This window comes from Candidatus Uabimicrobium amorphum (assembly GCF_009002475.1).
In the GTDB taxonomy this organism is placed as follows: Bacteria; Planctomycetota; Uabimicrobiia; order Uabimicrobiales; family Uabimicrobiaceae; genus Uabimicrobium; species Uabimicrobium amorphum.
Genome location: NZ_AP019860.1, coordinates 9,372,672 through 9,430,342, shown reverse-complemented (window position 1 = coordinate 9,430,342; position 57,671 = coordinate 9,372,672). Strand labels below are relative to the sequence as shown.

General features: G+C 40.7%; 45 protein-coding genes (2 of these 45 cut by a window edge). 22 read left to right on the top strand and 23 right to left on the bottom strand.

All coding sequences use genetic code 11. From position 1 onward, the window contains the following. The 3 genes in view from UABAM_RS33100 to UABAM_RS33090 are tightly spaced (at most 10 nt apart) and all read left to right on the top strand, a layout consistent with a single transcriptional unit that may run on beyond the window. Nucleotides 1–3,500: the 3' portion of a protein kinase domain-containing protein gene (locus tag UABAM_RS33100; protein WP_152021901.1), read on the top strand. The gene continues 1,726 nt to the left of window position 1, outside the view; the window shows 3,500 of its 5,226 coding nt (coding positions 1,727–5,226); the start codon falls outside the window, past its left edge; it ends in the stop codon at nucleotides 3,498–3,500. Beyond that, nucleotides 3,497–3,907: a bis(5'-nucleosyl)-tetraphosphatase gene (locus UABAM_RS33095; protein WP_152021900.1), complete on the top strand. Its 411-nt coding sequence runs from the start codon at nucleotides 3,497–3,499 to the stop codon at nucleotides 3,905–3,907. The genes UABAM_RS33100 and UABAM_RS33095 overlap by 4 nt, the downstream gene beginning before the upstream one ends. Before the next feature lie 10 nt (nucleotides 3,908–3,917). Further along, nucleotides 3,918–5,105: a nucleotide sugar dehydrogenase gene (locus UABAM_RS33090; protein WP_152021899.1), complete on the top strand. Its 1,188-nt coding sequence runs from the start codon at nucleotides 3,918–3,920 to the stop codon at nucleotides 5,103–5,105. 23 nt (nucleotides 5,106–5,128) lie between these two features. On the opposite strand, the gene UABAM_RS33085 is transcribed toward UABAM_RS33090, so the two are convergent. Then, nucleotides 5,129–5,845 carry a lysophospholipid acyltransferase family protein gene (locus tag UABAM_RS33085; RefSeq protein WP_152021898.1) on the bottom strand — a complete coding sequence of 239 codons (717 nt, stop codon included), beginning with the start codon at nucleotides 5,843–5,845 and terminating at the stop codon, nucleotides 5,129–5,131. A gap of 285 nt (nucleotides 5,846–6,130) precedes the next feature. On the opposite strand from UABAM_RS33085, the gene UABAM_RS33080 reads away from it, so the two are divergent. Continuing rightward, a complete protein-coding gene (locus tag UABAM_RS33080) occupies nucleotides 6,131–6,559 on the top strand; it encodes a hypothetical protein (RefSeq protein WP_152021897.1) in 429 nt (142 codons plus the stop codon). A 55-nt stretch (nucleotides 6,560–6,614) separates the two neighbouring features. On the opposite strand, the gene UABAM_RS33075 is transcribed toward UABAM_RS33080, so the two are convergent. Further along, entirely contained in the window at nucleotides 6,615–7,706 is a 1,092-nt protein-coding gene (locus UABAM_RS33075; RefSeq protein WP_152021896.1) for an alkene reductase, read from the bottom strand. A gap of 40 nt (nucleotides 7,707–7,746) precedes the next feature. Next, nucleotides 7,747–11,739: a WD40 domain-containing protein gene (locus UABAM_RS33070; RefSeq protein ID WP_152021895.1), complete on the bottom strand. Its 3,993-nt coding sequence runs from the start codon at nucleotides 11,737–11,739 to the stop codon at nucleotides 7,747–7,749. Between the two features lie 147 nt (nucleotides 11,740–11,886). On the opposite strand from UABAM_RS33070, the gene UABAM_RS33065 reads away from it, so the two are divergent. From UABAM_RS33065 to UABAM_RS33050, 4 genes are all read left to right on the top strand, one after another. After that, nucleotides 11,887–13,329 carry a protein adenylyltransferase SelO gene (locus UABAM_RS33065; RefSeq protein WP_152021894.1) on the top strand — a complete coding sequence of 481 codons (1,443 nt, stop codon included), beginning with the start codon at nucleotides 11,887–11,889 and terminating at the stop codon, nucleotides 13,327–13,329. Nucleotides 13,330–13,467: 138 nt separating this feature from the next. Then, complete coding sequence (gene uvrB, locus UABAM_RS33060) at nucleotides 13,468–15,483, top strand: excinuclease ABC subunit UvrB (protein ID WP_152021893.1); 2,016 nt, start codon at nucleotides 13,468–13,470, stop codon at nucleotides 15,481–15,483. 142 nt (nucleotides 15,484–15,625) lie between these two features. Continuing rightward, nucleotides 15,626–16,213, top strand: a complete 588-nt coding sequence (locus UABAM_RS33055; RefSeq protein ID WP_152021892.1) for a hypothetical protein — start codon at nucleotides 15,626–15,628, stop codon at nucleotides 16,211–16,213. A gap of 11 nt (nucleotides 16,214–16,224) precedes the next feature. Then, the gene (locus UABAM_RS33050; protein ID WP_152021891.1) at nucleotides 16,225–16,833 is read left to right on the top strand and encodes a hypothetical protein; all 609 of its coding nucleotides are present in this window, start codon (nucleotides 16,225–16,227) and stop codon (nucleotides 16,831–16,833) included. Nucleotides 16,834–16,869: 36 nt separating this feature from the next. On the opposite strand, the gene UABAM_RS33045 is transcribed toward UABAM_RS33050, so the two are convergent. Beyond that, the gene (locus UABAM_RS33045) at nucleotides 16,870–17,388 is read right to left on the bottom strand and encodes a hypothetical protein (protein ID WP_152021890.1); all 519 of its coding nucleotides are present in this window, start codon (nucleotides 17,386–17,388) and stop codon (nucleotides 16,870–16,872) included. 591 nt (nucleotides 17,389–17,979) lie between these two features. Here UABAM_RS33045 and UABAM_RS33040 point away from each other — a divergent pair. The 9 genes from UABAM_RS33040 (at nucleotide 17,980) to UABAM_RS33000 (ending at nucleotide 29,583) form a co-directional block, all read left to right on the top strand. Then, complete coding sequence (locus UABAM_RS33040) at nucleotides 17,980–18,630, top strand: hypothetical protein (protein WP_152021889.1); 651 nt, start codon at nucleotides 17,980–17,982, stop codon at nucleotides 18,628–18,630. A gap of 191 nt (nucleotides 18,631–18,821) precedes the next feature. After that, nucleotides 18,822–19,217, top strand: a complete 396-nt coding sequence (locus UABAM_RS33035; RefSeq protein WP_152021888.1) for a hypothetical protein — start codon at nucleotides 18,822–18,824, stop codon at nucleotides 19,215–19,217. Between the two features lie 3 nt (nucleotides 19,218–19,220). Beyond that, nucleotides 19,221–20,309 (top strand): phytoene/squalene synthase family protein, encoded by a 1,089-nt coding sequence (locus UABAM_RS33030; protein ID WP_152021887.1) that lies wholly within the window; start codon nucleotides 19,221–19,223, stop codon nucleotides 20,307–20,309. Further along, a complete protein-coding gene (locus UABAM_RS33025; protein ID WP_152021886.1) occupies nucleotides 20,306–21,742 on the top strand; it encodes a sigma-54-dependent transcriptional regulator in 1,437 nt (478 codons plus the stop codon). The genes UABAM_RS33030 and UABAM_RS33025 overlap by 4 nt, the downstream gene beginning before the upstream one ends. Nucleotides 21,743–21,791: 49 nt before the next feature. Beyond that, nucleotides 21,792–23,759 (top strand): Ig-like domain-containing protein, encoded by a 1,968-nt coding sequence (locus UABAM_RS33020; RefSeq protein ID WP_152021885.1) that lies wholly within the window; start codon nucleotides 21,792–21,794, stop codon nucleotides 23,757–23,759. Nucleotides 23,760–23,790: 31 nt separating this feature from the next. After that, nucleotides 23,791–24,720, top strand: coding sequence for a vWA domain-containing protein (locus UABAM_RS33015; protein WP_152021884.1), 930 nt, complete (start codon nucleotides 23,791–23,793; stop codon nucleotides 24,718–24,720). Nucleotides 24,721–24,729: 9 nt separating this feature from the next. Then, nucleotides 24,730–25,350 (top strand): MotA/TolQ/ExbB proton channel family protein, encoded by a 621-nt coding sequence (locus tag UABAM_RS33010; protein WP_152021883.1) that lies wholly within the window; start codon nucleotides 24,730–24,732, stop codon nucleotides 25,348–25,350. After that, nucleotides 25,351–25,983, top strand: a complete 633-nt coding sequence (locus tag UABAM_RS33005) for an ExbD/TolR family protein (RefSeq protein WP_152021882.1) — start codon at nucleotides 25,351–25,353, stop codon at nucleotides 25,981–25,983. Between the two features lie 27 nt (nucleotides 25,984–26,010). Next, nucleotides 26,011–29,583 carry a PQQ-binding-like beta-propeller repeat protein gene (locus UABAM_RS33000; protein ID WP_152021881.1) on the top strand — a complete coding sequence of 1,191 codons (3,573 nt, stop codon included), beginning with the start codon at nucleotides 26,011–26,013 and terminating at the stop codon, nucleotides 29,581–29,583. 100 nt (nucleotides 29,584–29,683) lie between these two features. On the opposite strand, the gene UABAM_RS32995 is transcribed toward UABAM_RS33000, so the two are convergent. After that, nucleotides 29,684–30,460, bottom strand: a complete 777-nt coding sequence (locus UABAM_RS32995) for a hypothetical protein (protein WP_152021880.1) — start codon at nucleotides 30,458–30,460, stop codon at nucleotides 29,684–29,686. 492 nt (nucleotides 30,461–30,952) lie between these two features. After that, entirely contained in the window at nucleotides 30,953–31,462 is a 510-nt protein-coding gene (locus UABAM_RS32990) for a NifU N-terminal domain-containing protein (RefSeq protein ID WP_152021879.1), read from the bottom strand. Between the two features lie 32 nt (nucleotides 31,463–31,494). Between UABAM_RS32990 and UABAM_RS32985 the strand changes: the two genes are divergently transcribed. Beyond that, nucleotides 31,495–33,516, top strand: a complete 2,022-nt coding sequence (locus tag UABAM_RS32985; protein ID WP_152021878.1) for a sulfatase-like hydrolase/transferase — start codon at nucleotides 31,495–31,497, stop codon at nucleotides 33,514–33,516. A gap of 103 nt (nucleotides 33,517–33,619) precedes the next feature. Here UABAM_RS32985 and UABAM_RS32980 read toward each other — a convergent pair whose 3' ends face one another. The 13 genes from UABAM_RS32980 to UABAM_RS32920 form a co-directional block, all read right to left on the bottom strand. Next, nucleotides 33,620–34,144, bottom strand: a complete 525-nt coding sequence (locus UABAM_RS32980) for an RNA polymerase sigma factor (protein WP_152021877.1) — start codon at nucleotides 34,142–34,144, stop codon at nucleotides 33,620–33,622. Nucleotides 34,145–34,146: 2 nt separating this feature from the next. Next, nucleotides 34,147–34,449 (bottom strand): hypothetical protein, encoded by a 303-nt coding sequence (locus tag UABAM_RS32975; protein ID WP_152021876.1) that lies wholly within the window; start codon nucleotides 34,447–34,449, stop codon nucleotides 34,147–34,149. Between the two features lie 163 nt (nucleotides 34,450–34,612). After that, on the bottom strand, nucleotides 34,613–35,656 hold the full coding sequence (gene hypE / locus UABAM_RS32970; protein WP_152021875.1) for a hydrogenase expression/formation protein HypE: 1,044 nt from the start codon (nucleotides 35,654–35,656) through the stop codon (nucleotides 34,613–34,615). Between the two features lie 12 nt (nucleotides 35,657–35,668). Continuing rightward, on the bottom strand, nucleotides 35,669–36,751 hold the full coding sequence (gene hypD, locus UABAM_RS32965; protein ID WP_152021874.1) for a hydrogenase formation protein HypD: 1,083 nt from the start codon (nucleotides 36,749–36,751) through the stop codon (nucleotides 35,669–35,671). Continuing rightward, nucleotides 36,748–36,990, bottom strand: a complete 243-nt coding sequence (locus tag UABAM_RS32960) for a HypC/HybG/HupF family hydrogenase formation chaperone (RefSeq protein ID WP_152021873.1) — start codon at nucleotides 36,988–36,990, stop codon at nucleotides 36,748–36,750. The genes hypD and UABAM_RS32960 overlap by 4 nt, the downstream gene beginning before the upstream one ends. Continuing rightward, a complete protein-coding gene (gene hypF, locus UABAM_RS32955; protein WP_152021872.1) occupies nucleotides 36,990–39,269 on the bottom strand; it encodes a carbamoyltransferase HypF in 2,280 nt (759 codons plus the stop codon). The genes UABAM_RS32960 and hypF overlap by 1 nt, the downstream gene beginning before the upstream one ends. Nucleotides 39,270–39,376: 107 nt before the next feature. Next, on the bottom strand, nucleotides 39,377–39,646 hold the full coding sequence (locus UABAM_RS32950; protein WP_152021871.1) for a hydrogenase maturation nickel metallochaperone HypA: 270 nt from the start codon (nucleotides 39,644–39,646) through the stop codon (nucleotides 39,377–39,379). A gap of 11 nt (nucleotides 39,647–39,657) precedes the next feature. Continuing rightward, on the bottom strand, nucleotides 39,658–40,110 hold the full coding sequence (locus UABAM_RS32945) for a hydrogenase maturation protease (RefSeq protein ID WP_152021870.1): 453 nt from the start codon (nucleotides 40,108–40,110) through the stop codon (nucleotides 39,658–39,660). 1 nt (nucleotide 40,111) lies between these two features. Beyond that, a complete protein-coding gene (locus tag UABAM_RS32940; RefSeq protein ID WP_152021869.1) occupies nucleotides 40,112–41,440 on the bottom strand; it encodes a Ni/Fe hydrogenase subunit alpha in 1,329 nt (442 codons plus the stop codon). After that, complete coding sequence (locus UABAM_RS32935; RefSeq protein ID WP_152021868.1) at nucleotides 41,394–42,170, bottom strand: NADH-quinone oxidoreductase subunit B family protein; 777 nt, start codon at nucleotides 42,168–42,170, stop codon at nucleotides 41,394–41,396. The genes UABAM_RS32940 and UABAM_RS32935 overlap by 47 nt, the downstream gene beginning before the upstream one ends. Beyond that, nucleotides 42,170–42,997: an FAD/NAD(P)-binding protein gene (locus UABAM_RS32930; RefSeq protein ID WP_152021867.1), complete on the bottom strand. Its 828-nt coding sequence runs from the start codon at nucleotides 42,995–42,997 to the stop codon at nucleotides 42,170–42,172. Before UABAM_RS32930 ends, UABAM_RS32935 begins: the two co-directional genes overlap by 1 nt. An 11-nt stretch (nucleotides 42,998–43,008) precedes the next feature. Next, nucleotides 43,009–43,473, bottom strand: a complete 465-nt coding sequence (locus UABAM_RS32925) for a Crp/Fnr family transcriptional regulator (protein WP_152021866.1) — start codon at nucleotides 43,471–43,473, stop codon at nucleotides 43,009–43,011. Next, nucleotides 43,457–44,596, bottom strand: coding sequence for a 4Fe-4S dicluster domain-containing protein (locus tag UABAM_RS32920; protein WP_152021865.1), 1,140 nt, complete (start codon nucleotides 44,594–44,596; stop codon nucleotides 43,457–43,459). Before UABAM_RS32920 ends, UABAM_RS32925 begins: the two co-directional genes overlap by 17 nt. Nucleotides 44,597–44,899: 303 nt before the next feature. Here UABAM_RS32920 and UABAM_RS32915 point away from each other — a divergent pair, with 303 nt between their 5' ends. Further along, nucleotides 44,900–45,346, top strand: a complete 447-nt coding sequence (locus UABAM_RS32915; RefSeq protein ID WP_152021864.1) for a hypothetical protein — start codon at nucleotides 44,900–44,902, stop codon at nucleotides 45,344–45,346. Between the two features lie 2 nt (nucleotides 45,347–45,348). Further along, nucleotides 45,349–46,329, top strand: coding sequence for a serine/threonine-protein kinase (locus UABAM_RS32910; protein WP_152021863.1), 981 nt, complete (start codon nucleotides 45,349–45,351; stop codon nucleotides 46,327–46,329). Between the two features lie 115 nt (nucleotides 46,330–46,444). Here the strand turns inward: UABAM_RS32910 and UABAM_RS32905 are convergent, their stop codons facing one another. Then, a complete protein-coding gene (locus UABAM_RS32905; protein WP_152021862.1) occupies nucleotides 46,445–50,494 on the bottom strand; it encodes a protein kinase domain-containing protein in 4,050 nt (1,349 codons plus the stop codon). Nucleotides 50,495–50,620: 126 nt separating this feature from the next. On the opposite strand from UABAM_RS32905, the gene UABAM_RS32900 reads away from it, so the two are divergent. Both UABAM_RS32900 and UABAM_RS32895 read left to right on the top strand, forming a co-directional pair. Next, nucleotides 50,621–51,631 carry a phosphotransferase enzyme family protein gene (locus tag UABAM_RS32900; RefSeq protein WP_152021861.1) on the top strand — a complete coding sequence of 337 codons (1,011 nt, stop codon included), beginning with the start codon at nucleotides 50,621–50,623 and terminating at the stop codon, nucleotides 51,629–51,631. 77 nt (nucleotides 51,632–51,708) lie between these two features. Continuing rightward, a complete protein-coding gene (locus UABAM_RS32895; protein ID WP_152021860.1) occupies nucleotides 51,709–52,905 on the top strand; it encodes a serine/threonine-protein kinase in 1,197 nt (398 codons plus the stop codon). Between the two features lie 86 nt (nucleotides 52,906–52,991). Here the strand turns inward: UABAM_RS32895 and UABAM_RS32890 are convergent, their stop codons facing one another. The 3 genes from UABAM_RS32890 to shc form a co-directional block, all read right to left on the bottom strand. Beyond that, nucleotides 52,992–55,040: a serine/threonine protein kinase gene (locus UABAM_RS32890; protein ID WP_152021859.1), complete on the bottom strand. Its 2,049-nt coding sequence runs from the start codon at nucleotides 55,038–55,040 to the stop codon at nucleotides 52,992–52,994. Nucleotides 55,041–55,285: 245 nt separating this feature from the next. Further along, a complete protein-coding gene (locus UABAM_RS32885) occupies nucleotides 55,286–55,858 on the bottom strand; it encodes a hypothetical protein (RefSeq protein ID WP_152021858.1) in 573 nt (190 codons plus the stop codon). 212 nt (nucleotides 55,859–56,070) lie between these two features. After that, nucleotides 56,071–57,671 carry the 3' portion of a squalene--hopene cyclase gene (gene shc / locus UABAM_RS32880; RefSeq protein WP_229759337.1) on the bottom strand. It continues 445 nt past the right edge of the window, so the window shows 1,601 of its 2,046 coding nt (coding positions 446–2,046); its start codon lies beyond the right edge, outside the window; it ends in the stop codon at nucleotides 56,071–56,073.

Genomic DNA, 57,671 nt, shown 5'->3' with positions numbered 1-57,671 from the left:
TATCCCATGACAACAGTTATGTAGCCTATACCACAGACGAGACAGGTAAAAACGAAGTTCGCATAGCCCTCGTAGACCGCGAGCAAATCTTTTTTTCTTTCTCGCACAACCATACGATCTGCGCAATGCAATTTGCCCACAACAAAATGCTCTTGGCAGTTGCTTATGCAGACTCCTCTATCCATGTATGGGATATACAAAACAAAAAAATAGTCTACCAGTTTCCGTCTAGATACAAAAATTCCGTGTACCAAACATTTAGCCTTCAATTTGTGGAAAATGATAACGCTATCGCTTTTTGCGCAGGTAACAACGTGGTTGTACACGATTTACACACACAAAAACAGACTGTACAAAACCTAAATGAACAAGCGCAGTTACTCACATATCATTCCACAACACAACAATTGGCTATTGGCTGCGAAAAAGCGTTTTACATATGGAATTTATCGCAAAAATCCTTAGCCAAAATACCAGTTCCTATAAATCCCACACAGACAAGTTTCAACAAAAACGGTCATCTACTGTGTTACACAGGCACGCATATCCCCGATGATGATGAGGTATTAAATTACACATATCAGCAAAAAACCAACGTACTCCATATCGCAAAAAAAATAAAGCTTTTTGCCGATTTCGAACAACGTGCCATATTTCATCCCCAAAAAGACAAACTATTGTTGTTCGGGGAAAACTATGCTTGCACGATCAAAGAAATAAAAGAGGTGTCCACAAAAGCTTCGGCAGTAATGAGTTATGGCCTTGACATTCATCATTCCAGTACTAAGTTTGTGCGTTGGTTAAATGGTAAAATAGAATTTCGCGCCATAGAGACCGGAGACATAATCCGTTCGTTTTCCACAGAGACCAAAAAAGCAATGAAGGTGGCATTCAGTCATGATGGGCGCTACGTGGCGTCATACAATTTAATCGACTCTCGTATTTACCTTTGGGATACAAAAAACAATAGTTCTACACAACTAAAAGGTCACAAGAGCACCGTAAGTAAAGTCGTCTTTCATCCCCACCGTCCACTGCTGGCCTCTTGCGAAGACAAAGCCATTATTTTATGGGATTTACAAAAGAACACTCATAAAACATACCCTGCAACACAAGCTTACGCATTAGTCAACTTAGCCTTCAACGAAGATGGATCTCTACTTGCGGTGGAAGATATCGATACAACGGAAGTAAAAATTTTGAACACCAAAAACGGTATTTGTGAACACCGCTTTCAAATAAGCGATAATCCCCAAAAAAATACAAACTTTGTCGCTTTGACGTTTAAAGGTAACCATGAAGTAATGTGTGTAACCTACAAAGGTATTCTCTATGCTTACAATCTACATACCCGTAAGCTACAAAAAATTTCTCTAAACGCCAAAGAAGTAGGTCAATTTATTTTGAGTAAAAATCAACACTTTTATCTTACCGTAAATCGCGATGGTCAAATACATATTTGCGACGCGAAAAGCCACAAACTTCTACATACAAAAAAGTACAACAATCCACGTGCCCATTTTTACCTCAGCCCCGACAATAAATTTCTATTAGCACAAAGTCTTCAAACAATGCAGTGTTACAAACTACTTCTGCAATCTCCTACACAGGTATTGCGTCTGCGACAACCAATTAAAAATCTAAAAATTTTGCCTAACGAAAACTTGTTAGTGCACCATAAAGAACTCGCCATATACAGTTCATCAAAGCATGAGTTCACAAAGGGTTTAGCCACCAATGCGCAAACGGTGGCGTTTAGTTCCAAAGGAAAATATTCTGTCATTAACGATGGAAACAGTTTGCGAGTGCTTGAGGTGGACAACGCCACCCAAGTCTGGCAGGAAAAAAACCTACAATCGCGAATCACTTTTTCGCCACAAGAAAACCGCATAGCAATATCCGAAAATAAAAAGTATATTTTTGTAAATGATGTAAAAACCAACAAGGGAGTTATGCGCCTTACCTATACGGACACCGTAAAATCACAAGGAGCCTCTTTTAGTCCCAATGGACAATACGTAGCGGTTATCAACAACAACAAAATAGAGATTTGGGATGTGGAAAAAGCAAATCTTATTCGCCAGATTCCCAACAAAGACCGCGTTTCTTTTTCGTGGAGTCCCAACAGCCAAAAAATAGCTGTGCAGGGGAAAAGCCTTGTCCTTTATGATATTCTTTCTCAAAATTCTCTTGAGGTAGATAGCAGTATAGCTGCCGCAGCTAGTTTTGATATTTCGGGGCGTTATCTAACATTTGCCCGTTTTCCACAACTACAACTCTTTGATATAGAACAACGCAAACTCAGAGGCATAAAAAAATACCAAAAGCACATTTACAGACTTGCCATGAACGACAGTGTAATTGTAATGGCCACACGACAAAAAATAGTTGTTCTCAATCACAAAACGCTTGAAGAAAAATTACTTACCCGCTATGACAGTCATATCAAAAAACTCATATTTATTTCCCACAACCTCCTCGCCATAAACTATAACAACAATAAAGTAGAGGTATGGAATGTGGACAACGCAGAGCGACAATATTCATTGTCACACACAAATCGTGTGCGGCAAATGTTTGTACATGGAGATCGTTTAGTCACCTATACAGCAAATACTTTACAGCATTGGGACATAAGAACAGGAAAGCAAACCGCTCTGCAAAAAATAAATAAAAAAGTAATGGGAGGTAATCCACAAGGAACGCTATATACGACAACGCAACACCTTCATTTCTTGCGCATTATCGACGTAACTTTGCAAAAACAGATAAACGAATATCAACATGGCACCAATGTGCAATACACCGTATTTGCTTCCGCAAGCATGGTTATACTGCAATTTCCCCACAAAGTTATCATACATGATTTAAAAACAAAAAAGACGAAAACCTTTGCTGCCCAAAGGTTTGTTGTGGATTCAAAAGGAAAGTATTTAGCGGTTATAGACAACACCTACAAAGTTTCCTTATACAACCTAAAAAATAACTACTCTCGTGAAAATATGTGGCAACTAGAAAATAGTAATATTGCAAAAATGCTCTTTATCGACGAGTATTTTGTTGTGGTAAATCGAAGAAGCATATATACATTTTCGATTTATGAAAAACATCCCCGGGTAATTGTCGCTAAAGATAGGTATACATACATGGCTTACTTAGGGCATGACGCGCGAAATGGCTTATTGGCGATTTTAGAAGACGGATATCTTTATTTTTGGGATATTGCCACACAACAAAAAATGTATACTCTTACAGGGCAATACACAGCAGTTTCATTCTTGCCACAACAAGGTATTGCCGCGGCAGTAAAAGATAGCAAGGAAATTGAATTGTTGCACTTTCCACTACGAAAAAATTCTATTCTCAAACAAACAGATTTTATCAAAAATTTACAAAAATCCCCACGCAAAACCGTGCGCAACCTATTTCACTATTATGCCGATAATACACTAAATATAAAACCATTCCACGGAAACTTGCGTATTTGGAGAAAACAATGAAACAAGTGAGAAGTTGTGGCTTTTTGATTTTTCGCCGTGAACCGCGAGAATTTTTATTATTAAAACATCCACACCGTTATGATTTCCCTAAAGGACACGTCGATAATGGCGAATCTGATTTACAATGTGCTCTTCGCGAGCTATATGAAGAGACAGGATTGACGGCGGAAAACATTACCATAGACGGATTTTCTTGTGAAACAGATTATGTCACACGCTATAAAAGATTCGGCAACCAAAAAGTACACAAAACGGTGGTAATATTCTTAGGTTGGTTAGAGGTAGAGACAGAAATAAAGCTAAGCGAACACGGAGCATGCGAATGGTTCTCTTGGCCAACAGCACGTAAATTTAAAGAAAAAAGTGTTGCGGGAATTTTACAAAAAATCAATAACTATCTTTGTTAGGACTAGCGATATGCTATATGACTCTGTTATTGTCGGAGGATTTGGACACGTCGGGTTACCACTGGCGATTTCTTTGGCAGACAAAGGACAAAAAGTCTGTGCTTTGGATATCAACCGCGAAGTGGGAGACCTAATCGAAAAAGGTCAAATGCCGTTTATCGAACACGGAGCACAAGAGATCTTACAACGCGTCATCAATCGTCAATTGTTTCTAGCGTACGATCCCAAAGTAATTAGCGAAACAAACACCGTGATCGTTATTATTGGTACTCCTGTCGACCAACACCTAAATCCAGAATTAGACCCGATCATAAAGCTCATCGACGACTATCTTGAGTTTTTTCACGACGAACAACTCATTATCTTGCGCAGTACTGTCTATCCTGGAACAAGCGAAAAAGTTAAGAATTGGCTCCATCAGTATGGAAAAAATGTCGATGTGGCATTTTGCCCGGAACGCATTGCCGAAGGCTATGCAATGGAGGAACTACAGAAACTTCCACAAATTATTTCTTCTTTTTCACCGCAGGGTCTCGAGCGCTGTCGCGAACTTTTTTCTTTACTGACTGATGACATTGTTTGTCTAGAACCGATAGAAGCGGAGTTGTCAAAGCTATTTACCAACGTATGGCGCTACATCAAATTTGCGACCTCAAATCAATTTTTTATGATCGCCAACAACCACAATGTAGATTTCTACCGCATACTCCATGCCATGACCCACAACTACAAACGCGCCAGTGACTTTGCATCTCCGGGATTCGCCGCAGGGCCATGTTTGTTTAAAGACGCCATGCAACTCGCGGCCTTCAACAACAATAACTTTTTCCTCGGTCATAGTGCGATGTTGATCAACGAAGGTTTACCGAATTACATCGTAAGCAAACTAAAAGAAAAGTATCCCCTGCAGACGCTAACCACTGGTATCCTGGGCATGGCATTCAAGGCGAACATTGACGACAAGCGTGAGTCGCTCTCGTACAAGTTAAAGAAAGTCTTGATGTTCGAAAGCAAAAAAGTACTGTGTAGCGATTGCTATATCAACGATGAAAAATTTATTTCTCATGAGCAGTTAATCGAACAAAGTGACATTATTATTCTTGGTGTGCCGCATACGCAATACAAGGATATGAATCTCCCCAAAGATAAAATAGTTGTCGATGTTTGGAATCTTTGGGGGAATGGCTGTATCGTTTAGCGTAAATTTTTGTATCAAATGTCTTACGCATTCTCTTGCACAATGCGATAACAATCTTCTAAGCTACGCGCCACCTCTTGGCGCGTTTCTTCCATTTTTTTCTCACAGGCATCTTTGCTGACAAAAATAGGTTCACCATAAGCAATGGCCAATTTGGAAAATGGACGTGGTAACATTGTTTGATCCCAATTGCGTAATGTGATTCCAGAGCCAGCATACCAATTCATGGGAACAATGGGCAAGCCTGTTTCCTTCGCCAATTTCACAACCCCCATCTTTACCTCATGAGCGGGTCCTTTCGGACCGTCAACAGTAATGAGACCATGATGTGCTTGCGGTTGTTGGTGTCCTTCATTCAGCATATCGATCATAACTTGCAATGCCTTTTTCCCTCCGCGAGTACTCGAACCACGTGCGGCACTTTGTCCAAACATTTTCATCGCACCCGCAATATAGTCCCCTTCAGGACTGGTGCTAACCATCGCAATTCTTTTTCCATAACGATTATGACGCAAAAGGAATGGCAAAAATAATATTCCCTGATGGAAGCAAGCAACGATAATCGATTTGTTATTATCTACAAGTTCATCAAAATTGTTCTTGCTGAAATAGCGCATACGTGCGGTACCAAAAATAAGGTAAGACGTACAATAGAAAAATTTAGGAATCCACCATTTCGCAATGCGAAACGAAAGGGAACGGCGCTTTTTTATTGTGGAGAGCTTTTCCGGGCGATCCATAGTTTATCCTCTTTTCATAAGCTTCATCTGACTGGTTATGAGGTAATTTAAATGAATCGCACAAATAACCGATCCTTTTAAACGATGTATCATTCTATGCGATTTGTCGCTAAGAAAAAACTGTTAAATTTTTCTAATGTTGGATTGTCTTATTGTTTTTGTGAAAATAGCGTAATAAATCATAGTAGGCGGTTTTACTTGAAATTAAGAAATTTGTGACCTATAATCGAGCCACACAAGCGTAACGTGCTCCATCTCAAACACTCAAATTTAAGGTCAAAAGAAATGGCAAAACAAAACTTCCAGGATTATCTAGCAAAAACAACACGCCTTATTCCCACGCAAATTATTGGCGCTTATATTCTCATTTCCGGCTTAATTCCACCTAGCTCACAAAATTCTAAATGGATTTACACCATTATTTTCGCGTTTTTACTTATCCTTGCACCTATCATTGGTAATAAGAACCGACAAAAAAGAAAACAAAGTAAGTTGACATGGAAGCAAACGGTGATTGTTGCTATTTCCTTCGGATTATGGGTATCTTGCCTAGGTGGGCCACTCAAACTATGGTTTCCCCAATACTATGAAACATGGATTGCCTCTATTGCTGTGATTATGTGGTCGATGATAACCCCTTTGCTAGACAAAGAAACAGAGGGCCCCGGACCTTTTGTGTTTATTCCTGGGGAAAAAAACGGCGAGTACACATAAAAAACACTGCGATGTGCAATGTGAGCCTTGAGAAACTCACATTGCAAAATCTCGATTATTTATTTTTGTTGTATGTGGGAAAATCTGTATAACCTTTTGCTCCTAGTGGAGTGTACCACACCGAAGCGTCCGCTTCGGGGTTGAGTGGCCAATCATTGGCAAACCGTTCCACTAAGTCTGGGTTACTGAGGTACGGACGGCCAAAAGCAATTAAATCTGCGTCGCCTTCGCCAATCGCCTTCTCCGCACTTTCTTTAGAATATCCACAATTCCCCATGAGTGGTTTATCAAAAATCTTGCGTATTTCTTTTAAAGTGAACGGACTCCCTTGCTCATGAAACCCAAATCCCAAGCCATCTAATACGTGTAAGTACGCCAAATTATATTTATTCAGTTGCTCAATGACATAGGTAAATGTCTCGCGATAATCACTGGCTCCCATATCATTGAAAACACCATTAGGAGAAAGTCTTACACTTACTTGCTCTACCGAATAAACCGTGGTTACCGCATCGAGCACTTCATTGAGAAGGCGATAGCGATTTTCCACACTTCCACCATAAATGTCGCTACGCTTGTTCGTTTTCGATTGTAAAAATTGGTCTAAAAGATACCCATTGGCAGAGTGCACCTCAATGCCATCAAAGCCGCACTCCTTAGCGCGTATTGCCGCTTTGCGATAATCTTCTACGATGAGTGGTATCTCTTCCGTTTTTAGTGCACGTGGTACTTCGTGAGGCTGTTTTCCCTCCGCAGTATGAATGTATTCTTCGTTAATCTTAATTGCGGAAGGCGCAACAGCAGGCTCACCGTTGTGGAAACTACTATGTGACGCGCGCCCACAGTGCCACAGTTGCAAAAAGATTTTTCCCCCATGGTCATGAATCGCACGCACGATTTTTTTCCAACCTTCGCTATGTGCATCGCTATAAATTCCAGGTGTTTCTACCCAGCCAAGCCCTTGCTCAGAAATCGATGTCGCTTCACTAATGATAAGTCCTGCGGAAACGCGTTGCAGGTAGTATTCGAGCATCAAATCATTGGGAACGCGGCTTTTACCGGAGCGAGCGCGCGTTAGCGGTGCCATTACTACGCGATTTTTTAGTTGTAAATTGTGTAATGTAACTTCAGAAAGCAGTTTGCTCATACGAAATCCTTAAAAATTTTGTGATGTATTCAAAGATGATCTATATTTCGTTTATGCCATGCACACGTAAAATATATACGTTACCCGTACCAACTCCTCCAAAAAACAGATTATTGCGCACCATGGTATGGTTTAATCCTTCGCCAAAGTATCCGACAACAGCATTATCTTTCTCCACAACCATTTCCAAACCATTGTTGATGACGTGAATCAAGTTCTCCTTAGCGATAGACTCCGCCTTGGCGTATCCTGGTTTAACATGAACAGTTTTCCCAGTACCAGTGTCCCACACGCGTGTGGTACGATCCCAAGAAACAGTAATTATTTTACTACCGTCTTTACTATAGGCAACCTCAATGACGTATCCACTGTGCCCTTCTAAAATTTGTTCACACTCACCCGTTAGCATATTCCAAATGCGCACAGTGTTGTCGTCGGACGCCGATGCAAGTTGCATATTGTTTGGATGAAATGCCAAGCTTGTCACACCTGAACGATGACCTTCCAGAGTATACAAACTTTGAGTGCTGTATCCACTTTCATTGCGCTTCCATACCTTACTAACTCCATCGCGTGCTCCCGAAGCAATATAGTTGTTATCATGGGAACAACTAATACATTGTAAGTAACTTTGGTGTTCGCGGAGAATATTGACACATTCTCCGGTTGCCGCCTCCCAAACGCGTACGGTTGCGTCCCGAGACACCGAGACGATATATTTATCATCTGTTGTCCACACAAAATCGCGAATAAAATCCTCATGCCCTTCTAGAGAAAATATTTGTTGTTCTTTTTCTATATCCCAAAGCTTTAAAGTTTTGTCATGCGATCCAGAAACTAACCTATTATCGTTGTGTGCAAAAGCCACGTCGCTAACGTTGTCGCAATGCCCTTGTAGTGTGTGTATGCACAAACCGCTTTTTACATCCCATATACGCACGTCGTTATCGCGAGAACACGACGCTATTTTTTCTCCGTCACGATTGATGTCTAGGTTGCGAATAAAGTCATTGTGTGTAACTAACGTAAAGGGAAGAGGATTTACCTCGCTGTTCCAAATGCGTATTGTACGATCCATTGCTGCTGAAGCAATGCGGCCTTTGTCTCCACAAATCACGCAACGCAATTCTCCTTCGTGTCCGGTAAATACTCCCAAACACTTATTGGTTTTTGTGTCAAAACAACGCAAGGTTTGGTCCTTAGAAGCCGAAAACAATTTTGTTCCGTTGCTGTTATATGTGATGGAACGGATATCGCGTTTGTGGTCGCGAATGGTATGTTTATTATCTCCCGTCGCCAAATCCCAGATGCGGATTGTCGCATCACCTGATGATGAGGCTAAATAATTCTGCGTGGGGTGAAATGATAAACCTCGCACCTCTTTTGTATGTCCTTTTAACGTCCACAAGCACTCTCCTTCTTTACTCCATACGCAAATATTTCCGTCTTTTGCACCAGAAGCAAACATTTCACCGCTGGGATGAAAAACCACACAGCGTATTGATGTCTTATGCTTTTCGAGTATTTTAAGACACTCTCGTGTCGAAATTTTCCACATACGCACGCTGTGATCTTTCGAAACAGAAACCAATGTATCTCCATAAACTGCGATATCTTGTACAGAGTTATTGTGTCCAGATAATTGGAACAACTTTTCCCCATTGCGACTGTTAAAAACATGTATCATACGATCACGACACGCCGTGAATATTTGCTGACCATTTTTACTAAACTGTACACTGTTCACCCAATCGCGATGGTCCATCGTGAACAAACATTGCCGCGTAGTGATGTCCCAAACCTTTGCCGTATTGTCTCCCGAAGCAGAAGCAATCTGCTCGGTATTATGCGGATGAAAGGCAATGGACCTTACCCAGCCTTCATGACCTTTTAAAGTCGAAATAAGTGGTGAGTCGAGACTTGGCTCTACAGGACGTAAACTCTCTACCCACACATTTTTTCCAGACATTTGTTGCTGCCAATACTCCGCCAAACGATATAATTTTTCGTCGTCTTCGCTTTCCCAGGGAGCAACAACCTCACTATCGACAATTGTTTTATGGTAATCTTTGGCCTTGGGAACATCATGCCAATAACAACGGTTCCACAAACATTGAAACAATAACTGTGGATGGCGTTGGATAAATTGTAAATCGAGTTCTAAAGCATGCAACAAAAGTGTGATCGTTTTGCGAGAAATCGCAATATCGTTTGCCATGGTTATTTTCATATCGGGAAGCATCACCTCTGGTTGGGTAAGTAGACGCGAAAAATCTTCCACAATAGAGTACGTCATACCTTCCGAACTCTTGGCTTGCAGGAAAGCGATATTTGTGACCAGTTCCAGTAAAGGAGAGAATTGTTCGCTCCACTGTAGATGAAACGGTAAGTCGGCCAACGTACGCGTATATCCCCAACCTTTGTCTCGCAAATATTTTGCGATCGTTTGGTGCATGCTGCGCATGTCTTGTTTTCCTAGAGATTGCTTTATATTGCGTTCGAATTCTGCGTGAAAAAAAGACAAAACGCCCGAACGTCTCACAATAAAATTATCGAGAGCATTTTGTACAGAAAGTAAGAAATCATCGGTGATTTGCGCTTTGCGACTCAAAATTTCCCATAACTCTTCTTCGGTGATTCCGTTGCGGCTCGCGGCAATCATCCCTAAATACTGCTGAATCACTTCACGATTGTACTTTTTTTGGAGACGTTCTAATATCTGTGTAAATAATGCCTCGACAGAAAGCGCTAACTGCCCAACAGCAATTCCCGACGAAACCACTTCGTCTAGTGCCACCTTCAAATACAGTGGATTTCCCGCAGCGCGTTTACATAAAATGGCCACATCTTCATTGCTAAGATGAATGTTTTTCATTTGTTGGTACCAAGCGATGATGCTACGTATCCCCTCGGTAGTTAGGGGAGAAAGTTCGTGTGTTTGCGCCTGCGGTAATTTTTTTAATATTTCCCAAGTATCCACCAAACGCGTGGTAATAATTACGCGAATATTCGCGTGGAGATTTTGTGGCAACCACTGTAAATTTCGTCCAGCGTCATCGACTTCGTCAATGCCATCCATCACCATCACCAACGGTTCGCGATACTCTTCGAGAAAGCGTTGTACTTTTTTGCGTATCTGTGCTGGTGAAGCATCTTTTTCCATTTCAAAACCAACGCTTTTTAACTGCTCCCCTATCGAACGCATCACCCCATTTATTTCGCGATTCTCACCGCCTAAGCTCAAAAAATGCGCCAGTATTTTTTTACGCGGTTGTTGTTGCCATTGCCAATAAAACTGGCTTAAAAGCGCTGATTTCCCTGTGCCCGCTACCGCTCCCACAATACAGTAGTTCTTGGCGTCACTTCCCATAGCAAAGTTTTCTAGAATCTTCAAAGAATCGCTGCGCCCCACAAAGCCATTTCTTTTTTCGTCGATCCAATCGTTAAAAATTTCCTGTTGTGTCAGCTGATGAAAATCAACTTTTTCATTCGCAGGATATTCAACATCAATGATTTTTTGTAAATGATTCACAATAATGTCTAGTGCTTGATGAATATTTTGGTACTCAAAAATAGTCTCGCCCTCGTCACGTAAACGCTGTTTAAGAGACTCAAGGCTTGCCAAATCTTCTGCTGTTTCGCTGTGAATTGTATTGGAATACTGTTCGATATTGCCGAAGCAAAAAAAACGTTTTTCTCGCGGAATGTGCTTCAGAGAATAGTTAATCTCCATTTCGGTAATTGACAAATTGTTCGCTTTGCCATCGACATCATGCGGCGGACGCCATCCATAGCGATATCCAAGAATCCCCACAAAGTATTGGCATTGCCCCACCATTTTCAAACACCACTTTACAAGATCTTCCTCTTCATGACGTTCACGCCAACGTAGGTCATAAGGAATCAACGTAAGGCGTCTATCAAAAATGTTTTTCTTAATAGACTCAAAAGTGTTTGTCAATAAATCGCGCTCTAACTCCAAGTCTTTAAACGTAGAACTTATAAAAATTTTCAACGTCTTCCAAATATTCATCTGTTTTTTTCTCCTTTAAGTTCATTTGCATTTCCTTTATTATAGCTGTTCAAAGATAAAAAGCACTTAAAGTTTTTAGGCCACTAAAAATAACATTTGCGATATCCACCATTAAACGATAAGGCTAATATCCATAAGGAGTAAGGCATGTTCGAATTTGACAATACTTACACAAAACTTCCCAGTAAATTCTTTGCCAACGTAAATCCGTTGACTGTTCCCCAAGCAAAACTAATAAAGTTCAACGAAACACTTGCCCATGAGCTAGGTAAAAATGGCGAATACTCCTCACAACAACTCGCTGAAATTTTTGCCGGACAAACAATCCTAGAAGGATCGCAACCAATAGCAATGGCGTACGCAGGGCACCAATTCGGACATTTTGTACCACAACTAGGTGATGGACGTGCCATTTTACTTGGCGAGGTCGTAGCGAAAAACGGAGTAAGATACGACATACAACTAAAAGGCGCAGGACGCACACCCTTTTCTCGCGGAGGCGATGGCCGCTGCCCACTCGGGCCCGCTCTACGCGAATATATCGTCAGTGAAGCGATGCATGCTCTAGGTGTCCCAACAACACGTGCGTTAGCGATCGTTACCACCGGGGACTTTGTATATCGCAATAGCAAACTTCCCGGAGCCATTTTCACACGAGTGGCCAAAAGCCATATTCGCGTAGGAACATTTGAATATTTTGCTTCGCGTAGAAATAAAGACGCCATTCAACAGTTGGCTGATTATGCAATTGCGCGCCATTACCCAAAAGCCCAAGAGCATGACAACCCCTACATCGCGTTTTTTCGTAGTGTCGCTGAAGCACAAATTTCTCTAGTTACAACATGGATGTCCTTGGGATTTATTCACGGAGTAATGAATACCGACAATACCTCTATTAGTGGCGAAACCATAGACTTTGGACCTTGCGCATTTATGGATGAATTTAATTTTCACAAAGTATTTAGTTCGATTGACCACCAAGGAAGATATGCCTATGCCAACCAAGCAGCGATTATTATGTGGAATTTAAGTCGCTTGGGGGATTGTCTATTGGAACTTGTCCACAAAGACCAAAAAAAGGCCATATCTATTTTGGAAGAGGAACTTGAAGTGGCACATAACCTACTGGAAAAAAGTTTTACGCAAAAGATTGCCGCAAAACTGGGGATAGAGGATAGTTGTGAAGAAGATCACGAAATGATCACCGCATGGCTGCAATATTTGCAGAAGCAAAAATACGACTACACCATAAGCTTTCGCGAACTCACCAAGCTAGTGAATGTATCGCAAAATAATTTCTTTGAGAACAACGTAGAGTTTCGCGATTTTTTGAGTATGTGGCGGCACAGAATAAAAACACAAGATGCCAACGAAACGCAAAAGAAAATGCAACAGGTAAACCCCATATTTATTCCACGCAACCACCAAGTAGAACGCGCGATATCCCACGCCATGCAGGATGACTTTTCTGTATTTGAAGAACTCAATAAAGTATTACAAAAACCTTACGAAGAGCAACCGCAGTTTGAGGAATATCAAAAAGCCCCGCGTGAGGAGCAAAAAGTCCAAGCTACTTTTTGCGGAACATAACAGCGCAATTTCACTGGCATATCGCTTGCAAAATGTTGTATTATTTATGATCGTGATATGCTAGTAGTTGGTGAACACCAACTACTAGCATATTTCCATACTTAACTGATACCACCCCAAACTCCAAGGACAAAAAATATGTTTGAACTATGTTGTGACTGGCTTCCCCAAGGAGACCAACCCAAAGCCATCGACAAATTAACGCAGAGTATACAGAGCAACAAACAATATCAAACTCTTCTCGGGGTAACGGGAAGTGGAAAAACCTTTGTAATGGCAAATGTCATTCAAAAATTGCAACGGCCAACGCTTATTATTTCGCACAATAAAACATTGGCCGCACAACTATATTCGGAATTTAAAAGTTTTTTCCCGAAAAATGCCGTTGAGTATTTTGTTTCCTATTACGACTTTTACCAACCCGAAGCGTACATCGCCCAACGTGATATCTATATTGAAAAAGAATCCTCGATTAACGAGCAACTGGATAAACTGCGTTTGTCTTCCACGTCCTCGCTACTATCAAGACCCGATACAATTATCGTTGCTTCTGTATCGTGTATATACGGTTTAGGAGATCCCGAAGATTATCGTAGCATGGTAGTACGCATTGAAAAAGATACCGATATTGAGCGCGATGACTTACTACGCCAACTTGTCAATATTCAATACGAACGCAACGATTTCGAAACTTCGCGTGGTACTTTTCGCGTACGCGGCGACACTATTGAAATCTACCCCAGCGACGAAGCTGCTGCTCTGCGTGTAGAAATGTTCGGCGACACTATTGAAAAAATTTTCTACATCGAACCCGTGAGTAAAGAAGTACTTAAAGAAGTGGACGAAGTGAGTATATATCCCGCCAAACACTTTGTTACTCCTGCCGAAAAAGTGGAAAGAGCCATCGACAGCATCCAAGTAGAACTCAAAGAACAACTAAAAGTGCTGAAAGAACAACAAAAACTTTTAGAAGCCAGTCGTTTAGAAACGCGAACTCTACACGATTTAGAAATGCTACGCGAAGTAGGTTATTGCTCGGGGGTTGAAAATTACTCGCGACATTTCTCACGCCGTAAAGCAGGAGAACGACCAGCTTGTTTACTGGACTATGCCCCCGAGGATTTTCTTACATTTATCGACGAATCTCACGTAACCATTCCACAAATTCGCGGAATGTATCGCGGAGACCGTGCACGCAAAGAAAATTTGGTCAACCATGGATTTCGTTTACCTTCGGCTCTTGACAATCGTCCACTAAAGTTGGAAGAATGGGAAAATGTTACCGGCCAGACGGTATTTGTTTCCGCTACACCCAACGACTATGAACTTGAACAGAGTCACCACGAAGCTGTACAGCTCATCATTCGCCCAACAGGTCTTTTAGACCCCGAAGTAGAAGTGATTCCTACGGAAAACCAAGTACAAGACATTATCGAGCGTATCAAACAAAAAGCAGAAATCAACGAACGCGTCTTGGTGACCACTTTAACAAAAAGTCTCTCCGAAGATTTGACCGACTACATGAAAGATGCCGGTATTAAAGTCGCGTACTTACACTGCGACATTGACGCATTTGAACGCGTAACTATTTTACAAGACTTGCGCAAAGGTAAATACGACGTCGTCATCGGCATTAACTTATTACGCGAAGGTCTTGACCTTCCCGAAGTATCTCTCGTTGCTATTCTCGATGCCGATCGCGAAGGTTTCCTACGCTCCGAAACCGCGCTTATACAAACGATGGGGCGTGCAGCGCGCAACGCGCGTGCGAAGGTAATCCTCTACGGCGACCGTATCACACCCGCGATGAAAAACGCCATGGAGGAAACTAAACGTCGTCGTGAAATCCAACAAGCCTACAACAAAAAACACGGTATAGAACCACAAGATATCAACAAAAAAATACTCTCGGGTATCGAAGAAATCCAAGAGCAACAATCCGAACTAGACGGTCTTGTACGCGAATCCACAAGTGATTATAATGCCCAAGAGCAAATACAAGAACTAGAGAAACATATGATGCTCGCCGCCCAAGAGCTAAATTTTGAGCTTGCCGCCAAATTGCGCGACCAGCTATTATCTCTCAAAGAGGGCAGTTCAACAGCAGATAAAAAACGTAAAAAAGGAAGGCGTAGACGCAGAAGAAGAGGCTGAGATAACCCAGGTTATTTTAAATACCTTAGAGCGTGCCATTCTGTTCCTGCTCCCGAAAAGATAGAACAAAACAATAAAATTTTCGGGATCGGCAATGGAATTCATTTGAAAGTTTCAATGCTCTAAATAGAAAAGGCAAGATATGTTTTACTCTATCGGATTACAATACAAGAGTGGTGGACACATGCGCGTAGTAAAAAGTAAAACCCTACAAGCAGTAGAAGCACATACCGAGTATCGTGGGTGTACATTCTATTTAGAGGGGTCACACTGCCTAGATAACTGCGTTTTTAAAAACTGCTCGTTTCGCGGACAGTTACATCATGAAGAGAGCAAAGGTGGTTTGTACCCTACTTTTTACAATTGCACCTTCAACTGCGAAACAGTCACAGCGAAAATTATAGAATCGCACTTTATAGGTGAAGAGAGAGCGCTGTTAGAGTGGGTGCACAACCTAACGATCTCTCCACTTCTTACAGAACAAAATTATATTGCCCTAAACGCAAAACTTTCGCAAATAAAAACAATAGACCTATCCGCATACAAGAGCTACAAGGAACTACCCTGTGCGTGGTTTAAACGATTCCCTACTTTACAGAGCGTCATTTTGCCGCTAGATATTCCCAATATCAGATCGTCACAGATCCACCATAAATTAATGCTTCTAAGACATGCAGAAAAAGATATAGCAACGCACTTGGAACTCATGCGTTTGCCTCCGTTTGGGTAATAGAAAACATAATGAAAATCATAAAAAACAAGACACTTCACGCCGTTGAACTGTACACAACGTACCTTGGTTGCACCTTTTACTTAGAGCGACCATATTACTTCAACGATTGCGTTTTTGACAACTGCTCTTTTCGCGGAGAATTGCATTACGTGGAAAGTGAGGAGGTAAAGTCTAATTTTCCTATTTTCGATAACTGTAGCTTTAATTGTGAAGAAGTAAGCGCGCAAATGATTGATGGTGATATCGATTATAACGGCGCAAGCATAAGTTTTCTATTAGAAGTAACAAACACTTTGATAATAAAGCCATACTACACACCATCCAAAAGAATAAAAATAGAAACCCCACTACCCAAAATAAAGATAATCGACATCTCTGCATACGAAAACTATCGTGAAAACGAAACGCATTTGCATTGGTTTGACCAATTCCCAACATTACAAAAGGTAATTTTACCTCCTGGTCTACCTTATTCTGTGGTCATAGAAATTTATTCGGCACGCAAAAAATTCGACTTTTTTTCAAAAAAACAACTACGTCAAAAAGATAACGGTATTACAGAGGAAGTAGAGGTTGGACGTGTGCTAAAAAGATCCTCGCATTATTACACCCATTAAGGGTGGCACATGTCGACTGTTTTTTCGTTCTTATAATTATTTTTTGCGGAGCGTTTTTTGATTTTTTGCAACACAGGAGCGTACATCAGGGTCAACATCATTGGCTAATTTTTCGATCAAATCTTTTGGAGTATTCGGGTTTACTCCCACACCACATCGTACACGAGGTTCAAAGTCACGGGCTAACTTTTTTAACGTGCCAATAGGTGTATTCGGGTTTTCAGCGACACGATAGCGTATACGAGAAACAGAGTCATTGGCAAGTTCTTCCAAAGAAGAACTCGAAGTATTGGGATTTGCGGCAACATAGTAGCGTACACTCGCATCTGAGTCACTGGCTAATTTTTCTAGGGTGCCACTAGAAGCATGCGGATTTGCGGCAACATGCATGCGTAACATAGGAACCGATGGACGGCTAATTAGATTTTCTAATTCACTTTGCGATGTGCTTGTTTTCGCAATCTCCAAATTTGATTTAGCTCCGGCACACCCAGACATCACTAACACCAGTATAACAAAAACAATTCTTATATTTTTATGAGTCCACTCAGACATTTTATTTCTCACTTTTATAAACGATGATTTTTATTTTTTTTGCTTCCGCATCGTCGCAACTGATATATCTCAAACGTTACGATTGAGAATAGTATACAAATAATGAAACGCGTATGCAAACTCGCGAAGGAAATATTATAATTCCTCCTCGACTCGTGGACGAAAGTATTTTAGCAGGATATAATGTATTTGATGAGATCGAGCCATAACTAAAAAACAGTATCGCTTTTCGTTTGCCCGGAGCCCACGAATGCAGAAGACATGAACATCGTAAAAGGAGAAACGTATCGCGGATGAGTTTGCCACATCCAAAATTGATTTACCAAACAACCTAGTATTGTGGCCCATGTACGAATCCAGCAAAGACCACCCCCATCGTCCATCTGTATATGAACTTTGCCGCCAAAAATAGACGAGCTGCCTACCTTGAGGCACTTATGGCTTTGCCGCTCACTTAAAGGTAGAGGAAGTAAAACAGAAACCCCATATTCTCTCTAAAAACGGCGAATTTTTTTATTATCATTACACCCGAAATTACGCTATAATACCCATAAATACTAGCACTATTAAAACCAATACGAGGATGTTACTATGAGAATCGTTATTTTGTTATGTTTGGCGTCGTTACTTGGCTGTCAGACGACCCAAATTCCCAAAGACCAGTATTCCAAATTGGAAACACCACAGGAAACGTTTGAGTTTGTCAAGAAAACTGTGCGTTATGACGACCCAGAGGCTTTCTACTACTGCTTGGCGGATTATATCAAACGCCAAGTTCCTCTAAGTCAAATTACATTTGCGTGGGCACTCGCTGCAAATCTCTTTAGTCTCGTCGGCCAAGTGGAAGTGCAAAAAGTGGAAACACCAGCACCTGATTTACCTAATCGTCAGGACCTAGCAAAAGTCACCGTAAAGCTCAAAAAACTCGAAGCGGCATTTTTGTTAATGCATGAACAGGGCATGTGGAAAATTGCCAATCCGCAGCATTATGGTATGCCAGATATATCGCAACTTCCGACAAGGCAGCAGTTACCATGGCGGACAATGGCTCGCGCTTCTAATACACAAAATATGGACGATTGGAGTCGCAAAAACTACCAGGGTATTAACAAAAAAGCCGTAAAGTTGCCTCCAAAAAGCATTCCGTGGCGTCGCGATCAACGTGGAAAATACAATACAGTACAAGATTGGTATGGGCCACAGGAAAAGAACAATAACAAAAAGAAGAAAAAAAAGAAATAGTTGTTGTGGGTAAACGTTTATCTAACGTTGATTGGGGGACGGGCGGACACTAGGTCCGCCCCTACATAACTACAAATTGTTATAGATTTATTTCTAGTTTGCGATGTTTCATAAACTTGACCACAATGTTTTTCACTGCTATAATTACAACAAAAACTACCATTTACGAAATAATTCAAAAGGAAAGACTCATGGCAAAATTACCAAATGTTCTCGAAAAGCGCTCTGTACTTTATGGCAAAGAAATCGCGGACAGCAAAGTAAAAGACATTGCAAAACAATTCTTGGCAAACGATCAACTCAGTGACGCAATTGATTGTTTCCGCAAAATAAAAGATGCCGAGGAACTTGGTAAACTTACGGCCGCAGCTGTGGAAAGTGGAGATTTCTTTTCTGCCAATAAAATCCATGAATTCGCCCCACTTAGTGACGATGAGTGGCGAACACTTGCGAAAAATGCCGAGAAACACAACAAAATATTCTTTGCAAAAAGTGCATACGCAATGCTGGAGGATGAGGAAAAAGTAGCAGAGCTTTTGGAAAAAATCAAAGCTGATTTTCCTGGCTCATATTTGGAAAGGCTATAACTAGTGGACTTTAACACCCTAGAGCAGAACTTACAACAAAATAAGGATGTAGACAAGAAAGCTTTTTGCGAACTCATTTTCCCTCAAGTTTCACGAACATTTGCGGTAAATGTGGTACGTCTTCCACAACCATTGCAGTTCCATGTTCTCGTCGCGTATTTGTTATGTCGTATCGCCGACACCATCGAAGACAATGCCAAACTACCGGCACAGCGTAAAAAAGAGCTTCTTGATGATTTTGCAAAACTCGTCACCGAGGAACAATGGTCTACAATGTATGGAGATTTCGAAAAACAATGTCGTGACGAAGTGCTCGGGGAAGAAGTCGACATCACACTTCTACACCACAGTAAATACGTACTGCAATGTTTTTGGGAATTTCCTAAGACGGTACGCGACAATATTCGCAAATGGGTACAAGAAATGGCGCATGGAATGGGCGAATACGCGACACGTAAACAAACAAGCACGGTTACGTTCCTGCAGTCCGTTGATGATTTAGAAAAGTATTGCTATTACGTCGCGGGAACCGTAGGACACTTACTCAATGGGCTATTTGCCCATCATTATTCTTGTATTTCCTCAAAAAAATATGCATTTATGGAGAAGAAAGCCACTTCATTTGGTCTTGGTTTACAACTAACAAATATCATAAAAGACTCGATCGTCGACTATCAACGTGGGTGGTGTTATTTACCAGGAGACCTTCTACAAGAACTTTCGCTTACGGATGGAAGATTGTTGGACAACTCTTGCCGTGGAAATGCTTACAAATTGATGCATACCATCATTCAACGTGCGAAAGAACACCTAGACAACGCCTTACTTTACTCGTGCGCTCTCCCCAAACGCGCAATGAAAGTTCGCGTATTCTGTTTTTTACCACTGATGATGGCAATAAAAACCCTAGAACAGGCCGCAGCGAACGAACAATTATTTGACAAGGACAATCCTGTAAAAATTTCACGTGGTGATGTACTTGACATCGTGAAGTACACACGGCTCAACGTATGGTCAAATTTTCGTATGATACGCTGGTATAAACGTGTCGAAAAATCCCTAACTACAAAACTTGCAAAGAATTGTTTATGAACCCAAAAATAATCATAGTAGACGATGAATACAACGCTCGATTTGCAATGAAAAAAGCCTTGAGCAAAGAAAAATATCAGATTGAAGAGGCGGAAAACGGCCTTGTTGCCCTGGAAAAAATTCCGGTGTTCCATCCTGACATTGCATTTTTAGATCTCAATATGCCACAAATGGATGGTATAACAGCTCTACAAAAAATAAACGAGCTGGAGAATCCACCTTTAGTCATCGTCGTTACCGCACATGGTTCCGAAAAAATTGCTGTTGAATCGATGAAAAAAGGGGCATATGACTACATTGCAAAACCATATGATGTAGAAGAATTGCGGATTATTACGCGAAACGCTCTCGAAAAACTATCGCTCGTCCGCGAAAATATTCAACTAAAAGAAAAAATTAATCTTCAAGATTCTTTTGGGGAACTCATCGGCGAATCTAAAGAAATGCAAAGTGTCTATGACATGATTGAAAAAGTCGCCAATACCGACGTCACCGTACTGATTACCGGAGAAAACGGCACAGGAAAAGAACTTGTGGCACGCGAGATTCACAAACGCAGTTCGCGAACCAAGGGCAAGTTTGTACCACTCAATTGCGCCTCTGTTCCCGAAAATTTAATCGAAAGCGAACTGTTTGGTACTGAAAAAGGAGCTTTCACCGATGCACGAGAACGTAAAGGAAAATTAGAAGAAGCCAACAAAGGTACTTTATTTCTCGATGAAATTGGCGACATGGGGCTCAATATGCAGGCAAAAGTACTCCGTGTTCTCAACGATCGCATATTTGAACGCCTAGGAGGAAACACAAGCATCCAAGCGGATGTACGTTTTATTTCGGCAACAAACAAAGACCTCGATATTGAAATTGAAGAGGAAAACTTTCGCGAAGATCTTTACTACCGGATCAAAGTGGTGGATATCGTCATGCCGCCTCTACGTGAAAGAGCCACAGATATACCACTTTTGACGGAACATTTTCTAAAACTTTTTTGCAAAAAACACAAAAAGAACATAGAAGCTATTACTCCAAAAGGTCTACAACTTTTGATGGACTACTGCTGGCCCGGCAATGTCCGCGAACTAAAAAATACCATTGAAAAAATGGTCGTACTCGCCGATAGCACGCTCATTGACGAACATGATCTACCTGAAAATATCGTTCAGGGGAATGTAAAGAAAAGTTATAGTTTTCCGTCCAGCGACAAAGTTCTCAATTTATGGCAAAACTACATAAACACCAATAAAGTGTCGTTTAAAAATGCCAAGAGAGCCTTTGTGCGCGAATTCGAAAAAGTTTTTATTGTCGAAAAACTAAAGAAACATCAAGGAAATATAACCCAAACAGCAAATACTCTAGGAATTCCCCGACAAAGTTTACAGCAAAAACTACGCGAGCTGGCCATTAATGCACGCGAATTTACCAAAGAACAGTAATAACCCAAAACTCGCAGTTTCAGAAAACACCAAAATTTAGGAGATAGAGGTGAAACACATATTGGTACTACTCATCGTTTTCAGTGTACTGTACGCACAAGAAACCCCTGAAGCACAAAATATAGTTATTAGCATAGAACCTAGCGCTGAATTTGTTAAAGGTACAGTGCAACTGCAAGTAAGCGCTGACGCTGAAAGCGTCGAATTTTTTTGCGACGGAGAAAAAATAAACGATGCACAACTTCAAGGCGAAAAATGGCAGTGCGCATGGGATTCTTCACAAGTAGAAGATGGCACACATGAACTAACAGCGGTAGCAAGCAAAGAGCAGCAAAAAACCACCAGCGAAGCGCTAAAATGTGATGTGGATAACACTGCACCACAAATTATTGCTAGCGTTGAGCAAACATCTGCCCAAGAAGCGCAACTCAACCTCGAAGTTACCGATAACAATCAATATACTGTTACACTTGCGGTAAACGGAGCTATTCAACAAGAATATACAGCTCCATTTACATGGAAAGTCCAACCAGGAGAAACATACAAACTAGACATCGAAGTTGTGGATGCCGCGCAAAATGTTTCCACAAAGCAAATAGAGTTTTCTCCACAGCAACAAGATATTGAACTAGAAGTAATACAAGCATTCCCCACAATGAGCAATGCCGAAGTTATGTGTAAAATAAAAACAAATGCACAAAACGTAATATGTTACCTTTCCGAAAATCCCGAAGTACGCGCCGATATACAAGAATCAGAAGGTATCTACGAAATTTCCTGGACACCAGAAGATGATGGTCTTTACACACTAGTGCTATTTCTTGAAGCCGAAAATGGAAAAACAAAAGAACAACTATTTCCTGTACGCATAGACACCAATCCTCCGGTAATTACTGTAACAGAAAACGAAAGTATTACGAGTAGCGACACCGTAACAATCCGTGCGAAAGTTACCGATGTTTCGCAAATCGCAGAGGTTGTGTTGTTCAAAGATGAACAACAAATAGCCGCTCTTGAAAATAAGGAAAATGCGTGGCAATGGCAAGGGCAGTTGACAGCAGAAGGTGTGCACAGTTTTCATGTCGTAAGCAAAGACATACTCGGAAATACAGGCAAAAGTACCGTACAGAAATTTATATACGATCGTACCGCACCACAAGTACAAAATATTCAAATAACCCCACAGGAATTACAAATCGGTATTGTGAACATTAGCGTAACGTATGAAGACAGTATTTCAGGTATCTCTCAAGATGTGGCGCCGAGAATTTACCTTGGTGACAATCAGCATACCTTTGAGGTTATTGAAAACAAAGATAATGGCTGCGCAGCAGAACTTTTAATTACCGAAGATTTTACTCCTGGAGAGTATTCCGTGTACATAGAGAATGTGCAAGATCTCGCCGGTAACACCTTAGAAAAAACATTGCTGGGTACCATTAAGGTGAGTGAAAAAAGCCAAGGTGTCGGTAACTGGCCACTATTACCACAAAATAAAATTCCCGATATTGCACTTGATACTCAGAGCAATGTGCTATTAATTCGTGGCGCCGCACAACAACCAATTGTGAGTGCTGAAGATGGTGTTATTGTCGCTATTCACAGTCGCGTAAATGAACCAGGATATGTCATTATTGAAAACTTACGCGGTAAACAAGCGTGGGGCTACTACAATGTCCATCCGCAAAAACATCCTGTAGAAAAACGTCATTGGGCACTTGGTGATGCTGTCAAAAAAGGTGACACTATCGCACAAATGGCAGATGGAAAACCTTTGCAATTAAAGCTCCTAACAAAACAAGACAATCACTGGGTAGCAAGTGCCGATCTTATGACCGCACTAGAACCTCAGGCAAGTGAATACGAAAAAACAGCGGTACCAACAGCTACGGCCACAACGGAAAAAATAAATTTTCCCCAAAAATTACAAACGAGCGATTGGTTACTCATTGCATACCTCGCAGTGTTTATCACCATAATATTCGCGCTCGTTTCACCTAAGAAAATAAAAGCTTAGGAACAAAAAAACATTCCACAAGGACTTAGTTATGAACGAACAAAATAATTCGGTGAAAAAGAAATTCTGGGATGAAAAATCACTGCGGTGCATGGGCATATCCACGGCTGCCCATGTACTATTTCTTATTGTTATCTACATCGCAATGATGCCCGCTAGTGGCAGCGAAGGAGACGATATGATTGATGTGTCGTTCGAAAGTGTTGCGACAGAAGACAATGATAACAATCAAGATTCAAGTGAAAGTTCGTCAGAAGAATATCAACCAGATTTGTCAGAAAACATCGAAAATATAGAGAATGATTTAGAAGACGTCGTCGATGACAGTTACGATGAATCCGAATACATCAAACAACAATACGATAAACTGCGCAACCAAGACAACAAGGCCAATCAAGATAAAAAAAACATTGGCAATAATCTTGTAAAACGCAGTAAATACGGTCCTTTAACCCCGCGCATGTTTTACGGCGTACGCATTTTTGCGCGCAATGTGATTTTCGTACTCGACATCTCCGGTAGTATGAACATCTACGAAGCCGTCTTACAGCTCCGTAATGCTTATCATAGTCTAAAAGAAGGGGAAAGTTTTAATATTATTCTCTATTCAGATAATGCGGTGCGCTGGCAAAGTGAAATACAAACGGCGACACAAGAAAACAAAGAACTTGCCGATCAGTGGTTGTCTGCACGACGAAGACGCGGTGGTACAAATATGTACGATGGGCTACGCCAAGCTTTTGAAATTGCGCGTGGCGGGAAGGATACGATTTTCTTTCTGACAGATGGTCACCCCACCGCAGGTAAAGTGACCAATCCACAACAACTTTTAAAAACAGTGGCTCTGTGGAACAGCGATAAACAAGTTACGATTCATACCATTGGACTCGGCGCACACCAAGATGAAGGATTCCTGGAATCTCTAGCAGGACAAAACGATGGAGTTTACTACAAACGTTAAGGAAAAATCATGAGTGAAATATTAGCAGCGGGAGGTACAACCCTCTACGTAATAATCTTCTGTTCTGTTGTGGCATTAGGTTTTACCATAGAAAGATTTATTAGTTTTCGCCAAGCAAAGTGTAACCTAGAAACTTTTCTTCCCGACCTGGAAAGTTCTCTAAAATTAGGAAAGTGGGATGATGCTCTACAACATTGTCAAAAAAGCCGCGGCTTGATACCGAGAATCCTAAGTGTGGGTTTAAAACACAAAGACGAAAGCGTTGAAGACATACGTTTAATACTCATTGACGAAGTGCAAATTAACGCCCTTCCCAGCCTTAACAAAAACTTGGACATCCTATCGACAATCGCCAAAGGAGCACCAATGCTTGGACTGCTGGGAACTGTATTGGGGATGATTCAAATGTTTGAAGTCATCGCCGCTGCGGGACTCGGAGATCCTCAAAAAATGGCCAATGGTATTCGCTTAGCACTTTTCACAACCGCCGCAGGTATGATGGTCGCCATTCCGGTTATTTTTGTTCATGCTTATTTTAAAACGCGTATTCGCAACTTTGAACGCGATACTTATAATTGCCTTACGAAATTTATTCGTCTGGTACGTAGACGCAAGGAGGTTTCCTCATAAATGAGTGACGCAAAATGGCATCTCAAGAAACGCGACTCGGGCAAAGTCTACAAAGATTTAGATCTAGGGACTCTTAAAACTTGGATACTAGAAGCGCGTATTGAAGCAGATGATTATGTCGCAAATAGCGAAACGAAAAAATGGGCAAAAGCGTCGTCCCTAAAAATTCTCCAGTCTTATTTTGCTCCATCGGCAACGGGATCTGATGTAATCTCTAGTCGCGATCTACGCTTTGGGTGGAACACCGAAGATGAGGAGAGCACAAATGTCGATTTAACTCCGATGATCGATGTCACATTTTTATTGCTCATTTTTTTTATGGTCACGGCGACCTTTGCTGTTCATGAAATAGCCAATATTAAAGTACCGAAAGCCAAAAACACCAAGAAAAGTCCCGACAAAAAAACAACGGTATCTGTGGACAAAGACAAAAATGTTTTTATCGGCAAACAAAAAGTCACCCTTCAAGAGCTCAAAAAAGTACTCAAGCAAAAGGCCGCACAAAATATCCAACAGGATGTAATTTTGGCGGCGGACCGCTCGATTGATTGGGGATTTATTATTTCGGTATTAGATGAAATTAAAGGTTCTGGAATTGAGGACGTTAAACTCAAGCTGGAAAAAAAGAAATAAAGCACTTCTGTATGAAATGGTTCACCTATGCACATAACGGACAGTTTTTTAAAAGATCTCATTATTCGCCACGAGTTTCTACAGCAAGGCAAATTAAAGTCTCTCTGCGAACTACAAAAAAAGCTACAAGACAATAAGCTACCAAAAACGTTGGTGGAAATATTCCAATACAAAAAAGTGTTTAGTGAAAATCGCTTAAGCCAACTGCAACAACTCATTGAATTTTTTAACACACGAACCTATGACAGTTTATTGAGTCAATTTGCCATAGAAGAAAACATGGTTTCTCAAGAACAATATGAAAAGAGTCTCATCACACAACGCGCGATTTTTGAAGTCAATAACAAGGTTGTTCCATTAGCAAAAATTTTTGAAATAAAAGAAGTCTGTAATGAAAAACAACTACAACCGATTATCGACAAAATCAAAGCACTACCACAAGAAAAACTAGACAAACTGTGGCAAAAACACCAAACAGAAATCAACAAACAAGACAAACAAGATCTAAAGTGGCGTAAAAACCATGGCAAAGACAAAAGCATGGCATCTAATAAAGTAGAAAAAGATGCGCCTAGTAAACGACAGGCTCCGCCTAGTAAACTCGAAAAAGACACCCCCCCCAGTAAGCTCGAAAAAGATACGCCACCTAGTAAACTACAAGCTCCTCCCAGTAAACTCGAAAAAGATACGCCACCTAGCAAATTACAAGCTCCTCCCAGTAAACTCGAAAAAGATACGCCACATGAGGAACCAACGACATTTTCTATCGAAAAAACATCTGCGGCCAAACAACCGCAAATTCCTCCTAGTAAACTAGAAGAGGATGAGGCCGCTTCTCCTGATTTGGCAAAAGACGAAACAATTCCTCCAAGTAAAATTGTTGTTATTGATCCATCTAGTCACAAAAAAAGCCCCCCTGTAAAAGAGGGCAACAACTTAGCACTAACAAGTTTTGCCATTGCAATTGTGATACTCGCAGTGATTGCAGGAGTCTTTTATTTCAACCAAAGTACAGACGAAAAAGACTTTGCGATTATATCACAACTTATGGAACGCCAAGAAAATGCTGAAGTCGAAAAAAAATCTCGTTTGTTTTTGCAACGCTACCCTGACAGTAACCTAGGTGACAAAGTCAAAGAAAATTTGCAAGATATACTCGTTCGCAAAGCGCAAATTTTTTTCAACCAACAAGAAATCTCTCAAGCATCAACATCCTTAGATGAAGCGGCACAATTAGGAGATTTCGCGACAAAACGCATTGCGAATTTAAGGCGCGAAATATATAACTATCAACAGTTGGCTCTGCGTAAAAGTAACTTCAAAGATGCCCTACAACAAGCACAAAACATGATGAAAAATAATGATTTGCAACGTAGCCAAACATTTATCACTAACATCGCAAATCAATATAAGGAAGATTGGGCAAAACGCGACCTGCAAAAGCTACGCAGTTACTTTGCAAATTACAAACAAAAATTTATCGCCCAAACCTATGTATATGTCGATACTCTTCCCAAATATAAAGGTGTTACGTTCCCCGAAAATTCAAAAAACATTGCGCTTGAAATGCTGCCCTTAGGCGAAATCAACGCTAGTAAATTACCGTCTAGTGGTACAAACTTTTTTGCCATAGCCAAAAATCACTTATACTGTTTTGATGGGCAAAACGGTAGAATACGTTGGGTGACAAAAACCATAAACAACTCCATCCATCCTGTTTTTCTCGCTGGCCCCAAACAAAACTTCAATATGAAAATAGCCGACAGAGTTTTACTTTTGCAAAACCCCAATTTGCTAGTTATGTTAAAAACTAGTGACGGCTCTGTCATCTGGAAAGCCAAAATTCCCGGCGTAGTCAGTACACAACCATTCATTTACAAACAACGCATTTATGTCGGACTTTTTAATGACCACTGTTTAGAAATAGATGTGCAAAATGGTAACCTCCTTGGTGCATATCGTACCGGAGAAACACCACTTTTTGCCCCCACAGTGGATCGCAAATTAAACTATATGTTTATTCCTTGCCATGACAATGTGTATGTATACAACAAAGACACTGGCAAACTCGCTTATTTAATTCCCTACGACAAAACTCCATGTGCGCCAACAATAGCTGTTTTTCCTTATCTTTGTACTTTTACCAAAGATAAAACACATAGTTATGTAAATCTTTATAAAATTGGTAAACAAAACAGTCAATTGCTAAAAACAGTGTCGATTCCAGGAGAGATGTCAACACCTGCGGCGATGTCATGTGGGAACTTGGCCATCGCCACCAACAAATATTTACAATTGTTTTCTCTAAATACAAAAAATGTACAAGAGGCGATTTTTCCATTAAATAAGACCTCTCCCATCTTGTTAGACACAACGCAAACTTTCATGCAGTTTTCTAACTTGGGACGTTCGCTTACCGTTAGTTCACAGAAGTTATTTGCCGTTGATATCCAATTGTTTACAAAACGTATAGATGTGGTCCGTAAAAAATGGGAGTTAGATTACTCACAACAAAACATTCCCATGCCCATTCAGCGCACACGCGAAATGATTTTCACCGTAACGGCAAAACAAAATAACTACACAGCTCACTGCTTTGCATACAAAGAAGGAACACCTGTCAAGTTATGGGAACGTTCTTTTGCCTCTTCATGCTATGATTCTGTTTTACAACTAAACGATGGACGCACCTATCTAACAACAACAGAGGGCTCTATTCACGAAATTTTTACGAAACAAAACAAAATCAATTACAGAGTACTCGCCACAGATACCGCCTTTGCACCACCTATAACAATCGATAATGAGCACTTTTTTACCATAGATCGCGAAAACCATGCCGTACTGTGTAACAATATCACCGGATGGCCGGTATGGAAAGCGGATAAAATCAATGCCCAAAAATACCTCGGTGCATGTACAGGTGAAAATGCGATTTTCTTTGCTTACGATAAAACAATTACCGCTTTAAACATTACCACAGGTAAAAAGTCTCATTTGGAATATTCGGAGTTCAAGGGAAAGTCTTTTTCATCTGCACCCTACTTTTACAACAAAAGTATATTTATCGGCAGCGAAGACGGTGTGCACGAACTTACTTTGGCAAAACAAGACGATATTGCTTTTTTACAAAAAAAATGGTCGTTTGCGGCTCAAAACGCTGTTACGACAACGCCTATCTGTGTCAAAGATACGTTGTATTTTGGAAGTGCTGATGGCAATATGTACGCCATCGACTTTACACGACGACGTTTAAAATGGAATGCAAAAACAACAGGGGCAATACATTGCCGTCCCACGATTCACAACAATACCATTTATTTTGGCAACGACGACAGACAAATTTATGCCGTAAATGATGAAGGGAAGACTTTGTGGCGCAAAAAAATGACGGGAAAGATAATTGCTTCCCCTGCCGTGATTGATGAACGCATTTACTTTACTTCTGTCGCTGGAGAAGTTGTAGCAATTACCCCACAAGGAAAAACATTGTGGCGTGTTTTTATCCCGGGAACCATTAGTACTTCCCCGATCAAAATTGGTAACTTTATTGCAATTGCTAGCAACAATGGTTTTGTGTATTTTGTAAAAGAAAAATAGTAAATATCCAACACAACATCATGTTCCGTCGTCTAAAAATAAAATGGAAGTTACACATGAAAAGCCAGGTCATATTGCCTGGCTTTTTTTATTGGCATATCTATGTTGTTTTTTCTTCTTGGGTGGAATCGCCATTTGCGTCAGGTGCTTTTTGAGACAAAAGTTGGTTTTGCTGCATAAATCCTTGGGTGAGGATGTTGAGTTTTTGCCAAATCTTACGTGAAAGACCATTTGTCAGTGTTTCTAAACTGTCTACGGCATTTAGCGATGCTTGATCTGCGAATTCGTCCACGTAAAGAGAACCCACTTTGCTAATAATGGATAGTAATTCCGAGCAATAGTCTAGATAGCGGTGTATTTGATAGGGAGTGAGCTTTCTTTCCGGCGAAGATTTGGTCTTATTTTTTCGCATGAACAATGTTTCAGGGTCTTTTGTCAATTGGTGCATGTCAACAACATGGGCCAGGGAACGCAACTCATGAATCGCTTTTACAATTAAATGTCGTTTATAGCGTGTTTCTAGAGACCACAGAAAGAAAATTCCTGCGCCAATAAACACCATCGAACTAATACCCGCCTCTAAAAATTCTAAAAACTCCAGTGTACTCGGTAGTTTTTTCACCTCGCCTAGTTGACTTAAAATCCATAGAAACAGTGCCACAATTCCCATGATAAGTACAATGCTCAGTGTGCGATATATTTTGTGTGGGCTATTGATCTTGTTTAGAAGATCTTTGGCCTCCGATGCAACATCTCTTACCTCTTTGGTAACATTTACCAAACCAGAATTTGGAAAACGTTCCCCAACTCTTTCGTGAAGACGGGTAATGGTTTTGACAATTTCTTCTGATTTGAGTGATCGATATTGTTTGGCCATATTTTTTCCTATAAAAAAAGCCAGAACTAAAAATTAAGTTAGTTCTGGCTAGAATACCTCAAGCATTTTATTTATGCAACTAAATATTTCCAATCTCGCGCTTTACTAAAGTCAGCTGTATTATAGATCAAATAAGAATTGCGATCAAAATCGATAATGCATACCAAACGGATATATGTATTGTCTTTATTCATGAAAGAACTTGCGCAATTCAATTTCGAGTATATCTGTGGTCCCTTATCACTGTTATTTTTTAATGCATCCAGGTTATCAAAATACATAATAAAGTGGTTGTTTTTTTTTATAATTAGTGCGCATCTATCCATATTGAACTCTGACTCCAAGTTGTTATAGAATGATATTGTTTATGCTATTGTAAATGACAATTTAATAAAAAGCACCCAAAGCTTTTCCGCCTTTATTCATAAAGAGTTGAAGATATCCATCTCATACAAGCCTTATTTTCAAAGCAAAAAAAATAGATATCATTTCTCATTCCAAGACTTTCGCGACTTCCGACCACACAGCACTTACGGGAAATATACTACAAAGCTTAACCTCTATATGATCGATATCCAAAATGACTCTTTCGACGCCACAAACACGAAAAAGACTCTTTGCGATAGGATGTGCATTTGCCACTTCAACGCCTTCATAGACCTCGCGTTTTTCATTTTTGCCGGGGAATATACGCGTAAGTTTCTCTGCACTCTCTTGCCACGGCGAAATCTGCGCTTGTGGAAAAATGTTCTTTATGGTTTTTACAATTTGCGGTAGAATTTCATCCCATACATGCAGATCTTTACGCTTAAAAACGCGAATTTCGTAACGAGTAATTTGCACACGGCGTACACCGTCAATTTCAAAAAAATAATGGGCAAAGAGATGCGTACGTGCTTTTGCCGCTGTCGCAAACATTTCTGCCATTTTAGTAGTTTGTTGTTGTGGTATAAAAAAAATGACCATATTTGGATTTGCAGGAAATTTTTGTACAATTTTCATAGAATGATTCTCTATTACAATGGTGTTTTCTCATGAAAAAATTTACTTTTGTTGTGGTATTGTTACTTACGATCGCCGTTATTCGCTGGCAATTTATGCCAACACAAGCCACAAGTTACAATTTACTTTTGATATCCGTTGACACACTTCGCGCCGATCGCCTCGGGTGCTACGGATATGAAACAGCACAAACGGAAAACATAGATCGCTTGGCGAGCGAAAGTGTCGTTTTTGAAAAATGTTTTGCCCAAGCACCACTCACATTTCCATCTCACGTGTCGATTATGACCGGAACAAATCCCACAACCCACAACATCAAAGACAATCTGTACTATAAACTAGATGAAAAAAATCTACCAACAATGGCCAGCATTCTCCAAGCTTATGGTTACCAAACCGCCGCAGTTGTCAGTGCTGCCCCTCTAAACAAAAGCAAAGGCCTAAATAAAGGTTTTGATTGGTACTCTGATGTGGAAGACATTACTGTTGAAGAAGATAGCAAATTTATTGCCGAGCGTACTGCCGAACACAGTGTAAAAATCGCCAACGATTACCTAGAAAAAATGACACAAAAATCCGATCCGTTTTTTTTGTGGCTACATTTATTTGATCCTCACGCAGAGTACAAGGCTCCACAACGTTTTGCCGAATCATTCATCCATCCATACGACGCAGAAATCGCCTATACCGATTATTGCCTGGGGCTACTATTCGACAAATTAAAAAAACTAGGTAAATATGACAATACCATCATCGTTTTCGTCAGCGATCATGGTGAAGGTCTAGGTGAACACGGAGAACTAAGCCATGGTTACTATATTTACAATTCGACCGTACATGTGCCACTGATGTTTAAAGTACCGAGCGCGGTCAAAAAAAGATATACTTTTCCCGTGCGCACCATTGATATATTACCCACCGTAATGGCGTTATTGGATAAAAGCGAACTTACAGATTACCATCAATCGACAAGAGAGCAACAAAGTGAAGGTTACGATTTGTCTCCTTATTTCACTTCGTCTTCTAAAGAAAATATGCAACCTCCGCCTTTGCGTTGTTACAGTGAAGCGTACTACGTTTATCATGTCTTTGGATGGAGTATTATGACAAGTGTTGTTGAAGGTGATTATAAATACATCGGCACAAAAGAAGGGGAATTATACAACATCGTCCATGATATGCACGAAAAAAACAATTTAGTTGAGGAAAAAAAATACACAGGACTTGTAAAAAAGATGCGCAAAACGTTAACAAAAATGCGTAAAAATACCGGTGTGTCGCAGACATTGAATGTAGATGATCCAAATGCAGCAGCACTCTCCGCAATTGGCTATCTACAAGGGCACAAACCCAAAATAGCCCCTACCTCTGGTCCAGATCCCGTGGAAATGCAAGACATTATCAAACTCATCACCAACGCGCAAACACAGATGTTCCTGCGTCGCTACACCCAATGCGAGAAAATCTTAAAAATCATCGTAGACAAAGATCCCAAAAATATCATGGCGTGGATGCTTTTCGGTAAACTCTACACGCAAATGGGACAATTTGCCAAATCCCTACAAGCCTTCACCAAAATGGAAGAACTATGTAAAACTTCGCGTTTCGCAAGAAGCGGCAGAATAGATGCGCTCATTCAACTGCAACATCTCGACAAAGCGCTAAATCTTATCGAGAAAACATTCACAGAAGAAACCGGTGCAGAACGCGATGCTTTTTTGCACTCACGTAAAGCGTACATACTTTTACAAAACAAAAACTATCGCGATGCTGAGCACAGCGCAAGTAAAGCACGTGAATACGATTCCACTTTACCAAGTGCTCCATTCTATCTAGCTCGTGCTTTACAAGCACAACAAAAATACGATGCGGCTGTCCAACAATATGCTGTCGCAGTAAAATTGCAAAACACCTACCCACAAGCCTACTATTATTGGGGAGAGTGTTTGCTAATGATGGGCAACAAACAGGAAGGTAAGAAACTTCTAGAATTAGCGCAAAAACAAAATCCACAGCTAAGTGAAAAAGTGAATGCTCTTTTGCAAAAATATTAGGCAGAAAATATACTGTGCTTTATGACTTCGAAACGTTTATCCAACTGTATTTGGGAGAACGGGCGGACACAAGGTCCGCCCCTACATTTCCATCGCGATTCCCTTAATTTTTAGCATTGATTTTCTGTAACTGGGAAATACCATAGTTTAATCTCGACTTTACTGTCCCCAGGGGAATTTCCAAAATCAGAGAAATTTCCTTGAGAGACTTTTTCTCGATAAAGCGTAAAAAAAGTACCGTGCGACTTGCAGTTGTCACTTGCGAAATGAGTTGCTGTAAATCAATATCAAGTGGAAGAGAATCCTCTTTTACCTCTACTTGCTCCTCAAGAAGCGAAACATCAAAGACGACAGGGACTTTTTTCTTGCGCAGATGGCGAAAAGTAACACGGCTAGCGATGCGGTAGATCCAGGTCATAAAGGCTTTTGGTTCTTCGAGAAGCCATAGTTTACGAAAAGCAATCATAAAAACTTCTTGCAATAAATCTTCTGCAAGATGCACATCTTTCGTTATTCCGTAAATATAGCGAAATATAGGCTGTTGTATCTTGCCAAACAAGCGATCCAACTCACTACGTTTGCCTGCTTGTGCCAATAAAACTAAGCGTGCTAAGGCAGAGTCTTCCATTTTCACACATCCAGGCTCTCATCGTTTAATTCACTATGTAATTCCAAAGCTTTCAGAATGCGCATCACATTTAACTTTAAATACGCTCCTAAAGTAAATAGCCCGGTCACAATAGTGCCATACGTTAGTAGTGCCGCAATAAGAATCAACCAATGAAGACGCTCGTGAAAATCCATGCATAACAAATACGTAAGCAGCAAAACACCTTCAAAAACTGCCATCATCACGAAAAAAAACTTAAAGTCTTGCTGTGCACGGTCTATTTTTTTCAAAGCCTGTTCTCTAACTTTATCTAAATTTTCCATAATACTTCTCCTAAAAAATGTGGTTTTATTTTTTAAGAGATAAAAACAAGCAAAAGGTTCGAAAATTTTTTATTTAAATTTTAACGATACGGGTTTTGACAGGATTAACAGGATGGACAGGAATAAAAAAATACTTTGTAGAGTTTTTCATCTGTGAATCCCATTAACAAATGCGTGGCAATTGTGTTCCACTTAGCATACGCGCAATCCTTTTTACGCCAAGGCAACTACTAATTTGCAGCCCACACCCGTCTTCTTCCACTTCTCCAATCACACAGGCACGCTCATTGTACTGTTGTAATATTTGTAAGGTATGTTGCGCATCTTTTTGCGGCACAATACACACGAAACGGCCTTCGTTTGCCGTGTACAAGGGATCAAGTCCCAAAATTTCGCATGCTCCCCGAACCCCTTCGTCCACCGGAACAGATGTTTCGGTTATGTGAATTCCTTTGTTTGCCGCTTGTGCAATCTCAATCAACGCGGTGGCCAATCCACCACGTGTCAGATCGCGCATACAATGTATTTCAATACTTGCTTCGAGTAACTGCTGTGTTACATTCGCGAATGCCGCGCAGTCGCTTACAATCGTCGACTCAAAACGCAACCCTTCGCGAACGGCCATAATCGCAATTCCGTGACGCCCGACATCACCACTTACAATGATGACATCTTTGTCGCAAATACTTTTGGGGGCTACGTCTAAATCGTTTTCGATAATACCTATGCCTGATGTATTGACAAAAATTCCATCACCACTTCCCTTATCGACAACCTTAGTGTCTCCTGTAACGATCTGCACATTTGCATCATTAGCGGCCTTGCGCATCGATTCCACAATTTGGAACAACGTCTCCACCTCAAGTCCTTCTTCTAAGATCATCGCCACACTTAAGTAAAGAGGGCGCGCTCCTCTTACAGCTAAATCATTCACGGTACCATTCACGGCGAGTGAGCCAATATCTCCGCCGGGAAAAAATAATGGTTGCACAACGTAAGAGTCTGTCGTGAAAGCGAGCTTTGTTTTCCCCACACCAAGCGCAGCGGAGTCGCTATTTTGCTGTAGAATAGGATTATCCCACGCGGGAATAAAAGCATTGTGGATTAAATCGTGCATCAATTTGCCCCCCCCTCCGTGGGCCATGGAAATTTTTGATTGTTGTTGTGGAGCGGGGCATTGCCATGTAAAACGCTGTTTGTCATCCATAAAAATCTCCATTTAGTGTCGGTATTGGTAATAAGCAGCACAGGCCCCTTCCGAAGAGACCATCGTCGCCCCTAGAGGGTTTTCAGGTGAGCATTGTTTAGCAAACAGAGGGCAGTCACACGGTTTTTTGACTCCACGTAAAATTTCTCCACTAATGCACGGTGTGCTTTCTTGCACGGTAATCTCCTCGACAGCAAAACGCCGCCGTGCGCAAAATGTTTGGTATTTGCCACGCAAATCAAAACCACTTTGCGCGATCACATCCATACCACGCCATTTTTGCGGTACGACAGCAAATACTTCCTCCATCAGCTTTTGCGCAGTGGTGTTTCCCTCGCGCTTCACAACGCGGCTGTATTGATTTTCCACTTTGTGTTGCCTTTTTTCCAACTGCAGAATACACATATAAATTCCCTGAAGTATATCCACCGGCTCAAAACCGGTAACAACAATAGGGACTTCATAATTTTGCGCGATATCTTCGTATTCTTCATACCCCATCACGGTACACACATGACCCGCCGCCAAAAAACCGTCCACATTACTTTCTTGTGCGTCGAGAATCGCTTTCATCGCCGGAGGGACTAGAACATGAGACACCAACAACGAAAAATTTTCGATGTTTTGCCGATGCGCTTGATATACCGCCATGGCATTGGCGGGAGCCGTCGTTTCAAAACCAATGGCAAAAAACACCACCTGCTTATCGCGATATTTCTTGGCCATTTCCAAAGCGTCTAGTGGCGAATACACAATGCGAACATCCCCACCTTGCGCTTTGATCGCAAGTAAGTCTTCGCGACTTCCTGGTACGCGTAACATATCGCCAAAAGAGCAAAAAATTACTTCGGGAAGTGCCGCAATTTGTAGTGCCACATCAATAATTTCTATGGGCGTAACGCACACCGGGCATCCCGGACCATGCAAAAGAGTAATATTAGACGGAAGTAAATGATCAATGCCAAATTTTACAATGGCATGTGTTTGCCCACCACAAACTTCCATAATCGTCCAATTTCCACGAGTGATACGTTGTATTTCTTCACTATATTTAAGTGCAATTTCACGTTTGCGATATTCATCAATATACTTCATATTTCGTCTTCCACAAGCTCTTCCATTTCCTGCAAATATTCAAAAACGCGTTGCGCTTCTTTTTCGTCGACTTTACTAATCGCAAACCCAACATGTACGAGAACATAATCACCAACACCTGCCTCTGGCACATACGCGAGATTTATATTCTTTACAATCCCCGCAAAACTCACTTTTCCTATACGTTCAAAATCTTCCCCTGTTGTGTAGAGTACCTTTCCAGGAATTGCCAAACACATTATAAATCTCCTTTATTTTGTTGCAGATAACAGGCATATATTTGCCCAAGAGAAATTCCTTCGTCATTTGTCGGGATTTCACGATGCCAGTACACCGAAAATCCTTCACGTCGCAATTGCCTTATGCACCCCTCCAACAGATATTTATTTTGAAAACATCCTCCACTGAGAACGACATTTTTTATTGCTACTCTACGGGCAATACGTACCGCCGCTTCGATCAAAAAAAGATGAAACTTTGTCGCAATTGTAGTTGCACAAACCCCCTTAGTAATATCGTCCACAATTTCGCGTAGCATTGGTTCCCAATCTATTTCCATAAACTCACCTTTGGATAAAGCGACAGGATATGCTGTACAATTTTTTTCCTCGGCCAAGAATTCGACAAGCATGGCGGCTTGGCCTTCAAATTCTTGTTGTTGGCATAGGTTTAATAGAGAGGCTACGGCGTCAAAAATACGCCCGACACTTGACGTTTGTGGAGCATTGATCTTGTTTTTCAACATAGCTTGTAAAATTTGTTTTTCGTGTGCGGAAAATGTTTTCCATACAGGTAGATCTAAATCAAATACTTGTTCGCCATATATCTCAAACAACAACCCCGCGGCACAACGTCGTGGTTCGGTAACGGCTTTTTCTCCACCTGGTAGACAAAACCGTCGAAAATGTGCGGTACGGCGAAAGTCGGCATTATTTACCTCAAGAAATTCTCCTCCCCACACCGTTGCATCTAGTCCATATCCAGAACCATCCCAAGCGAGACCTAAAACAGGTCCATGCAATTGATATTCCGCCATGCATGACAGAATATGTGCATGGTGATGCTGTACACGTACCACATTTTCACGTTCATTCAATAAATAGTTGGAACAATAACCTGGGTGCGCATCACCGATCAAACTTTGCGGTGCCGTGGCGTATATTTTTTGTATGAATGATACGTTATTGCAAAAGGCTTCATAATTTGTTTTCACCTGCAAATCTCCGAGATATGGACTTATGAATACGTTATTCGCCACGGAAAGAGCGATGGAATTTTTCAAATCGCCGCCGACCGCAAGTGTTGACGGCATATCTCTTTTTAATAAAATGGGACGTGGCGCATAGCCACGCGCACGACGCATCACCATTTCGCGGCCCATCACAACGCGCACAATCGAGTCATCCGCATGGTGAGCGATTTTGCGGTTGTGCACCAAAAACAACGAAGCCACATTGCCTAACGTTTGGATCGCGTAGTCCTCTTGTGTACAAATACATTCATGCGAGCGGTTACCACTCGTCACCACTATAGGGCGTTGCAGGTCATGAATAATCAACGCATGCAGTGGCGTATACGGAAGCATCACGCCGTAATACAAATTTTGTGGTGCCACCCATGGATAAACATCATTTTTATGCCTAAGTAGTACAATAGGAGATTCGGGGGAAATCAGTAAATTTTCTTCGAGTTGCGAAACAAAACAATCGTTTTTCACACTTTGCAAATTTGGATACATGATGGCAAATGGTTTGTAAAATCGCTGTTTCTTTTCGCGTAACTTTTTTACCGCAGCCTCATTGGTCGCATCTACGACAAAATGAAATCCTCCTAACCCCTTAACTGCCACGATTTCTCCGCAGCGAATAGCCTCTACGGCATTACACAAAGCCGCGTCATGTGTAGAAATGACCTCTCCTGTTTCCTTTAAAAGTTGTAAATGTGGGCCACATGCATGGCAAGCATTGGGTTGGGCATGAAAGCGACGATTTTGCGGATTTGTATATTCATCGCGACAATCCTGACACATAGAGAACACATCCATTGTGGTATTTTCGCGATCATAAGGGAATTTAGTAATGATACTGTAACGTGGTCCGCAGTTTGTGCAATTGGTAAAAGGATAACGATAGCGACGATTGAGTGGGTCAAAAATTTCATTGAGGCAGTCACCACAAATAGACATGTCAGGCAATATCACTGTATCAATCATTGATGACTGCGTACTGTGTTCTATCTCAAAGTTACGATAGCCAACTACTGGTTTATCACAACTTTGGATGTGAGTAATCCATGCACAACGCGGTTTTTCTGTAGAGAGTTTTTGTAAAAACTCTTGTGTATTTTTTTTTGGGCCCTCGATTTCAATCATAACACCTTGTGTCGAATTCCTCACATATCCATGTACATTCAGTGATTTTGCAAGGTGATACACAAACGGCCGAAATCCTACACCTTGTACGATTCCCTTAACCACGATACTTAAATGATGAAAGTCTTCTTGCATAAAGTTACTCATAGTTGCGATCGGTTTAGTACGTCTATCTCATTTTGGGGAACGGGCGGACACTGGGTCCGCCCCTACATTCCACCATCCTATATTTGTATTCCTTTTATGCGCAATGCTTATTCACTTTCCATGACTTCGATACTATCTAAAATAATTTGTTGGGCGTTGGGGTCATTGGTATCGGTTAAAACCTCTATTTCTAACTCTGCCCCTTCGGCCACTGTATTATTGGAGGAGTGTTCAAAGTGTTCGCGAAAGTGATCTGCGGAAATATGTGCCAATGCCCCTAGTTTCACTTTCACTAAGGTGACTTTGTCCGCTTGTTGCTCTTGGGCAATATTTTGAATCTTACGCATTAAGTCGGCCAACAATGAATATTCATGCATGTTTATTTCCTTTAGTTGGTTAAGTTTATATCTTCGAGTATCAATTCTACAACTTTATTTGCGGTTTCCCTTACAGCATCACTGATTTCACCACCCATGGCAAAATTCTCTCCAGCAATCCCATAAATGTTCACTTCCGCAGGTAGCTCTTGTAAAGCCTTTGACAATTCTACAGCTTCTGCGACAGAAAAAGCATGTGTAGAATAATGAAAAAAATCTCCGGGAACTTGTTCTTCATGAGCTTTGATACAAAAAAGTTCTCCACAATCGCAGTCCGCCTGGACAGCGTCCACCACAATCACTTTAGAGTGGCCACGCCACATTTCCATTAGTTCAGCGCCGTCACCACATAATTCTTTAACTTTTATATGCGCAGGCAAATCTATTTTGTGTAGTTGCTGAACAATCCACGGGCCAATGCCGTCGTCCCCGCGGTAGCTATTTCCTATGCCAACAATAAGCATATCAAGATCTCTTAATGTGCAGTTTTAAAAAATGGGTGGCACATGAAATGCAAGGGTCGTAATTGCGAACCGCTTGTTCACAACGCCATGTCAATTCTTTTTCAGGCAAATCGATGTACTGCGCGACAAAATGCCGCAAATCTTCTTCGATCATTTTTTGGTTTTGTGACGTGGGGGGAACAATGCGCGCATCGCGGATCATTCCCTCATCATCGATTTCATAACGATGATAACAAATTCCTCGCGGTGCCTCTGTACATCCATGTCCAACGCCCGCTTGAACCTTAAAATCCATCATTGGCTGTGGCGGTTCATATTCGCTTATAATACGTAGAGCCTCTTCGCAAGCGTATAAAACTTCTATACCACGCACGATAATACTTTGAAAAGGATTGCAACATGTTTTTTGCAAATTATTTTGCAAGGCGACTTGTTGAATTTCTTGTGGTAGCGTTGCAAAATTTAAACTATATCGTGCCAATGGCCCAACTAGGTATGCACCGCGCTCTTTGTGAATGCAGTGTAATGCATTTGAATATGCCACGTGCTGCTCGACAAAATGGTCGTTAAAATGTGCAATATCAATATCTAAACCTTGACTTGATACCAAACGTCCTTCGTTAAAAGGGTATTCATCTTTGTGGCGCAAAGCAACAAATTCATAATTTTGTTGAAAATCTGGTATGGGAAGTTGCGCTGCCCACTCCACGGTTTGCAGTGCGGCATCTCTTGCCCATTTTAATTCTTCCGCAAGAGGTTCCAGCTCACGCTTTGTTGGAACTTTGTAAAAACCACCGACACGCACATTGATCGGATGAATTTCACGTCCCCCCAGGACTTTGAGAATTTCATTTCCCACTTTTTTTAGACGCAAACCACGCTTTACCTCTTCGGGATACTCTTTGGCCATGGAAATGGCATCCTGATAACCTAAAAAATCAGGTGCATGTAGCATATAAATGTGTAAAACGTGACTTTCAATCCATTCTCCGCAGTATAATAAGCGCCGCAAATCACGCAACGATCCTTCCACTTTAACCTCCAGTATTTGTTCCATGGCATGAACGGCACTCATTTGATAAGCGACGGGACAAATTCCACAAATACGTGCGGTGATATCTGGAGCCTCGCTATAACTACGCCCACGCAAAAACGCTTCAAAAAAACGTGGCGGCTCGAAAATTTTTAGTTTTACGTCCTGTAATTTATTATCTTGCACTTCAATATGTAATGCCCCTTCGCCTTCTACACGTGCAAGATAATCAACCTTAATGGTTTTTTTCTTACCTTTCACACTCTTCCTCCTTAGATTCACAATCTGGATAGGCATTAAATGTATTCAAAATACGCGAAATTTCACTTTGCTCTACCCCTAAGTGTGCATACCATTTGCTGATAGATGCGACATTAGGAGTTTCTTTTGCGCCAAAACATCCAAAACATCCACGGTTATATGCGGGACAAAGCGCCTTACACCCCGCGTGCGTAATGGGTCCCAAACACGGAGCCTTTTTTGTCACCATGACGCAAACTGTACCGCGCAACTTACACTCCATACACACACTGTGCGAGGAAACATTTGGTTTGCGTTTATTTAAATAAGCGTTGATTACTTCGAGTAGTTGCTCTTTGTTAATGGGACAACCACGTAGCTCGAAATCCACTTTTACATGTTGCGAAATGGCAGTAGACGTTTCTAAGGTAGAGATATATTCGGGGTGTGCGTAGACAATGCGTACAAAGTCATCGACATTTTGCAAATTGCGTAGCGCTTGTATACCTCCCGTCGTTGCACATGCCCCGATGGTAATCAAAAACTTAGAATTACGACGTATTTCATGTATACGTTGCGCATCGTGCTCTGTAGTAATAGATCCTTCGACCAATGAAAGATCGTAGGGACCTTCTACCACATTACGCGTCGCTTCGGGAAAATACGCAATTTCTATTGCTTCGGTTATCGCCAAAAGTTCATCTTCGCAATCAAGCAAAGTAAGTTGACATCCATCACAAGAAGCGAATTTCCACACCGCAAGTTTTGGCTTCTTTGTACCTGCCATTACAATTCTCTCTTTCTAAAGCTGTCTTGTATGTCTGCGTAGCAAAAAACAGGTCCATCTTTGCACACAAACTTTGCTCCGTATTGGCAATGGCCACAATAACCAACAGCACATTGCATGTTGCGTTCCATCGACACATATATATCATCCATCTTGACCTCTCGTCTTAAAAGTTCACGGATGGAAAAATGCATCATAATCTCTGGTCCACAAACCATCACCATTACATTGTGTGGTGCAAAATCTTTTCGTGTAATGAGATTTGTCACGACACCAACGTGTCCGTTCCAGTCGCCATTACTACCGCTGTCAACCGTTACTTTGAAATTCAAACTCTGCTGCCACTCTTCCCATTGCTGTTGATATAAAAGATCTTTACAAGAGCGCGCCCCGTACAACACCGTCACATTATTATAAGAAGAGCGATTTGCGATAATATGATAAATCACAGGACGTAAAGGAGCTAAACCAATTCCTCCTGCAATGAGTAGAATATCTTTCCCAGTTGCATCATGGATCGGCCAATAACTGCCATAAGGACCGCGAATTCCTAAATGTTGTCCGACTTGCAATTTGCTCATTTCATTGGTTACTGTTCCCACAGCACGGATGGTATGTGTTAACGCGTCGCGACGTTCGCAATCACCGCTAATAGAGATAGGTACTTCTCCTACCCCAAATAGATACATCATATTAAATTGCCCAGGCATAAATGAGACAATTTGATTCTCTTGCTGGGCAACTAGCTCCAGCGTAAAAGTATCGTGGGTGTCGTACGCCATTTTTTCCACGGTGTAAATATTCGGGCACATCGGATCACTTCTCATGCTCATTCCTTTCATGAAGACGCACCGTAAAGATCAGCCAATTGTAGGCGCGATTGTTTTAAACGTCGTACAACAATGTAAGAAAAGCGTTTAAGTAATTCGTAACCGAATCGAGGATTTTCATTCATTTCTTGACGTAATATCTTTCCATCAATGGCGATAATATGTGATTTTTCCACACAGCAGCCGTCAAATTCACGCCGGTAGGGACTAATAAGAGCGGACCAGCCCAAAAGTTCATTGTCTCCTAGCGTTTGCATGCAAACATGACCTCGCCGAGGAGTAAAAAGTTCTATCGCCACCTTGCCATCTTTGATGATGTAAAACGTATTTGCTTCCTCATCTTCCTTAAAGATGCGCTCTCCTGCATCAAAAGTCAAAAGTTGAGTGTTACGCAAAATAATGTCAAAATGCTCCGCGGAGAGTTCCTTAAAAAAAGGATGGCGCAGTAAATCATTTTTAAGTGATTCCATCATTTTTGTCCTTATCGCAAATGTGCGTAATTTCTTCTGTCACGTCAATTCCCACAGGGCACCAGGTGATACAGCGTCCGCATCCAACACATCCACTGGAACCAAATTGGTCTATCCATGTAGAAAACTTATGTGTTAACCATTGTCTATATCTAGATTTTACCGAAGAGCGCACACTCCCGCCATGCAAATAAGAAAAATCCATCGTAAAACAAGAATCCCAACGCCGTACGCGCTGCGCTTTTTCGCCTGTAAGATCTGTAACGTCTTCCACCGCCGTACAAAAACAGGTAGGACATACCATTGTACAATTACCACAACTCAAACATCGCTCAGCCACTTCTTCCCACCGTGCATGATCGTGGTTATCGATAAGTAGACTCTGAATATTGAACGTGTCTACACTACGCCCCATTTGTTCTCGTGCTTCATCAACCGTATCCATCGCCAATTGAATTTCTTCCGCACGAGCTTCACGGTGCACAATTTTTTCCAGTAACGCTTGCCCCTCGATAGAACCAACGCTAACAACAAAGTAATGTTTTTCTTCCTCCATAACTTCGCTAAGCGCTAGATCAAAACCTTCAGAAACCTGTGGCCCGGTGTTCATCGAAGAGCAAAAACATGTTTCTCCTGCTTGTCCGCAATTCACCGCAACAATGAAACTCTCCTTACGACGTTTTTCATATGTAGAATCGACATATGGTCCCTCCATGAAAACTCGATCCTGAATTTTTATCGCGTGAAGTTCACAAGACCTTACACCAATAAAAGCATACCTAGGTACTTCGTTTACCTCTGGGCAGATCTCGAATCCCTGTTCATTTTTTTGTGCTTCCCAAAGTTTTAAAGATGGTGGATGAAGAAATTTCTTCCACGAATGCGGCCCAACATTGTAACCAAACAATGCGTTGTCCGCTCTTTTTTGCAACTCATATCCACCGGCATTTTGTACATCTGTCCATCCGCAAGGGAGTTCATGAACGGAAGTGACTTCGTCATAAACAATAGCACCTTCACGAACAGTAGGTGCCGCAATCTTATAGCCTAGTTCACTAAGTGCGGCAAAAAGCTGATCAAAGTGTTGATATTCAATTACAATTTGTGACGAAAAAGATATACTCATTTCTATTTCCTTTGTTGTGTCACGCTGCTATTTTGATAAAAAATCAAAATGTAAGATTGTAAGCTATACTTTACAGTAATAGAGACATGCAAAATGCATGCCATTCGCAATGGCCTCTTTAAAGCAGAATTTTGCCTTACTACTATGACAACCTAAAATAACCGGCTATAGTTTCCATAACAAAATTTGAAGATAGCACGGAAGTTTCGAGTCGAAACTCATATGCATTTTTATAAAAAAATTTCGTTTTCATTAACGTAATTTTCTAATATAATCTATGTAATTAACCACAGGGAGAGGACAATGAAAATAGAAACAAATATTTACTGGCTAGCAAAATACCTAAATGACTACATTCTTCAACGAGAAAAACAGCAGTTGCAACGACAAATTGATAAACAAAAGCATATCAAAGAGCAAATTGCAATGTGCCCCCCTCCCGAGTCAATCCAGATGTACTTACTCAACCGCCACGTTTTAGAAAATGATTCGTTACATCATATTCACCATTGCCAAATTTGCAAAAAACGTCTTGAATTTGCCGACTACGTACACGCACAATTTCACTTATTAGGCATGACAAAACACCTAGGACTAGAACAAACAAAAGCGTGCTTCACCAAGTTAGATCCTTATTTTCGCGAATATCTACTAGAAAAACATCAAAAACAAACCGCAATGAAATCATCACTTAACTTTAAAAAAGCTCCACATCATCTAAAAACAGTATTGTCAAAAAAGAAAATCTAAACATGCTATTACCTAATAATCGCTATCATATACAAAAAGTGTTAGGCCACGGTGGTATGGGGAATGTCTACCTTGCCTTAGACACAACAACGAATTTACAAGTCGCCATAAAGGAATGTTCGTTAAACAAAGACGAACCTGATGTTACGGCGCGGCGCATCCAACGCGAATATCACTTCATGAAAACCATAAATCATCCTAATGTTGTAAAGGGACTTGACTTTTTTCCTGGCAAAGGGAAATTGTTTATTGTTATGGAGTATGTGAAAGGGCTCACGCTTGAGGATCTTATACGTCGTTATCCACGTTCATTGTCACTTGACCAACAAATAGAGATTAGCCAGAAGATATGTCAAGGAATCGCAGCTCTTAATGAGCATGGAATCATTCATCGCGATATAAAACCCTCCAATATTATGTTAACGAAAGATTACACTCCCAAAATTTTAGATTTAGGGATGGCAAAAAATATCAACAGCGAATTATCTAAACTGACGAAGACGGGGAGTATTGTAGGAACTCCAGGATATATGAGCCCCGAACAAATAGATCCACAACTGAAAGTAGGGAGCAATACGGATGTCTTCTCCTTGGGAGTGGTTTTCTATCAATTCTTCACTTGGGAAAAATATTCTCCTTTTTATGGTGGAAGTGTCATCTCGACAATTGATCGCATAGTGAATATGAAACTACCCAAGATTCACACTCTCGTTGTCGAAAAGAATCCACAGCTCATGGAAGTGTCTCATATTATAAACAGTGCTCTACAAAAAAAGCCCGAGGAAAGAATTGCTTCGGTAAGAGTGATGTTGGAAATGTTTGAAAGCAAAGAGATCAGTCTTGAGTTGAGAAAAATTAACGAACAACTGAAACGAACTTCCGCACGTCGCCGCCATAAACCTCAAAAATCTTATTTTGCTTGGTACGTAACCATATGTGTCACTCTAAGTATACTCATCATGATAGCCATCATTAGTCGCTAGCATATTCGAAACATTAAACTCAACAAACGAAAACGGCCACCTACCCGCATCGGATTTTTTTATCCAAAAAATACGTCAGGTTTCGCGTGTACGTATCTATTTATCAATAGACCTCTTACTTGTACCATAAATACAACGGCTTTCTTTCATCTTCAAATTTTAAACTATCTTTGACATGCACGCCAAATAAGATTTCAACAAGCTTCTGAGGATAGTGCTCTAATGCGTACTCTATATATTGTCCAGGAACATCCATACGAAAACCAAAATAGGAATTCTCTGTGGACACGGTGGATGGTTCAAAAATATTTTTGAACCACGAAGCAACAAATGAAGGCGAGCGTAACAAATTGAGATTCAACAAATACAACCTACCGTCATCACACCCTATGGCGTATGAGTCATATTTAGGATGCCGATAAATACAATGAGCGTTTATCGGGAACTTCTGTAGTAATTTACCGGAGATTGTACTCCACAAATAAATCTCATCACCTAAGATGAATATTTTGTCACCTTCCAAAGAAAAACATATACCTTTAATCGCATAATCTATATTCGCCCACTCTTTGACTTTATTCATCGTGCGAAAGTCATAGAGTACTACATTTTTTCCCGCGATAGCCAATAATCTTTTTTGCGGATGGTAGCTTAAAAACCGCGACAACTTTCCCCCATGAAATTCCGTTATTTTACGCGATAGTTGCAAATCCCATATAACTACCTTGCCGGAAAATCCCAAACTAATCACTCTTTTCTCGCGCGGCAAAACAATATAGTCGATAATGTACCGTTGGTGCTGTCCCAATAATTTTCTTTGTTGCTTTGCATCCCAGGTAAATAATCTAAATTTAGGTACTGTTGAGGCAATGATATTATCCCTGTTTTGCAAAAACCTTACCGCCGAAAACTCCTCAGGCTTTTGTACTTCTTGTCTACGAAGTTGTTTTTTAGAAACTAGGTCCCAAATAGTAACTTGATGGCTATCGTTTGCCATTATTTGTGAAGAATGACGGTGAAAGTCAATATTCTTTACATGGCCATGGAAACCTGTAAAAGTATGAAGTTTTTTTCGTGTTTTTACGTCCCATAAACACATCGATTGATCAAAAGATCCTGTCGCTATTTTTGTTCCATCTGGACTAAAGCGTACTTTATTGATAATAGAACTGTGGCCAGGAAGCCTTCGCAAAAGACTATTCGTAACCGAAATTGCCCCACCATGAAAACCTGTCGCCACAGCAGAATAATCATGATTTGGCACCATACAACAACTGTTTGAAACAGAATGCAATACCTTTTGTCGCTCTGTATCAAAAACAATGGTATAACTTTTTACCTCTTCGCTTGTTCCTGAACAATAAATGATGTTATGGTCATCACTAAACTCTACTTTTTCTATAAAAGACAGGGGGATGTTAATTTTTGTGACTACCCGCAAATTCTGCAGGTCAACCTTTGTAAACGTATTGTCCCAAGCAACAATCCCCATGTAACGATGATCTTTTGTGAATCGAATATAATTTACCTTCGTCTCCAGAGTCGTGATCTTTTTCCATTGTGACTGCCACAAATAGACGCCATGATTTTTGGTGGAGAGAAAAAAACTACTGTTTTTCGGGTGATATTGAATATAGTGTGCTTCGCCTGGTGCCGTAAATGATTTTAATTTTTTTCCTGAAAAACTAGAAACAGTTATATCTTTTCCTGAAAAACTCACTATTTGCTTTAAATGTGAATGCACATCTCCACGGCGTTGTCGCTCATTCGTCAATATTTTTTGTATCAGCTTTAGTTTGGGCTCTAATTCCCATAGCAAAAAATATACTTGACCAATTTTAGAATCAAAACAGTACATAACCAACTTGCCATCCGCTAAAAATTTAACGTAGAAAGGCTGGTACTGCTCAATACAATGTAACACCTGTCCGGTTTGCGCGTTCCATATAGTTGTAATCCCACCGGAATTCAAAGTGACCATTTTTTTATTGTCAAAACTCCAATGAATAGAGTGTATCGTGGGAGCGTTGCCGATCTTACTATAGAGCTTCTTTTGCGTAGCAACATCCCACAAGACAATTGACTTATACGCCTCTATAAGTCTTTTTTCATCTGAAGAAAAACACATAACCCCTATCGCGCGTGATGATAGCAATCTCACATTCTTAGGTAGCATACGCCCTTGCTCCATAGAAACAACCTCGATGTGTCTTCGTCGGACAAGCGCCATTTCGCGACCAGAAGGAGAAAGGGAAAAATCAACGCAATCCTCTCTTACATAAGAACTCATTTTTTTGCGTTTTTTCATATCCCAAGTAATGATCCCCTCAGTTGAGTGGTAGACAAGATAGTTATGTGGATGAAATTGCACATTATACAGTTTTTCACTTACAGAAAACGAATGAGTCAACTTTGTTGCTGACACACTCCAAATACAAATTTGCTTTGCACAAATTCCACAAATCTTTGTCCCATCGTTGTTGAAACGCAAGGATCTTACAGGCGCAGGTGTTTTTATTATTTCGACGTGACCATTTGTGATATCAAGAAAATGAAGTTTATTCATACTTGAAAAAACACAGATAGTTCGATACAAAGCAATACCGGTAATAGACTTGTAAGAAAACTTTGTCATTTTTTGCGTAGCGATGTCCAAAATACAAATCTTATCGCGGATGGTCAGTGCTAACTTTTTCTTATCTTGGTCAATAGCCGATAGGGAAATCCGGTCGCGAAAAGCACAAGATTTTTTCAATTTTCCAGAATGCAAATCCCAAGTAATCACTTCATTATCATCAACAGAAATCACACTATTTTGCTTGGCGTAAACAGCTCTGATTTCGCGATCAGAATAGTAAACACCTGGAAATCGCCAACGTATTCCGCTATGTAAAAAAGCTTGGCGAATATACTTTTTGGATTGCGAACGCAACTGGGAAACCTCTGGATTATCTTCGTAGTTGTGAAGCGTTTGTAAAGCAGTTCCTCCGAATGCTCCCAGTTGCTTCCAACGACTTTTTTCTTGTGCCGACTTTGCTTTAGATAGTAATATTTTTGTTAAACGCACCGCCATGTTGTACTCTTTTTTTTGTGACTCCAAACGTTCTTTCTGTACGATTTCATGCGCTTTCTCAACCGCTTTTTTCTCTTCTTGTAGTTCACTTAAGGTATCTTGCAAAATGCTTTTGTGATGCAAAAGCATTCCCATTAGTGTCATCAACAGCAAAAAACTAATCACGACGATCGATGACACAACTTTGTAGCGTAAGATAAAATTAGTAAAATGGCGCACGGCACTATATTTCTTAGCAATAATCGGTCGATTGTTTTTATAATTCTCAAAATCTTTCACTAGTTGTGTAAAAGAAGCGTAGCGCCGCAGAGGATTGCGTTGTAGACACTTCAGGCATATTGCTTCTAAATAAGGACAGATATCGGGGTTTAGATGCCGCAGAGGAATGGGATCTTTCTCCATAATTTGACAAATAACATTGACCTCTATTTCCCCCTGGAATACCGTACGATAGGTAAGTGCCTCATACATCGTGGCCCCAAGTGAATAGATATCACTTTCAAAAGTGGCTTTTCCTTGTACCTGTTCCGGAGACATGTACAAAATGGTTCCAATCATTTGCCCTGTTTTGGACAGCTGTTGGGTTGCATCGGAAATTTTAGCCACTCCAAAGTCCATCAATTTTGGGACACCATCTTTACGAATCATGATGTTACTTGGTTTTATATCGCGATGAATAATATTATGTTCATGTGCACATTGCAGCGCTTTACATACGGGAATCATCAAATCAACAAGCTGCTGCACTTGAATTTTACGATTGTAAATGAGATGCGTCAGGCTAACACCTTCGATGTACTCCATAGTAAAATAAGGCCGTGGGGTCCTGCCAAATTCATAAAATCGCACAATATTTGGATGATTGAGTTTGGCCACAGCAGACATTTCGTGAAAAAAGCGCTCCATGTGCTCCTTGTCTTGACTCAACATAACTTTTAAAGCCACATGTCTCTTAAATTTGCGATCGTAAGCACCATAAACAATTCCCATGCCTCCGCGCCCCAACTCACTTTGTAAAGTGTAGCGACCAAACTCAACTGTTTTTTGTTGAGATTTCCCTGCCGGTGAAGATCGATCATCATGTGCGTACATATATCGGTCCTAGAATGAACTTGTAAATTTTGCGAAAAACTAAGTTTTTTTCTGTTGTCTAGCGATTATAATATAAACAATTTGTGTGGCTATTAATAATATTTATTTCTAAAGGTAACAAACTATATGATTCCATTTGCACAAGCTTCGGAACGTTCCCAGGCGTATCGTTTACGAAAGTTAGCGATGGCTGTTATCGAACAGTACCCTCTCGCGATCAAAAAAGTAAACTACATTCAAAACGGCGAAAATGCCACTTTTCAGTTAATCGATAAAAAAGGTAAAAAGTATTTACTGCGTGTTCATCGTTACGGATATCATACAACGCAAGCAATACAGGAAGAACTACAGTGGTTAATCTCTATCGGAAAATCGACAGATATTCAAGTTCCACAGCCTATAAAATCCAAAAGCGGAACACATTTTGTAATAGTAAAACATCCCGCGATGTCTCATCCGCGTCATTGTGCGGTTTTTCATTGGGTAGAAGGTCGATTTTTATGGAAACATACCAATGAAAACTACATGCATAAACTAGGTGCTTTGATTGCTCAATTACAAAAAACGGGAAAAAAACGAAAAATACAACATCGCAAATATTGGTCGATAGACGGCCTTATTGGCCGTAACTCAAAATTTGGTGATTTGGAAGATGTTATTGGGATTCCACGAAAACAACACAACTTACTCATTCGTGCGCGCGACAGCATTTATGAAATGATGATTCTCTATGAAAAAAATAATCCCAAAAAAGTAGGGCTCATGCACGCCGACCTTCATTTTGGTAACTTTGTTGTGAATAAAGGTGTCTTAGGGGCGATTGATTTTGATGATAGTGGCGTAGGACTTCATAGTTACGACCTTGCGATCCCTATGCGTTCCCTGGCTTTTTTTACAGAGTATGAAAAGCGTAGTGATTTATCACAGTTATGTGCCGCATTGTTGGAGGGTTACGCGGAACACATGCCTTTGAACGAAAAAGACATACAGCATGTCAAAACTTTTCAAGCAATACGTCAACTAGTTATGTTGGGATGGTTGCAGTCGCGCTCTGATATACCACGATTAAAAAAACGTATACCTATCGCCGCGAAAAACGCCATGGTGTACATCAAAGATAACCTCGACATTCTTTAGAAAATTTACTTCGTTATTAGACGCGTATTTGCTATTATATGGCGTAATGAGCTATTTTTTGAAAGAGGATAGGAACTATGTTGTCAGAAAACGAGCAACAACACATCGAGTTACCTCCTGGTTACGAATTCGTAAAACAAATCGGACAAGGAGGCCAAGCAATCGTGTGGATGGTGCGCAATAATAATTTACCAAAAAATAAGAAATACCAAGCGTTAAAATTATTGGATTCGCGTAGCCATAAAGCGAGTATACGTTTTACAAAGGAAATGGACATACTTTCGCGTCTTAAACATAAAAATATCGTGCGTGTTTTGGTGGTAAATCCGAAAAATCACTACTTTATCATGGACTACTATCCCAATTCACTTGATCGCTATATGAATAAGGTGAACTATTCTCTATACACTGCCGTCGAAATCTTGCAACAGGTTACCGAAGGAGTGGCCTTTGCCCATAAACACAACATCATACATCGCGATTTAAAACCGAGTAATATATTATTATCAAAAAAACTAACGCCTAAAGTTGCCGATTTTGGTGTGGTAAAAATTTTAGAAGACAACCCTGAACCGTTTACGGCAACAGAAGACCTTATTGGTAGTGCTCCGTACATGTCGCCGGAACAGTGGGAGCAGGAAACAATTGATGAACGTACCGATATATGGGCGCTCGGAATTATGCTCTATCAAATGATTACACGTCAACTGCCTTTCCCCAATGCATCGGGGTATCGTTTGGCAAAAGCAACGATCATGGAACCAATAACAATACCTGAGGAAAAAAAGCTCAACCGCTTGGAAAAAATGCTCATTCCCATCTACCAAAAAGCCGTGATGAAAAAACCACAGGATCGCTATCAAAAAGCCGAAGACATGGCGCACGAAATTCGTAAGGCTTTACAAAAATATTCGGCAAGTAAATTAGACGAGTCCCAAGGGGGATGTGTATTTATTGCCGACACCAGTACAAAATATCTAAAACACTATCAAAATATGTTTGCCAGAATGAATCTTGAAATCGTTCTTGTAAAAGGCTGCCGCGACTTAGTTGATAAGCTCAAAAACAATGCACGACCTAATTTTTTGTTACTCGATAGTAAAATTCCAAAGAATTCAGTCATGAAAATGATTTCCATATTTCGCAAAAAAAGTCTCATTATTCCCATTATTGTGAGTCGAAAAGTTCATGTTGGCAATAAAACGCGCCTGAGTCTCAGCGATTGTTTAACATATAACAAAGTGCAAGAGCTTTATCGTACAAAGAGCGACTAACCATTCGTGTTGGTTCCGCCACTCAAAAGCTTATCTTACATGGTACACCAATTATCTTCTATGATCGCCATACTTTGTATGAAAAATTACGTACGTGTTGTAAAGTCAATAGTGATCGTATCAAGATGCTTTTCTTTAACTTTACTACTATCAAGATCTGTGTACACTCGCTCTGCGTTTTCTCGCCACCATAGTTTCGCCTTCTCTTGCCCCCAGTCTGTTTGGCAATTTTTTAAAAGCTTGTAGAGAACTTGTGCATTGAGAGGTCGTTCGCGAGGTTTTTTTCGCAAACAGCGCATTATGATATCTTCCAGTTCTTTGTTGATTGGTTTTCCCAAAACTTCAGAAGGTAGACGTGGCTTGGTTTTCACTTGGTGGCGACAAACATCCGCGGGGTCTTTACTGTTAAAAACGTGTTTACCGGTCAATAGAAAATAACCAACTGCACCAATAGCATATATATCGCATTTTTGATCTATATCTTCAGGATTTACCAATGCCTCGGGAGCAATATAATGTGGACTACCATAAATAGCACCTTTTTCATTGGCAACATACTCTTTACTGATATCATTAATTTCTCGTGCTAAACCAAAATCGAGAACTTTCACAAAATCGTAAATTCCTCCCCGTTCACCAATCATGATGTTTGCAGGTTTTATATCGCGATGGATGAGACCAATGCTGTGAGCTTCGGCAACGGAAGAACATACTTGTGTAAGGAAATAGACAACGCGCCCTTCCTTTACAGCGCCATTCTTGTAAACGAGTTCGCTCAAGGTAATGCCAGGTAAATACTCCATCACGTAATAAAAAATGCCCTTAGGCGTGCGCCCATAGTCGTATACCGCAATTGTATTGGGATGCGTTAGGCGACTTGTTAATTGTACTTCCTGCTCAAAACGCTTGACATTGTCTTCGCTGACTTGGCGTGGCTGGATGAGTTTTAATGCGGTAATGCGTCGCAATGTAGCATGAGAGGCCTTATAAACTTCCCCCATTCCCCCTTTGCCAATTCTATCGATAATTTTATACTGTCCAAATTGCTCCGCCGCCTTTGCCTTTTTGTAAAAATGCATTATGATGTATAGTGATATAAGTAATACAAAACCCGAAATTCCGACAAGAACAAATAAGTACCAAAACAAACGGCGAAAACTATACAAGGTAGCATACGCTTTTTCTAAATCAATTTCACTGGCAATGCCAATGTTAAAATCTTCCACCCACATCCATGCACCAATGACAGGTACACCACGAAAATCGCGATATCCCTCCACATTCACTCCTTTGGGATTGCGTAGTGCGTGAGTAACGAGATAAGTAAATGCCAACTCGTCATGGGAGACCTCTTCACCTTTGAGTAGATTACATTTGGGATTGAGTATTTTTAAATTAAAAATCGGGTGTTCGGAATCCATCAACCCTAACTCGCGGATTTGCTCATTCAAAACGCTACTCGTCAACATCCAGCCATCACCATCAAACGCATAGTTATGGCTAGTGTTGTTCACCTGAAAAATCGTAGAAAAGTCCATTTGCGGTTGTATACCGAAAACAAGAGAAGCAATAATCTCCCCGTGTTTGTCGTAAAGAGGTGTACCTGAAAGTATTAAGGCTTGTTTTTCTGTGGAGTTACTGTCAAGTGTTTTTAAAAAATCGCTCAAAAAAGGTGCTGTCAAAATCGTTTCACCTTGTAAAACGCGGTCGAAAAACTTTATTTGTAGAGAAGTAATACTTTGTCCAACGAGCGAGTCGTTTAAAGAAGCAACAATGCGTTTTTGTGGGGTAATAATAGCAAAATCTGTATAACCATACACGCGACACATTGGCCGTAAGTGTTGACGAATTTCTTTCAGGAAATGAGACTGGAGAATTTCATCGGGAGACTTCGACGATTTTTTGTTCATAAAATCTTCGGTAAGAGTCCGAACTTTTCGTTCCAATCCTTTACTAACTGCTGCGGATTTCTGAGCCTCGACCCACAGTTGTAACATCATGTATGTATTACTCAAATTGACATTTAGTTCTTGCGAGAATTTGTTTTTAATAACGCGGTCAATTAGCGAATTCATCCCTAAACCAACAACAATCAAAATGAGTGAAACAATCCCAAGTAGTGTCCACTTCTGCATATGCTTATTACTCCCAGTTGTATTTATCGCTAAATTTTCTAGATTTACGACTTGTGCTAGTTAAAATTATCATACGATTCCAATCGTGTTTCGATCGGGATTGCGAACAGGACCAGGAACATATGAAGATGATAAGTATTCTATTGGCACAATTCTCTATATTTATATATAACGCGAATGCTATTTTCCACCCAAAAAAAAAGAGCTTACTTTTATGTAAGCTCTCTCTTAATCACAAGTAAAAATTACTTTGCTTGTCCGCCACCAAAAATACATTTGAATAGGTTGCTAGCTGGATCGATAAGATCTAAAACACATTGAATAAAGTCACCAGAATCTTTGCATTTTTGAATAGCGCCGATCAAGTGTGGAGCATATTGCCCAACACATTGTAGAACTTTCCAAAAGTCAGGTGCTGCGTCAGTAAGACTTTTGTCCAAAGAAAGGCTCATCGCAAAATTGTCTTTTTCTAATTTGACTTCAATTTTGTACGCCACAGTTTTTGCATTGCGGCCTGTGAGTTTTCTATTCACAAAAGAAATACTTAGTACATTATCTTCTTGTGTTGCTTTGCAAGTAATGTATTCACCACTATCACCATTCATTTGTAGTGTACAAAAACCATTTTCGGTCTTGAATACAGACATAGCTTGTACTTCTTTGCCGCGCTTTACAGCTACAAACTCGTTTTTACCTTGCAAGAAATCTGCGTCACCAAAGTACAACATGTAATCTTTGTGAGCATCTTGTAGGCGGTTGATATCAGCAAAAGTAGAAACAGCAGTAAGCAAAACAACAAGAATTACAATATTTTTCATAAACTCTTCCCTTAAAAAAAATAGTGACTTACAGAATACTTCTACTATAACAAAATTCCACTTTCGACTAAATAAAATTTTTACTCTTGAACAAGTGGCTTTACTCTGACAACAATACCCATCAGGCCGTTTTCACAGCACCACTCCAATAAAAAAAGGCCTACCTTCAGAGGTAAGCCTTTTTATCGTAGTCAACACAGGGATCGCTTTTACTAATAAATTTCCTGTTTCGCAAAATGTTTTTGTGCGCGCCCCAACGCCATCAGAGGAAAGTAATGGCGGTAATAGTTATAGTTAATCATAAAAGCGCGAGACAACTCAGAACCTTGGTGTAAAGTATCCTTCACTTTTTTGAGAAAAACTCTCTCGCCAACACCATAACCGGGAAAGCCTGTACCTGTGTACTGCTTTTCGTCCCATGTGTTGTTTAGATGTTGATTGTTTAACCAAGAAACGCCTTTGCGAATGCTATCATCGTAAATATTTGTATCTACGGCTAGGAGAGCCATTAGCGCCCATGCTGTTTGTGATGCGGTGCTCTCACCTTTTCCTTTGAGGGCTTCATCAATATACGATTGGCAAGTTTCTCCCCAACCGCCATCACTGTTCTGATGTAAAACAATCCACTTTGCCGCTTCGTGGATATAATCAGCATTCATGTCCTCTCCCACAGTTTTGAGGGCGGGTAAAACAGCGGCTGTTCCATAAATATAATTCACTCCCCACCTTCCAAACCACGATCCATCGTCTTCTTGCTCACTTCTTATGTACTTGATTGCTTTTGCAACAGGTGGATAATGTAAATCGTAACCCATTTCGCCGAAGGCTTCGATCACATGTGCTGTCACGTCTACACTTGGAGGGTCGAGAGCTTCACCAAAATCGCAAAAGGGTATTTTTGTCACAATTTTGCTATTGTTGTCTTTATCGAAAGCTCCCCAACCACCATTTGACGACTGTAGCTCTAGTAACCACTGGCTTGCAACCTCCATTGCCTCTTTCATTTTCTTCACTTGATCTTGATCATCTAGTTGCTTACTCATTCTACTCAAGACCATTAAGGCTACCGCAGTATCGTCGGTATCGGGATAATAGTTGTTGGCTCTTTCGAAAGACCAACCACCACAAGGTGCATGCGGAGAGTATATTGTCCAATCTCCCTTTTCCTTTACTTGCTTCTGCAAAATCCAGTGCATCGCTTTTTGCAAATGCTCACTTTCACTTACCTTTACATCGCAATCTAACATCGCAAGGGCAGAAAGAACCGTATCCCATACAGGAGATTCACTTGCTTGTAAGTAAATCCCACCATTTTTTTCATACGACCAATGTTTGTCAAATGCAGAAAGACCTTTTGCCAAAACCGGATGATCTATTGCAAAACCTTCGGTGTATAGCGCCATCAAAGAATATACCCATGGTGGTTGAATACCACTCCATGCTCCATCTGCTTCTTGGCGTTCGATGATCCACTCCATACACAATTTTTTCGCTACTTTTCTCATCGGTTTCCACGGTAGTTTATTGTACATATTTAACGCTCGGTCTATGGCAAAAAATATCGATTCCCACGATGCCAATGAGCTATCCCGCGGTAAACTGTAGTCTATATTCTCACGACCGTTAGGAAACAACTCATCCAAACGTTTTTCGGGCGGTAAATGCCGTACCGGTCTATTTGCCGATAAAATAGACATAGGGACAAGTGTGCCTCGCGCCCAAGACGAAAAACGATAAATGTTGAGTGGAGCCCAAGAAGGCAAAAAGATAAATTCAGGAGGTAGTTGTGGAGTACACTCCCATGGCCATTCGC

Coding starts and splice junctions, on each gene's coding strand:
- UABAM_RS32950 (WP_152021871.1), bottom strand. CDS start 39,646: ATGCATGAATATTCATTGTTGGCCGACTTAATGCGTAAGATTCAAAAT.
- UABAM_RS33045 (WP_152021890.1), bottom strand. CDS start 17,388: ATGTCTGAGTGGACTCATAAAAATATAAGAATTGTTTTTGTTATACTG.
- UABAM_RS33085 (WP_152021898.1), bottom strand. CDS start 5,845: ATGGATCGCCCGGAAAAGCTCTCCACAATAAAAAAGCGCCGTTCCCTT.
- UABAM_RS32985 (WP_152021878.1), top strand. CDS start 31,495: ATGAAAAAATTTACTTTTGTTGTGGTATTGTTACTTACGATCGCCGTT.
- UABAM_RS33005 (WP_152021882.1), top strand. CDS start 25,351: ATGAGTGACGCAAAATGGCATCTCAAGAAACGCGACTCGGGCAAAGTC.
- uvrB (WP_152021893.1), top strand. CDS start 13,468: ATGTTTGAACTATGTTGTGACTGGCTTCCCCAAGGAGACCAACCCAAA.
- UABAM_RS32890 (WP_152021859.1), bottom strand. CDS start 55,040: ATGCAGAAGTGGACACTACTTGGGATTGTTTCACTCATTTTGATTGTT.
- hypE (WP_152021875.1), bottom strand. CDS start 35,656: ATGGATGACAAACAGCGTTTTACATGGCAATGCCCCGCTCCACAACAA.
- UABAM_RS33055 (WP_152021892.1), top strand. CDS start 15,626: ATGTTTTACTCTATCGGATTACAATACAAGAGTGGTGGACACATGCGC.
- UABAM_RS33000 (WP_152021881.1), top strand. CDS start 26,011: ATGCACATAACGGACAGTTTTTTAAAAGATCTCATTATTCGCCACGAG.
- UABAM_RS32900 (WP_152021861.1), top strand. CDS start 50,621: ATGATTCCATTTGCACAAGCTTCGGAACGTTCCCAGGCGTATCGTTTA.
- UABAM_RS32910 (WP_152021863.1), top strand. CDS start 45,349: ATGCTATTACCTAATAATCGCTATCATATACAAAAAGTGTTAGGCCAC.
- UABAM_RS33025 (WP_152021886.1), top strand. CDS start 20,306: ATGAACCCAAAAATAATCATAGTAGACGATGAATACAACGCTCGATTT.
- UABAM_RS33080 (WP_152021897.1), top strand. CDS start 6,131: ATGGCAAAACAAAACTTCCAGGATTATCTAGCAAAAACAACACGCCTT.
- UABAM_RS32990 (WP_152021879.1), bottom strand. CDS start 31,462: ATGAAAATTGTACAAAAATTTCCTGCAAATCCAAATATGGTCATTTTT.
- UABAM_RS33065 (WP_152021894.1), top strand. CDS start 11,887: ATGTTCGAATTTGACAATACTTACACAAAACTTCCCAGTAAATTCTTT.
- UABAM_RS32975 (WP_152021876.1), bottom strand. CDS start 34,449: ATGGAAAATTTAGATAAAGTTAGAGAACAGGCTTTGAAAAAAATAGAC.
- hypD (WP_152021874.1), bottom strand. CDS start 36,751: ATGAAGTATATTGATGAATATCGCAAACGTGAAATTGCACTTAAATAT.
- UABAM_RS32940 (WP_152021869.1), bottom strand. CDS start 41,440: ATGCCTATCCAGATTGTGAATCTAAGGAGGAAGAGTGTGAAAGGTAAG.
- UABAM_RS33010 (WP_152021883.1), top strand. CDS start 24,730: ATGAGTGAAATATTAGCAGCGGGAGGTACAACCCTCTACGTAATAATC.
- UABAM_RS32930 (WP_152021867.1), bottom strand. CDS start 42,997: ATGAGAAGTGATCCGATGTGCCCGAATATTTACACCGTGGAAAAAATG.
- UABAM_RS33035 (WP_152021888.1), top strand. CDS start 18,822: ATGGCAAAATTACCAAATGTTCTCGAAAAGCGCTCTGTACTTTATGGC.
- hypF (WP_152021872.1), bottom strand. CDS start 39,269: ATGAGTAACTTTATGCAAGAAGACTTTCATCATTTAAGTATCGTGGTT.
- UABAM_RS33095 (WP_152021900.1), top strand. CDS start 3,497: ATGAAACAAGTGAGAAGTTGTGGCTTTTTGATTTTTCGCCGTGAACCG.
- UABAM_RS32935 (WP_152021868.1), bottom strand. CDS start 42,170: ATGGCAGGTACAAAGAAGCCAAAACTTGCGGTGTGGAAATTCGCTTCT.
- UABAM_RS32915 (WP_152021864.1), top strand. CDS start 44,900: ATGAAAATAGAAACAAATATTTACTGGCTAGCAAAATACCTAAATGAC.
- UABAM_RS32995 (WP_152021880.1), bottom strand. CDS start 30,460: ATGGCCAAACAATATCGATCACTCAAATCAGAAGAAATTGTCAAAACC.
- UABAM_RS33015 (WP_152021884.1), top strand. CDS start 23,791: ATGAACGAACAAAATAATTCGGTGAAAAAGAAATTCTGGGATGAAAAA.
- UABAM_RS32895 (WP_152021860.1), top strand. CDS start 51,709: ATGTTGTCAGAAAACGAGCAACAACACATCGAGTTACCTCCTGGTTAC.
- UABAM_RS32885 (WP_152021858.1), bottom strand. CDS start 55,858: ATGAAAAATATTGTAATTCTTGTTGTTTTGCTTACTGCTGTTTCTACT.
- UABAM_RS33040 (WP_152021889.1), top strand. CDS start 17,980: ATGAGAATCGTTATTTTGTTATGTTTGGCGTCGTTACTTGGCTGTCAG.
- UABAM_RS32960 (WP_152021873.1), bottom strand. CDS start 36,990: ATGTGTTTGGCAATTCCTGGAAAGGTACTCTACACAACAGGGGAAGAT.
- UABAM_RS33075 (WP_152021896.1), bottom strand. CDS start 7,706: ATGAGCAAACTGCTTTCTGAAGTTACATTACACAATTTACAACTAAAA.
- UABAM_RS33070 (WP_152021895.1), bottom strand. CDS start 11,739: ATGAATATTTGGAAGACGTTGAAAATTTTTATAAGTTCTACGTTTAAA.
- UABAM_RS32925 (WP_152021866.1), bottom strand. CDS start 43,473: ATGATGGAATCACTTAAAAATGATTTACTGCGCCATCCTTTTTTTAAG.
- UABAM_RS32920 (WP_152021865.1), bottom strand. CDS start 44,596: ATGAGTATATCTTTTTCGTCACAAATTGTAATTGAATATCAACACTTT.
- UABAM_RS32980 (WP_152021877.1), bottom strand. CDS start 34,144: ATGGAAGACTCTGCCTTAGCACGCTTAGTTTTATTGGCACAAGCAGGC.
- UABAM_RS32905 (WP_152021862.1), bottom strand. CDS start 50,494: ATGTACGCACATGATGATCGATCTTCACCGGCAGGGAAATCTCAACAA.
- UABAM_RS33090 (WP_152021899.1), top strand. CDS start 3,918: ATGCTATATGACTCTGTTATTGTCGGAGGATTTGGACACGTCGGGTTA.
- UABAM_RS32945 (WP_152021870.1), bottom strand. CDS start 40,110: ATGCTTATTGTTGGCATAGGAAATAGCTACCGCGGGGACGACGGCATT.
- UABAM_RS33050 (WP_152021891.1), top strand. CDS start 16,225: ATGAAAATCATAAAAAACAAGACACTTCACGCCGTTGAACTGTACACA.